This is a genomic window from Synechococcus sp. WH 5701 (assembly GCF_000153045.1).
Lineage (GTDB): Bacteria > Cyanobacteriota > Cyanobacteriia > PCC-6307 > Cyanobiaceae > Regnicoccus_A > Regnicoccus_A antarcticus.
This window is the reverse complement of record NZ_CH724159.1, coordinates 1,575,875-1,629,665: the sequence shown is the minus strand read 5'-3', so window position 1 is coordinate 1,629,665 and position 53,791 is coordinate 1,575,875. Positions and strand designations below refer to the sequence as shown.

Here is a 53,791-nt window from a genome sequence, read left to right as displayed (position 1 = left end):
CTCCTGTGCGGTTGCTGGATGCCGGCTGTGGCACTGGTGTGAGCACCGATTACCTGGCACATCTCAACCCCGGCGCGGAGATCCTGGCAGTCGACATCAGCGCGGGTGCCCTTGAGGTGGCCCGCGAGCGGCTGCGCCGCTCCGGCGGTGCCCGGCACTGTTCCTCCCTGCGCCTCGAGCAGCGCAGCCTGCTGGAGCTCGACGGCGAAGGCCCGTTCGATCTGATCAATTCCGTGGGGGTGCTGCACCACCTGCGTCAGCCCGAAGCGGGGCTGAAGGCCCTGGCGGCATTGCTCAGGCCTGGTGGCCTGCTGCACCTGTTTCTCTATGCCGATGGCGGCCGCTGGGAGATCCACCGGGTGCAGAGGGCGCTCACGGCCCTTGAGGTGGTGGGGGATGGCGAGGGCCTGCGTCTGGGCCGTGCCCTTCTCGAGCAGCTGCCGGAAACCAACCGCCTGCGCCGCCACCACGAGCAGCGCTGGGCCCTCGACACCGCGGCGGACGCCAATTTCGCCGACATGTACCTCCATCCCCAGGAATCCAGCTACGACCTGGCGGGCCTGTTCCGCTTCGTGGCCAGCGCCGGGCTCGAGTTCGCCGGCTTCTCCAACCCCGAGGTCTGGGATCCGGCCCGCCTGCTGCAGGGAGAACTGCTGGAGCGGGCCCGGGCCCTGCCCGACCGCCAGCGCTGGGCCCTGGTGGAAAGCCTCGACCCCGACATCAGCCACTTCGAGTTCTTTCTCAGCCGCGGCCCCCTGCGCGTCAGCTCCTGGGACAACGATGAGGAGCTGCTCTCGGCCTGCGGACGACGCAACCCCTGTCTCTGGGGCTGGCCGGGGGCCACGCTGCTCGATCCCGACCTCAGACCGATCGAGCTCGACGATCAGGACCTGGCGCTGCTGAAGGCCGTTGATGCGGCGCCGGAGTCGACCCCGATCGGTCGGTTGTCCCTGGGCTGGTCGCCCGATCAGCAGGCTGCGGTGGCGCGCACCCTCTGGAGCCGCCGCCTGCTGTTGCTGGCCCCTGCCAGCGGGCGCTCCGGCACAGGCTTGTAACACCTTTGTGATAGATTCCGCGCGCCTTTTCCGATGTGCTGACGCGCTTGCAGGCCACCCCCGCATCCGGCACCCCAGCCGGGCCTGATTCCCCTGAGGTGTTCCCCCAGGAGGCTTCTGATCTGCGGTCGTCCTTGCTGCGTGGCCTGGCCGGGAGAGAACTGGCGGTCCCCACCCTGGTGCCGCCGGCCCCATCCCCCGAGTCCGCCCCCGTGGTGGACACGCCCGACAACGGCATGGACGACTATCGGCGCCTGCAACGGCGTCTGTTGTTGTCCACTCTGATCGTTTCAGTCCTGGCAGTCCCAGTGGCGGCCTACCTGTTCGATCGGAGTACAGCTCTGAGCCTTTTGGTTGGAGCGGTCTCCGGCATGCTCTACCTGCGCCTTCTGGCTCGCAGCGTCGGTCGTATCGGTCCCGATTCCAAGCAGGTGGGTAAGGGTCAGCTTCTTGTTCCGGTGGTGCTCGTGCTGGGCTGCTCCCGGATCCCACAGCTGGAGATCCTCCCGGCCCTGATCGGGTTCCTGCTCTACAAACCGGCACTTCTGCTTCAGGCCTTCGTCCGCCCCTGATCAGTGATCCTTCGATCTCCTGATCACCCCATCCGTCGCTTCAGCGGCACCTCTGTACCCCTCGATGGTTCCGTTGCCTCTTTCTCTTCCTTTCGCCGAACTGGAGGTGGGTCAGCACCTCTACTGGCATGTCGGTGGTTTTCAGATCCATGGCCAGGTCTTCCTGAGCTCCTGGCTCGTCATCGGCGCGCTGCTGGCCCTCGTGGTGGCCGGCACACGCAACCTGGAGCGTGACCCCCGGGGTGTGCAGAACCTGCTGGAGTTCATCTGGGGGTATCTGCGTGATCTGGCCCGTGAGCAGATCGGCGAGAAGGCTTACCGCGATTGGCTTCCCTTCATCGGCACCCTCTTTTTGTTCATCTTCGTGAGCAACTGGGGCGGTGCCCTGGTGCCCTGGAAGCTGATTCACCTGCCCAGTGGCGAGCTCGGGGCCCCCACCGCCGACATCAACACCACCATCGCCCTGGCTCTGCTGGTGTCTCTGGCGTATTTCTACGCGGGTCTGAGCCGCAAGGGTTTCCGGTACTTCGAGTACTACGTAGAGCCCACGCCGATCATGCTTCCCTTCAAGATCGTCGAGGATTTCACCAAACCTCTCTCCCTCTCGTTCCGTTTGTTCGGCAACATCCTTGCCGACGAACTGGTGGTGGCGGTGCTGGCGTTCCTGGTGCCTCTGGTCGTGCCCCTGCCGGCCATGTTTCTGGGGCTGTTCACCAGCGCCATTCAGGCCCTGATCTTCGCCACCCTCGCCGCTTATTACATCGGTGAAGCGGTGCACGAAGAGCACCACTGATCCCTCCAGGCTGATCCGCCGCCCCCGGGCCGGTCGGCCGTTCTGCTAAATCTCCTGCGCGCAGGTCCGGTCTGAACCGGGCCCGTCTCCCCAGCGGAGATGTCCCAGGCGCCAGGTTCAACCCGCGCTCTTCCGGCGCCCCACATCCCCAACGTTCCACCATGGATTCCATCACTTCTGCAGCGTCTGTTGTGGCTGCCGGTCTGGCCGTCGGCCTCGGCGCCATCGGCCCCGGCATCGGCCAGGGCACCGCTGCAGGCGGAGCTGTCGAGGGCATCGCCCGCCAGCCCGAAGCCGAAGGCAAGATCCGCGGCACCCTGCTGCTCTCCCTGGCGTTCATGGAAGCGCTCACCATCTACGGCCTGGTCGTCGCCCTGGTGCTGCTGTTCGCGAACCCCTTCGCCGGCTGATCGCCTCCGGCAGGAACGGGGCACCGGGCTGAGGCCACGGTCCCCGATCCGCCGATTCGCCACTCCCGGACCCACCGCTCCACTCCGTCCCCACCGGCCCTAGGTCGGCGCGGGCCATCCGATCCCTCCAGCGTCCCCGCCCCATGACCAGCTGGCTACTGCTTGCCGCAGCAGGTGCTCCCGAGGGAGGTCTGTTCGACCTCGATGCCACCCTGCCGCTGATGGCGGTTCAGGTCGTCCTCCTCACCTTCATTCTCAACGCTCTCTTTTTCCGCCCTGTCGGCAAGACCGTCGAAGAGCGTGAGAGCTACATCTCCACCAGCCGTGCCGAGGCCAAGCAGCAGCTGGCTCAGATCGAGCGGCTGGAGGCTGATCTGCGCCAGCAGCTGCGCGAAGCCCGCCAGCAGGCCCAGGCTCTGATCGTGGAGGCCGAACAGGAGATGGATCGTCTCTACCGCAGTGCCCTCGCCGCGGCCCAGGCGGAAGCCAACGGCAGCCGCGAGGCCGCCCGGCGGGAGATCGACACTCAGCGCAAGCTGGCTGAAGACACTCTCAATGGTGAAGCCGACCGGCTCGGCGATCTGATCGTCACCCGTTTGCTGGCTGCCCAATGAGCATCGTCATCTCGATTCCGGCCCTTCTGGCCAGTGAGGGGGGGTTCGGCCTCAACCTCAACCTCTTCGACACCAACGTCATCAACCTGGCGATCGTGATCGCTGCGTTGGTCTGGTTCCTGCCCAAGGTGCTCGGTGGGATCCTTGAGACCAGGCGCGCGGCCATCCTCTCCGATCTCCAGGATGCCGAGCAGCGTCTCCAGGAGACCACCACGGCCCTGGCCGCCGCCAAGCAGGATCTGGCCGATGCCCAGAAGAAGGCTGAGAAGATCCGCAGTGATGCCACGGCCCGTGCCGATGCCCTCCGCCTTGACAGCGAGCGCCGGACCGTCGAAGAGATGGCCCGCCTCAAGCACGGTGCCGTCGCCGATCTTCAGTCGGAAGCCTCCAGGGTGAGTGAACTACTGCGCCGCGAAGCCGCCCGCCGGGCTGTCGAGAGAGCCCTGGCTTCCCTGCCCGGCAAGCTCGATGCCGATGCTCAGGCCCGGTTCATCGACCAATCCATCAACAGCCTCGGGCAAGCCTGATGCCGCTCCTCAATTCCATCTCCACGCCCTACGCCGAAGCCCTGCTTCAGGTCGTCGATCAGCGCCAGGAAACCGATCAGGTGGCCAAGGAGGCCAAGGATCTGCTCGAGGTCTGGCAGTCCTCCCCCGAGTTGCGGGCCGCGTTTGTCTCCCCGGTGATCGAGCCCGAGGCCAAAAAGAAGGTCCTCGTGACCCTCTTCGAGAACGAGGTCACCCCCACCTTCCTGACCCTGCTCAAGCTGCTGGCCGATCGTCAACGCATCGCCATCCTTGATGCGGTCCTGGATCGTTTCCTGGTGCTTTATCGGGAGCAGCGCGGCATCTCTCTGGCCAGGATCACCTCCGCATCGCCCCTGAGCGAGCAGCAACAGCAGGCGCTGCACACCAAGGTTCTGGCCGTGGCCGGCACCGACAAGGTGGAATTCGATCTGCACATCGATCCAGCCCTCATTGGTGGGTTCGTCGTCAGCGTGGGCTCCCAGGTGATCGACGCCAGCCTGGCCGGCCAGGTGCGCCGCCTCGGTCTGGCGCTGGCCAAGGCCGGCTAGCCCCCTCCCCTCCGCCTTCCACTCCTTCCTTCCATCGCCTCCCCATCAGGGGATCCCCCACCCATGGTTTCCATCCGCCCCGACGAGATCAGCGCCATCCTCAAGCAGCAGATCGAGGACTACGACAAGTCCGTCTCGGTCAGCAACGTTGGAACCGTGCTGTCGGTGGGTGACGGCATCGCCCGGATCTACGGCCTGCAGCAGGTCATGTCCGGTGAATTGGTGCAGTTCGACGATGGCAGTGAAGGCATTGCTCTCAACCTCGAGGACGACAACGTCGGCGCCGTGCTTCTGACCGATGGCATCGGTATCCGGGAAGGGAGCACCGTCAAGGCCACCACCCGCATCGCCGAGGTGCCGGTGGGCGAGGCGATGCTCGGCCGGGTGATCAACCCCCTGGGTGTGCCGATCGACGGCAAGGGTGAGATCGCCACCACCTCGACCCGCCTGATCGAGTCGATGGCCCCCGGCATCATTCAGCGCAAGTCGGTGCATGAGCCGATGCAGACCGGCATCACGGCCATCGACGCCATGATTCCCATTGGCCGCGGCCAGCGGGAACTGATCATCGGCGACCGTCAGACCGGCAAGACCGCCATCGCCATCGACACCATCCTCAACCAGAAGGGTGAGGACGTCGTCTGCGTCTACGTGGCCATCGGTCAGAAGTCGGCCTCGGTCGCCAACGTGGTGGAAGTGCTTCGTGAGCGCGGCGCCCTGGATTACACCGTGGTGGTGGCCGCCAGCGCCTCCGAGCCCGCCGCACTCCAGTATCTGGCCCCCTACACCGGCGCCGCCATCGCCGAGTCCTTCATGTACGAGGGCAAGGCCACCCTGGTGGTTTACGACGACCTGACCAAGCAGGCCCAGGCCTACCGCCAGATGTCACTGCTGCTGCGCCGTCCACCCGGTCGTGAGGCCTACCCCGGCGATGTCTTCTACTGCCACAGCCGGCTGCTCGAGCGCGCCGCCAAGCTCTCCGATGAGATGGGCAAGGGCAGCATGACCGCCCTGCCGATCATTGAAACCCAGGCCGGCGACGTCTCGGCCTACATCCCCACCAACGTGATCTCGATCACCGATGGCCAGGTGTTCCTGAGCTCCGACCTGTTCAACTCCGGCCTGCGCCCAGCCATCAACGTGGGCATCTCCGTGAGCCGGGTGGGTGGTGCCGCCCAGACCAAGGCGATCAAGAAGATCGCCGGCACCCTCAAGCTGGAGCTGGCCCAGTTCGATGAACTGGCCGCCTTCTCCCAGTTCGCCTCCGACCTAGATGCCGCCACCCAGGCGCAGCTGGGACGGGGCAAGCGCCTGCGCGAGCTGCTCAAGCAGCCTCAGTACAGCCCACTGCTCCTGGCTGAGCAGGTGGCGGTGGTGTATGCCGGTGTCAAGGGCCTGATCGATGAGGTGCCTGTGGATCAGGTGGTGCAGTTCTGTCGTGAACTGCGCGACTACCTCAAGACCAACAAGCCTGAGTTCATCACCAAGGTTCAGACCGAGAAGGTTCTCAGCGACGAGGCTGAGTCGATGCTCAAGGACGCCATCAACGACGTCAAGTCCACCCTTCTGGCCGCAGCCTGAGGTCTCCCCACCATGGCCAACCTCAAGGAAATCCGCGACCGGATCAGTTCGGTCAAGAACACACGCAAGATCACCGAGGCCATGCGCCTGGTGGCCGCCGCCAAGGTGCGTCGCGCCCAGGAGCAAGTGCTCCGCTCCAGGCCTTTCGCCGATCGGCTGGCCCGGGTTCTCGAGAATCTTCAATCGCGCATGCGCTTCGAAGATGTGGTCAACACCCCCCTGCTCCAGCAGGAACGTTCCGTCAGCCACATCACCCTGCTGGTGGTCAGCGCCGATCGGGGTCTCTGCGGTGGCTACAACGCCAACATCATCAAGCGCACGGAGCAGCGCTTTGCCGAGTTGAAGGGTCAGGGCTACGAGATCTCCCTGGTGCTGATCGGTCGCAAGGCCACCACCTACTTCCAGAACCGCTCTTATCCGATCACGGCCACCTTCACCGGGCTCGACCAGGTGCCGAACGCCGAGGAGGCCCGCTCCATCGGTGATCAGATCCTGGCCGAATTCCTTTCCGGCTTCACCGACCGTGTGGAGATGATCTACACCAAGTTCATCAACCTGGTGAGCAGCGCTCCGGTCTCCCAGACCTTGCTGCCGCTCGATCCGCAGGGCATCGCCAGCCCTGACGATGAGATCTTCCGTCTGACCACCCGTGAAGGGCAGCTGGCTGTCGAGCGCGGCAACGCGCCGAACCAGGAGCCTGCGCTGCAGTCCGACTTTGTTTTCGAGCAGAGCCCGGATCAGTTGCTCAACGCTCTGCTGCCGCTCTATCTGGAGAATCAGCTGCTGCGGTCCCTTCAGGAGTCGGCGGCCAGTGAGCTGGCCAGCCGGATGACGGCCATGAACAACGCCAGCGACAACGCCAAGGCCCTCGCCAAGAGCCTCACCCTCGACTACAACAAGGCTCGCCAGGCGGCCATCACCCAGGAGATCCTGGAAGTGGTCGGTGGTTCCACAGCCATGGCCTGAGCCAGATCGGGGCATCCTCAGCCTGTTCCCCCTGGCGATTGCCAGGGTGCAGCTTCGGCCAGATCCGCTCGATTCGGCTTTGATGCTGCAACAGGTGCTTGCTCTGCGCGGCGACCAGGACGCCAACCCCGATCCAGGTTGTGCCTGGACCGGGGATTTTCATGGCGTCTGGCAGTTGCATCAGCGGCCTGAGTTCAGCTGGCTGCTGGAGCAGGTGAGCCGCGAAGCTCAGCACTACCTGCGGGCCCTTGGCTTTGATCTCGAGCGCGTCAGGCTGCATCTGCAGCGCAGCTGGCCCGTGGTGGCGGAGCCGGGCCAGGTGGTGGGGCGCCACCACCATCCCAATGCCCATCTCAGCGCCGTCTACTACCTCAATGGCGATGGCAGCGGCCGCAGCGGTTGCCTGCGACTCTTCGCTGGGCGTTGCAGCAATGAGCTCGTGCCCGGCCTGGCGGTGGGCCATGACGGACCGATCGCCTCGGGTCATCCCCTCAATGCCGGCTGGCACGACCTGGCCCCACAGGCGGGTCTGCTGGTGCTCTTCCCCTCCAGCACCGACCATGCCGTGTTGCCCAGTGAGGACGAGGAGGACCTGCGCCTCTCGATCAGCTTCGATCTCTGCCTCACAGCTCCAGCCTGTGGCCCCGGCCAGCCCCAGCCGCCGGAATACCTGGCGCCCCATCCCGGCCAGTGGCTGGAGCTGCCGCTCGACGGGGTCACGCCGTCCGGGAAGATGGTGGGGTGAACCGCTGGATCGACAGCCCCCTGCCGCGTACCCATCACGCCATGAGTGACAGCTTCACCGTGACCGCCGAGCTAGGCGGCGTGACCCACACCTTTCCCTGCCGGGCGGATCAGACCGTGCTCGCGGCGGCCGAGGAGGCCAGCGTTCCCTTGCCCAGCTCCTGCTGTTCCGGGGTCTGCACCACCTGTGCCGCCCGTCTGCGCCAGGGTGAGGTGCACCAGCCCGACGCCATGGGTGTCAAGGCCGATTTGCAGGCTGAGGGCTTTGCCCTGCTCTGTGTGTCCTATCCCCGCAGCGATCTGAACCTGTTGGCTGGCCAGGAGGATGCGCTCTATGAGGCTCAGTTCGGCCAGTTCCAGCGCTGAACCGTCCTCCTGTGCCCCGGCTCGAGACAGTGGACTTCTGGTTGGAGGCTGCCCCCGGTCCGCTGCTGCCCCAGGTGCGCTCAGCCCTGGCTGAGAGAGGAGAGGCCCTGCGCTGGGCCATCACTGTCGCCCTGCCGGCTGAGGAGGGCTCCCAGCTGCTGCTGCGGCGGCTGCGGATCGAAGCGGTCCTGCTTCAGATCCCTTGAGCCGGCCTCTGCCCACCCTGCTGGTGATTCCCACCGGCATCGGCTGCGCCGTCGGCGGTTATGCCGGCGATGGTCTGCCGGCGGCCCGGCTGCTGGCGGCCGCCTCCGGATGCCTGATCACCCATCCCAATGCCCTCAATGCGGCCGCTCTGTACTGGAGTGATCCGCGAATCCACTACGTGGAGGGCTGGGCCCTGAACCGCTTTGCGGCGGGCGACCTGGCCCTGGCCCCGGTGGCGTCGCAGCGGGTGGGCCTGCTGCTCGATGCCGGCATCGAGCAGGAGCTGCGCCTGCGCCACCTGCAGGTGGCCGAGGCCTGCCGCGCCAGCCTGGGACTCTCGATCGGCCCCGTGCTCAGCACCGACGTTCCCCTGGAGGTGAGCCTCTCGCTCGGCCCCAGCGGGGTGAGCAGCGGCCGGATTGGTCGGCCGGATGCCCTGATCCGGGCGGGGGAACGCCTGCGTCAGGCCGGTGCCACCGCCATCGCCGTGGTGGCCCGCTTCCCCGATGACCCCGGCAGTGAGGCCCTGGCGTCCTACCGCCAGGGCAGCGGCGTCGATGCCCTCGCCGGCGCGGAAGCCGTGATCAGCCATCTGCTCAGCCGTCAGCTGGGCCTTCCCTGCGCCCACGCCCCGGCCCTGGCCCCCCTGTCCCTGGATCCGCGCCTGGATCCCCTGGCCGCGGCGGAGGAACTCGGCCACACCTTTCTTCCCTGCGTGCTGGTGGGCCTGAGCCGGGCTCCCGATCTGATCCCGCTGCGGCCCGTGTCCGGGCCTGAGCCCCTTGGTGAGGCCGTGATTCATCCCAGCCGGATCGGCGCGGTGGTGGCCCCAGCCGGCGCCTTGGGCGGTGAGGCTGTCCTGGCCTGCGCGGAGCGGGGCATCCCCCTGATCGCCGTGGAAGGCAACCCTTCCCTGCTGGAGGTGAGTGCCGGGCGCCTTGGTCTGAGCGCGATTGCTGCTGCCAGCTATGCGGAGGCTGCCGGCCTGGTGCTGGCCCTGCGCGAGGGCCTGCAGCCCGAGGCCCTGCGGCGGCCCTTGCCGCCCCTGGAGCAGCTCAGCGCAGACAGGCCATCGGATGGCGGGTCGGCATCCCCAGGGCCTTGGCCACTCCGGGATGGCACACGGCCCCATCCACCGTGTTGAGGCCGGAGAGCAGCTCGGGCCGCTCGGTGACCGCCTCCACCAGTCCCCGACCGGCGATGCCCATGATGTAGGGCAGGGTGACGCTGACCAGGGCTTCGGTGGAGGTGAAGGGCACGGCGCCGGGCATGTTGCCCACGGCGTAGTGCTGAACGCCATGGATGGTCACCACAGGATCGGTGTGGGTGGTCTCGCGGCTGGTGGCGATGCAGCCCCCCTGATCGATGGCCACATCGACGATCACTGAGCCTGGCTTCATCCGCTTCACCACCTCCTCATCCACCAGGGTGGGGGCCCGGCTGCCGGGGGTCAGCACCGCGCCCACCACCAGGTCAGCGCTGGGAACCAGCCGCTCGATCAGGCTGTTGCTGCTCACCAGACTCACCATCCGCCCGATCCGCTGGGGCTCGAGCATGCGCAGGCGCTGGGGGGTGTGATCCAGCAGGAACACCTCCGCATCCATGGCCGCGGCGACCCGGGCGGCATGCCAGCCCACGGTGCCGGCTCCGAGCACGATCACCCGCGCCGGCCGCACCCCGGCGCAGCCGCCCATGAGCACACCCCTGCCACCATGGGGTTTCTCGAGTAGATGGGCCCCCACCTGGGCGGCCAGCCGACCAGCGATTTCGCTCATCGGCGCCAGCAGCGGCAGGTTGCCGTTGTCGAGCTGGACGGTTTCGTAGGCCACGCCGGTGGTGCCCGCCTCCAGCAGGGCCCGGCCCACCTCGGGGTAGGCGGCCAGGTGCAGGTAGGTGAACAGCACCTGATCACCGCGCAGGAAGGGGAACTCCTCCGGCTGGGGTTCCTTCACCTTCACCACCAGATGGGCACCCCAGGCCTCCTCGCGGTCGACCAGGCGCGCTCCAGCCTCGGCGTAACTGGCGTCCTCCATGCCGGCCCCCTGGCCGGCTCCCGCCTCGACACGCACTTCGAGGCCCTGGGACACCAGCTCCCTCACCCCATCGGGGCTGAGGGCCACCCGCTGTTCATCCCGTTTGATCTCCCTGGGAACACCGATGCTCGCGATCGGTGCCGCTGGGCCCATGCTGGCCATGCCAATGAGAAGCTCCTTCCAGGTTGGCGGGCTGGCCGCCCGATCGCCAGCTTTCGCCACGGATTGGGCACTGACCCCTCAGCTGAGCCCCCCTCAAGAGAGCGGTCCGGCGGCGATGGGCATGCGCCAGCCCCCGCCGAAGGCCCGGCCGCTCACCTTCAGCAGGGGTGCTGCCTGGCGGCGTTTGAATTCGGCCGTGCGCAGCAGCCGGTACACGCGTCGTGCCAGCTCGCCATCCACCTGACCCTGGACGATCAGCTCCTCCGGTGAACGCAGCTCCTCGATGTAGGCCCTGAGCAGGGGATCGAGCTGGTCGTAGTCGGGCAGGGAATCGGTGTCGCGCTGGTCGGGCCGCAGTTCGGCGCTGGGGGGCTTGGTGCGGATGGCGGCGCCGATCAGTTCGCCGCTGGCGGGCAGGCCCAGGGACTGGCGGCAATCGGCGGCGGCCTCAGTGTCGAGCCAGTGGCAGAGCCGGAACACGGTGGTCTTGTAGAGATCGCCGATCACCGCGAGCCCGCCGTTCATGTCGCCGTAGAGGGTGCAGTAGCCCACCGCCAGCTCCGACTTGTTGCCGGTGGACAGCAGCAGGCGGCCCTGCTGGTTGGCCACTGCCATCAGCAGCGTGCCGCGGATGCGCGACTGCAGGTTCTCGGCGGTCAGCCCCTGGGGAGCCCCCCCAAAAACAGGATCCAGGCTGTGGTCGAAGGCCTCCATCAAGGTCTTGATCGCTACCGTCTGGTGGGGCAGCCCCAACCGGTTGGCGAGATCGATCGCATCGAGGCGCGACCCTGCGGAGCTGTAGGGGGAGGGCATCAGCAGGGCCTGCACCTGCTCGGGCCCGAGGGCCGCCGCGGCGATCACGGCCACGAGGGCCGAGTCGATGCCGCCGCTCAACCCCAGCACCACCCGCTGGAATCCGCACTTGCGGGCGTAGTCGTGCACCCCCAGCACCAGCACCCGGAACAGCTGCTCCAGGGGTGGCGGCGCCGGGGAGGCTGGGGCCGCTGGCGCCGTGTCCAGAAGATCGGGCTCCCACAGCTCGAGGGCCACCTGGGCGCAGGGCAGCTGGCGCAGCACCCGGGCCTGGGGATCGATCACGAAGCTGCCCCCATCGAAGACCAGCTCGTCGTTGCCCCCCACCTGGTTCACGTAGACCACCGGACAGCCCAGGCGGGCCGCCGCCGCCCCCGCCAGCTCCAGCCGCAGCTCCGGTTTCCCCTGGGCGAAGGGGGAGGCGGAGAGGTTCAGCAGCAGATCGGGGCGTTGGGGAGCCAGCTCCGCGATCGGGTCGGCACCCGCCAGCCGGTGCCCCTGCACCCGCTCCTCCACCCAGAGGTCTTCGCAGATGGTGAGCCCCAGGCGCCAGACCCGATCGGCCCCCGGCCACTCCAGCAGGCAGGCCTGGTCTCCGGGTTGGAAGTAGCGCCGTTCATCGAACACGTCGTAGCTGGGCAGCAGCCGCTTGCGGGCCACCACCCGCCAGCTGCCCCGTTGCACCAGGGCAGCGGCGTTGTACAGGGCAGGCAGCTCGCGCCCGGCGATCGGATCCACCAGGCCGAGCAGCAGGCCAAGCCCCGGCGGCAGCTCGGCGGCGAGGGCCTCGAGCACCCGCCCCTGCTCCAGCAGCAGGGAGGGGCGCAGCAGCAGGTCCCGCGGGGGGTATCCCCAGAGCGAAAGCTCCGGGCTGATCACCAGATCGGCGCCCGCTAGCGCGGCCCGCTGGCTGTGCTCCAGTAGCTGGGCGGCATTGCCGCGCAGATCCCCCACGAGGGGATTGATCTGTGCCAGGGCAAGACGCATCAGCGCAGGGGAGGGCGGCTGGCCAGACAGGAGCGCAGGCCATAGAGATTCTGCTCCAGCAGCACCGGCCAGAGCTCAGGCGGCACCAGTTGAGGGTCGGGGTGACGGCGGATGGCGGAGCTGGCCGTGGCCGGGATCTGCAGGGGCAGCACCTCCACCCGGCCGCCCCGGCGATTGAGCTGCTCGATCTGCAGGGAGTCGAGCGGCCAGCCCAGTCTCGGGACCACCGCCAGACGGCAGCGGCGCAGGATCTCATCCGCCGCATACCAGCGCTGGATCTGGGGCAGCAGGTCGCTGCCCACCACGAACACCAGCTCCGCCTCCGGCCACTGCCGCTCCGCCCGCTCCAGGGTGTCGAGGGCCCTGGGGCTGCTCAGGCTCTGGTCGACGCACAGGTTGGGACTCTCCAGACCCTCCACCACCGCCTCCAGCAGGGCCGCCCGCATGGCCAGCGGTGCCCCATGGCTCTTGAAGGGGTTGTCGCTCGCCCAGGTCCTCACCAGGGGGTAGAGCCGGCTGAGCCCCGCCAGCAGGCTGCGGTGCCCGAGGGTCGGTGGATCGGCGCTGGTGCCGAACAGGGCCACCGAGGACGGCTGGCCGGCGGATTCACTCACGGCAGCAGGCTGGCGTTCACGGCCTCGCGGCCCTCCAGCTGCCACTGCTCCAGCCATTGACGCGCCTGGGGGTCATGGCGCCCCAGGCGGCGCAGCAGCGCCCCGGGGCGGGCCCGGCCGCGCTTGGTTCCATTGAGCAGGGCGGCGGCAGCCAGCCGCCCGGTCCGGCGGGTGGTCTGGATCGCCAGGGCCGCCTGGGCCAGGGCCACCGGCGCCGCCGGAGCCAGGGACAGCCCGGCGGTGGCCGGCGCCGCCAGCAGCAACAGCTGGCGCACTCCGCCGAGCAGCAGTTGCAGGGCCAGCTGGGCGCCCCCCAGCAGGGCGCTGTGGCCGGAGAGGCGGCCCAGCAGTGCCCTGGCCTGAGGCCCACTCAGCGGCAGTCCGTAGAGCTCGCACAGCTGCAGCACCAGGGCCGTGTCCAGGGCCAGCCCACCGGCCAGATCCAGCAGGATCAGGGGGTTGGCCGCCACACCGGTGGCCTTGAGGGCCGCGAAGCGTCCGATCAGCGTCTGAGCCTGGCGGCGATGCTGCTGCAGGCGCCAGTGCGAGAGCCGCTGGTTGAAGCGATCGCCGGCTGCCAGGGCGTTGAGGGCCAGCAGCAGCTCCCCATGGGCCCGGAGCAGGCCGGTGAGCCGCTCGCGCAGGGGCTCCACCAGCGGCGGCAGGGGCTCGCTGCGCACCCTGCCGTCGGGGCGCAGCACGCCTCCCCGGGGCGCCGCGGCAACGGCCACCAGCTCCAGCTCACGGGCGCCGGCGGGAAGCCGGCGGCGGATGCTGGCCAGCAGGGCCTGCCGCTCCCCCTCGGGCCAGCCGTCGATGCGGTTGACCACCAGCAGCAGGGGTTTGCCCGAGCTCAGCAGCTGCTGCACCGCCTCGGCCTCGACCCGGCTGAGGTCGCCATCAAGCACCACCAGCACCAGATCAGCCCCCAGGGCCACCCGGGCGGCCAGGCGTTGCCGGGCGGCGGCGGCCACCTCATCGATGCCGGGGGTGTCGACCAGCTGCACCTGCAGCGGCCTGGCCATCGCCCCGGGCCAGGGCTGCCGCTGCTGCTCTCTGGTGGAGCCATGGGCCAGGTCGGTGGCGAAACGGTGCTCCCCAAGCAAGGCATTGAGCAGGCTCGATTTGCCCACGCCCACCCGGCCGAGCACGGCCACATGGAGCTCCCGGCGCCGCAGCCGCCCCAGCTGGCGATCGAAGGCGGCCAGTTCCGGCCCCAGGCTGGCTCGCTCCCGTGCGCTCAGAGCCAGCTGGCCGCGCCAGCGCAGCAGCAGCTGTTCACAACGCTCGAGAACTGGCGGCGGGGCCATGGCCGTTGCGGTCATCCCTGGGCCTCCCCGGCGGGCTGGGGCCGCCGCCACCAGCCCGCCAGCACCGCCAGCACGGCGTCGGCACCGATCACCCCCACGAACCCGCCGAATTCATCCACCACCACCCGCACCGAATGGCTGCTGCGGCGGAAGGCGGTGAGCAATCGGTCGGCGCGGATCATCTCCGGCACGAACTCCACCGGTTCGGTGAGGCTGAGGGCGCTTTCGCTGCCGCGGCCCTCCACCAGGGCCACCAGCAGGCACTCGCGGCTGGCCACCCCCAGCACCTCATCCACCTCCTCACCGAGCACCACCCACCAGCCGGCGGTGTTGGTGAGCAGCAGATCGCGCACGCTCTCCAGCGGCGCATGGCCCGACACCGTGGGAGCGGCCACCCGGGGCACCATCAGATCCCGTGCTGTGAGGTCGTTGAGCTGAAACACCTTGGCGATCATCGCCGCCTCGTCGGCTTCGATCTGGCCTTTCTGCGAGCCCAGCCGTGCCAACAGGCGGATCTCCTCCTCATCAGTGGTGAGTTCGCTCTCGGCGGTGATCGCCGGCATCATCCGCTCCAGCAGCAGCACCAGCGGCAGCATCAGCCGCAGCAGCAGGCTCACCGGTGCGGCGCTGGCCAGCGACACCGGCAGCGCCAGGCGGCTGCCCAGGGCCTTGGGCAGGATCTCCCCGAGCATGATCACCAGCACGGTGAGCCCCACGGAGAAGAGTGGCAGGGCGATCCGGTCGACGCCGAGCCTGGAGAACACCCAGCCGGCGTAGCTGCCCAGCATCAGGCTGCCGAAGATGTTGAAGCCGTTGTTGAGGATCACCAGCACGGCCAGTGCGCGGCCCATGCGGTTCTTGAGGTCGAGCAGGGCCCTGGCCCCCCGCACCCGCCTCGGCCTGCTGGCCAGTTCATGCACCCGCAGGGGATTGACCGTGAGCATGGCCGCCTCCACTCCGGAGCAGACAGCCGACCCGATCAGGATCACCACCACCAGGGCCGCCAGACCCAGGAGCTCATTCATCGGGTTGTCGTCGCGGCCGATCGCGGCATGGGAACACGTTCATTCAATGGGCTATGCCATCTTCTCGCTAGAGGCTCAGACCCCATGGTGATCCCCCAGACCGAGTTCCACCAGCGTCGTGTGCGTTTCCTGGAGGCGCTGGGGGGTGCGGCGGCGGTGATTCCGGCGGCCCCGCTGGTGCGTCACCACGCCGATGTGGAGTATCCCTTCCGCCAGCAGAGCGACTTCTGGTACCTCACCGGCTTCGATGAGCCCGGGGCCGTCGCCCTTTTCCTTCCTCACCAGAGCGACAACCCCTTCGTTCTGTTCGTCGAGCCCAGGGATCCCTCCGCCGAAGTCTGGAACGGCTTCCGCTGGGGCTGCGAGGGGGCGGTGGAGCATTTCGGCGCCGATCTGGCCCACCCCCGTGCCGAGCTGGCCTCCCGCCTTGCCGACTACCTCCAGGGCGCCGAAGGGATCGCTTTCCGCGTGGGCCGCGACGCTGTTGTGGAGCCCCTGGTGCTGCAGGCCTGGGGCCAGCAGCTCGATCGTGCGCCGCGCACGGGCCATGCGGCCCTGGGGCTGGTGGCCCCCTGCCCGATCCTGCAGGACATGCGCCTGCGCAAGAGCCCGGCGGAACTGGAGCGGCTGCGGGAGGCGGCGCGAATTTCCGCTGAAGCCCACGAGAGGGCCAGGGAGGTGGCCCGTCCAGGACTGAGTGAGCGCCAGATCCAGGCGGTGATCGAGCAGCATTTCCTTGAGCAGGGCGCCCGCGGACCGGCCTATGGCTCAATCGTGGCCGGTGGCGACAACGCCTGCGTTCTGCATTACACCCGCAACGACGCACCGCTGCGGGACGGGGACCTGCTGCTGATCGACGCCGGCTGCAGTGTCTCGGACTACTACAACGGCGACATCACCCGCACCTTCCCGGTCAACGGCCGCTTCAGCGGCGAGCAGCGGGCCCTCTACGAGCTGGTGCTCGAGGCCCAGCTGGCCGCGATCGCCAGCGTGGCTCCCGGCGCCGATGCAGAGCAGGTCCACGGTGCGGCCCTGCGCGTGCTGGTGGAGGGCCTGCTTCACCTCGGCCTGCTCAACGGGTCGGTGGATGACCTGATCGAGCAGGGGGCCTACCGCCATCTCTACATGCACCGCACCGGCCACTGGCTGGGCCTCGATGTCCACGACGTGGGCGCCTACCGCCTCGGGGAGCACCCCCAGCCGCTGGAGCCGGGCATGGTTCTCACGGTGGAGCCGGGCCTTTATGTGAGCGACCGCCTGGCGGTGCCCGAGGGACAGCCTCAGATCGAGGAGCGCTGGAAGGGGATCGGTATCCGCATCGAAGACGACGTGGCGGTGACCGAGGTGGGCCATGAGGTGCTCACCGCCTCCGCCCTCAAGGCGCCGGCGGCGATGGAGCGCTGAGCGGCCCTGTCCCCAGCCAGCCCAGAAGCTGTTCCGGCTCCAGGCTGGAGGTGCTGGGGAGGATCTGATCCGCCCCTGCCGAGCGCAGCCCCTGCTCGTAGCCCTCTCGGGCGCTGGTCTGCTCCGGTGTGTGCAGATGCGGCGGCGCCACCGCCAGGCTAAGCAGGTGAAGGTCCGGGCGCTGGCGCCGTGCGGCCACCACCGTGTGGACATCGGCCACGGTGTCGCCCAGGTAGGCCACCGGCAGAGCACCGCCGGAGGAGGTGGTGCCGAGTGTCAGGGCCAGACGCAGAAAACCGGTGGGATCGGGCTTCTCGGGTGCCTCGCCCATGGCGATCAGGGGCGGATCCACCAGGCCCAGGCGCTGCTGAAGCACGTAGCGGCAGGAGGGCGGCTCGGCGCCGCTGACGAAGCCCCAGGCGATGCCGGCCTGCTCCAGCACCTGAAAAAAACCGTGCTGCACCAGCAGCGGTTCGCTGCGGATGAAACCCCTCCAGCCGCTGGGATCACCGTCTGGATCGCCGCCGAAATAGAGCCGGCTGAACACCTCCACCACCACGTTGAGCGGAGGCAGGGGCTGGAGCCCCTGGCGCCGCAGCAGCTCCAGCGAGGCCTGCCAGTCGTTGTTCCAGTGGCCCTCGGCCTTGAGGGCGTCGATCTGCTCAGGTTCCGGCCGCCAGCCGCCGAAGTGGTGCACGGTTTCGGCGATGGCCCGGCGGTAGCTGCCACTGACATCGCGGATCACCCCGTCGATGTCGAAGAGAAGGACGGCTCGCGGCTGCAGAGGGACTGGTTCAGAGGCTGGTACGTTAGTTGTTTGCCTTTTTGCCTTGAGCGCCGAAACCATGACGGCCCCTGAAAGCGCTGCCACGACAGAGACCCCCGCTGAGGCGGCCGTGGCGGTGAGCACCGCTGATGAGGCTCCCACCCAGGGGCGTCCTCCGTTGCGCGGAGCCAGTGCCGCCCTGGCCTCGGCCACGGTTGATGAGGATGGGGTTCCTTCCGGTCACACCCCCAAGGCCGATGAGGGCCGCTTTCTGCTGAAGATCCTCTGGCTGCCCGACAACGTCGCCCTGGCGGTCGATCAGATCGTGGGTGGTGGCCCCAGCCCCCTCACGGCCTACTTCTTCTGGCCCCGGGAGGATGCCTGGGAAACCCTCAAGGGTGAGCTCGAAGCCAAATCCTGGATCACCGACAACGAGCGGGTGGAGATCCTCAACAAGGCCACCGAGGTGATCAACTACTGGCAGGAAGAGGGCAAGGGCAAGGCCCTCGAGGAAGCCAAGGCCAAATTCCCCGATGTCACCTTCTGCGGCACCGCCTGACGCCTCACCGGCGTCGCCCACCTGGCGGCCAACCCCACCTAGCGGGGCTTGATCACGCCCCCGAAGTCGCTGGCGGTGATCAGGGCGGGAGTGCTGGAGGTGTCGATGGTGAAACGGCGGCTTTCGCTCTGGACGCTGCCATCGGGATAGACGAAAGTCACCAGGCCCTCGAGGGTGACGCTGGAGCCCTCCTGGCTGGTTTCGCGCAGATCGGCCACGCTCACCCGCTCGAACTGGTTGAAGAAGGCGGGATCGAACTGATCAGCCGCTGCGCCCCCGAAGAACCGGCGGGCCTGGTCGTAGGCCTTGCTGCTGAGGGCGGCGTAGAGGCCCTGAACGCTGGCGATCGCCTTGTCGGTGTTGGCCGCCGGCGGCTGAGGCGGGGTGAGCGGCTGCGGTTCCGGCAGGCTCGGTTCCTGGGGCGGCGTTGAGGGTTTCGCGGCGGTCACGGCTGGCTCCGACCTGGGCCTGGTGGTGGAGGGGCTCTCCACGTTGCTCTGGGGGGACTGCTGCAGCAGCAGCACGGCGCCCACCAGGGCCACCGCCAGGCCGCCGGTGAGAAAGGCCAGGAAACCGAGCAGGGCATTGTTGCCCCCGCCTCGACTGGCCGGAGCTGGCACAGGTTTCACAGAAGCTGACCTCCCTGGTCTGCGCGTCGCCGGAAGGCGTGCCACCGCGTTGGCCATGGGTATGGCGACCGCCGGGGCGTCCTTGGGCGGCAGGTCGAGCAGTCCCCCCACCACGCTCTCCATGCGTCTGCAGATGGCGGGGTTGAACACCTCCTCTAGTTCCTGCATCAGCCTGGGCAACAGCCGCGAACCGGAGAGGGGCGGGGTCTGGCTGGCCGCACTGGCGAAGGCGGCCGAGAGCACCAGATGGCGCAGGGCTGGCAGCAGCTTGATCTGCTCCTCGCCGCAGAGGTCGCCGGCCACGGCCTGCAGACGGCGGCCTTCGGCACCGCGGCCGCGCTGGAGGTCGCTGAGCACCTGCTGCCTGAGGGCGGCTCCGAGCTGGTGGTCGTTCATCGGGGGGCGGGGAGATCAGGGATGGTCGGGGGTTGCCATTGGCGCTGCAGGGCAGCAGCGAGGAGCGGGCAGAGGCCGAGGGCCTTCAGGGCCTCCCCCTGCACCATTCCACCCGTGGCGGGATCGAAGCTGCTGGCGATCAGGGCCCCGAGGGGATCCAGATCGGCCGCGGCCAACAAGGGTGGGGCTGTGAGGCGCCCCTGGCGCAGTCCCGTGAACTGACTGCGCCGGCTGCTGAGGGTGCCGGCGATGGCTCCGGTGGGGCCCTGACAGAGCTGGTTGATCTGGCGGCGCACGGCCGCTGCCGGCTGGGGTGCCAGGCTCCGCTCCTGCAGCCAGTACCAACCGGCCCCGAGGCCGGCGCTGGCCACCAGCAAGGCCCCGAGCAGCACGGGCATCCGGACCTGCAAGCTCCTGGCCTGAATGGGTTGCTCGACAGCGGCTGTTCCCTCGCAGGGGGTGTTGAGGCTGCCGTGCAGGGCCATCGCCATCGAAACGTCGTCGCCGCTGCCCTCGCTGGTGATCTGATCCAGGTTCGCGGCCAGAGCCTCGCTGGCGCCGGCGGCGGGGGTGGCGATCAGGTGAGCGGCGAGCATCAGGAAATCCGCGTCGGTGGCGCACGACTTGCGGATGCCATCGGTGCTCAGCAGCAGGCCGAAGCTGGCTTCTGGGGGTTCGATCGGCTCCAGCCCGCTGCGGAACAGCTGGGCGGCCTGCTCCAGGCAGAGGCTGCCGGTGGCTTCGCCGCCGCCAACACCAGCCGCCTCCTCGCTCAGCAGGGCTGCCTGCCCACTGGCGTCCACCCGCACCAGGTCCCAGTCACCCAGACCGGTGTACCCCCACCAGCAGGGGGCCATCACCACCAGCCCCAGGGTGGTGCCGTAGAGCCGTGGCACCTCGGCCTCCGGGGCCATCGACTGCTGTTGCCAGTGCTCCCGCACCAGTGCCAGCCAGCGGCTGTGGATCTGTTCGGGCAGCTCAGTGCCCAGCCAGTGGGCCCAGGCCTCGAGCCCCGGGGCCTGGGCGCCCTGCAGCGCCCTGTGGCTCAGGTGCTTCTCCACCGCCAGCAGCGCCTGTTCACAGGCCAGGGCACTGCCCACGTCGCTGAGGGGATAGCGCTCCCCGCCGTGGCCATCGGCCACAACCATCACCTCAACGGGCTGGCCGTCATGGCTGCGGCAGTGGGCGACAGCCACCGCGTCCTGGCAGGAGCGGCCCTTCCGCTGGTGGGCCGCACCGATGCGCCGGGCCTGCAGCGGCGGCCTCCAGCCGCTCACCACACCAGGGGGCCGACGTCGTCGGTGGGATCCATCAGGGTGGGGGGCAGATCCGGCAGGGGGATGTTGGCCTGGGGCCCCGAGCCGGCCATGCGGCTGGCCGGCATCGAGGCGGCGCCCACCACGGCGGTGGAGGCCCACTGGATGTACTGAGCCAGGGAGGTGGCGTTGCTGGCCTGCAGGGGCCGGCGGGGCGAGCGGCCTGAGCGGTGCAGGGGCTTCTGCCCGCTGCCGCCGGGGATTTCGCCGGCGGGCAGCCCGCCGCCGGGATCGCTGCCGATGAACTGCTGCAACACTTCGGTGTCGGCGTCGTGGCCCATGGCGATCGCCAGGCGCACCGCCTTCTGGGCCCAGGGCTGGCGCATCAGGCTGGCCAGGCCGGCGTCGAAGTCGTCGGTGGGCTGGCCGTCGGAGATCAGCACCAGCACCGGCGGCAGCGCCCGCTCCTCCATCGGCGGCGACTGCAGCACCGCCGCCACCAGCTCCAGCGCTTCGCCCATGGCCGTGATGCCGCCGGCCTGCAGATCCAGCCACTGCAGCTGGTGCACCTCCGTGGGTTTCTCCAGGTGCCAGGCGGCCCGGTCGGCGAAACTCACGGCCCGCACCAGCACCCGCGCCTCGGGGTTCTGGCGGGCCACCTCGGCCATCCCCGGCAACGACTGACGAATCGCCTGGTTGAGGGCCTGAATCTTGCCCTGGGCCGCCATCGAGCCGGAGCAATCGCAGATGTAGATGAAATGCAGTGGCCGGTTGGCGAGCCTGACGTTGGGGAAGGGCATCGGATCTGGGCGTGAGAGGAGGCTCAGGAGGGCAGCTCGACCGCTCCGGCCGGTGTGGTCAGCCGCACCAGTGGCGCGAGATTACAGGCTTGTCCAGGCTCCACCACCACCCGGTTGCCGGCCCTGAGCTCGGCCTGCCAGGCCAGGCCGCTGAGGTTGCGCAGCCCCAGCAGGGCGCCATCGCTGGGATGGGCCTCCACCCGGGCCAGCGGCTGATCCAGCCGCAGGGGCAGCAGGCGGTCGAAGTGATGCGGATGGAGTTCGTTTCCGGCCGCCGCCGTCACCTGGCCGTGGGGCAGCCGCAGCCTGGTGGGTGGCGGCAGGGGGCTGCCGCAGCTCCAGCACAAGGGGGCTGGGTCGCCGGGGGCTGGGAACGTTTCCTGGCCGCAGTGGCCGCAGAGCTGACGCTGGTCGAGGGCCGCGGCCAGGGCCGTCATCCATTGGCCGGTGAGCGCCCGGCGTTGAGGGGCGTGCAGGCCGGCGCAGAAGGTCTGCTCGAACAGCTGCTTGATCGGCTCGGGATAGATCGGCCAGGTGATCAGGGCCGCCGCGTGCTCGATCGGATCGGGACGGTTGCTCGGATCGGCCGGATCGAAGATGAACAGCGGGTCTTCGCCGTAGAGCCGGCGCCGGGCGGGCTCATCCAGGCAGCGGATCGCCAGTTCCCGGCGGCCCCGCAGCGGGTCGTGGCGCGTGAGCAGGCGGAAGATCAGCACCGCCAGCGAGAAGAGGTCGCTGTTGGCGCCTGGCCGGGCCTGGCCCATCAGGATCTCCGGCGCCATGAACCCCGGAGTGCCGAGCACACTGCCCAGATCCCGCCCATCCACATCCACGTTGTCGTTGTCGCAGATCAGGATGCGGCCGCTGGAGGGCTCGAGGAACAGGTTGCCCAGGGAGATGTCTTTGTAACAGAGGCCCTTGAGGTGCAGGGCATGGAAGGCCTCAGCCAGGAAAAAGCTGGCCCGCAGCACCTGGAGCAGGCCGATGGCCAGGTGGCCGCCCACGTGCTCATGGGCCCCCACGAAACCCGGCGGGCGCAGCTCCATCAGATAGCCGAAACCTGGTTCGCTGAGGCGAAGCAACGGCAAGGCACCAGGGCCTGGCTTCACCAGCGCCAGGGGCCAGAGGAAGGCCTCGCTGGGGGCCGTGGCGCGGATGCTCTCGCCCAGGCGCCGTTTCAGGTGGGGATCGCGGGCGATGCACGCCGGCAGGTACCACTTCAGGGCCAGCCGCTCGCCGGTCACCTCCACCTCGAACACCTGGCCCTGGGTGCCGCCCCCGAGCCCGCGAATCACCCGCAGCGGGCTGGAGATCCCCTCCAGATCAAGGCTGGCGCCTTCCGGCAGGATCCAGGTCACGGAGGGCTGGCTTGGGGTCTCAGGCTTCCAGACTCTGGCCGATGGCCTTGCGGATCCCGTTGCGGTGGGAGAGGGCCGTGAGCCGGTTGGCGAAGCTGCGGCGCTGGGCGCGGCCATCACGCAGCACCACGGTGAGGGTGTGCTCCTTGCGGGAGCCCAGCAGGATCCAGCCGGCCAGGGCCACCACTTCAAGGGGCCAGAACAGGACCGGGAACGGCAGCAGCAGCAGTCCGCCCAGGCAAAGCAGCAGCCACCAGCTGAAGATGTGGGGATGGCGGGGCAGGCTCTGCACGGTGGCCGATCGGATCTGATCCAGGGCGATCTGCTGGCCGCCGATGTCGAGGTGGCTCACCACCGGCGCCACGGGCTGTGGCGCTGCAGCCGCCCGGACCAGTGGCTTGGCAGCGGGGGCCGGAGCGGTGAGTTCGAAGATCAGCACCGGACCGCTGAGTCCCAGCCGGATCTCATCGCCATCGGCCAGGGGTCGGCATTGCCGGAGGCGGTCCCCCTGCAGAAAGGTGCCATCGGCGCTCTGCCAGTCGCATACCACCCAGCTCTGATGGCTGCTGGAGTGGCGAACCACGGCGTGATGGGGCGAGACCCCGGCCTGCTCGGGCATGCAGAGGCGGTTGTTGCGCTCACGCCCGATGGTCAGGGGCCGGGCCGGATCCAGCCGGGCTACCTTGCTCGGCTGATCCCGCAACCGCAGCTGGGCTGGTGACGGGGTCATGGGTTTCCGCGGCGGCGGCGCCACCACAGACGCCAGTCGTCCTGGAGGTCGCTCCACCAGCCGCCATCACCCGTGCGCTGCGGGGTGACCCGGCCGGGGAAGAGCAGGGCCTTGCTGGCCAGCAGCAGGGCCACCAGCACCAGGACCAGCAGCACCCAGCCGGGTATGGCCCCCACCCAGGTGGCGGCGAAGCTGGCCCGGATCGCATAGAGCCCGATCGTGATGGCCAGCCAGAGCCTGAAGGGCTCCCAGGGATCGCGCTGGCGCAGCACGGGGCGGGAGATCGCTGCGCGTAGCGTATCTCCGGGCACGCCTGTTCATCCCCGCATGGTCGAGCGCTCCGCTCCTGAGAGAGCCTGTGAGCAGGTCTCGGGCTCCAGCACTGAGTCCAGCACTGAGTCCAGCGCTGATCTCAGCACTGAAAGCAGCACTGAGCCGCGGCTGGCCGGTGGTCGTCGCGGGGCCTGGCGGCGGCTTCTGAGCGCCTTGAGCCGTGGCGGCCCCGATGGGCGACCCGCCGCCATCCGCTCGGCCTGGGGCCAGCTGCTGGAGCGCCAGGCCGTGGCGGAGCTTTGGCTGGGGCAGCGGCGGGTCAGCCGCACCGTGCTGGGTGAGGGCCGCTACCGCATCGGCCGGGATCCAGCCTGTGAGTTGCCGATCGAGGCGGGGAGCCTCAGCCGCGTGCACGCGATTCTGGAGAAGCCGCGCCCCCGAGAGCGCGATTTCGCCCTCGAAGACTTCAACTCCGCCAACGGGCTCTTCCACCGCGACCGCCGCATCCGCGCCATTCGCCTGCGCCACGGCGATCAGGTGCAGCTGGGTTCGCCGCTCAAGGGCTCGGCTCCGCGCCTGCGTTATCTGCACCCCCGCAGCCCGCTGGAGCAGGCGGTGCACCTGCTGGGCCTGGGCAGCCTGCTGGGGTCGGGGCTGCTGGTGGGGGGACTGCTGCTGGCCTCCTCCGTTGGTGGCGGCTCGCGCATTCGCCTGATCTCAGGCCCCGTGAAGATCGTCTCGGCCTCGGGGCAGCAGATCGATGCCAGGGAGGGCTCCGCCACCGCTCTGCCTTCCCTGCAGGCTTATCCCCTGCATCTGCGTCAGGCGCTGCTGGCCTCTGAGGAGGCGCGCTTCGGCTGGAACAGCGGAGTTGACCTGTTCGGCACCCTGCGCTCGGTCCTGCTGGGCAGCGGCGGTGGCAGTGGTCTCACCCAGCAGGTGGCCCGTATCTATTACCCCGAAGTGGGCACCGACTACAGCCTCAGCCGCAAGCTGCGGGAGCTGTGGGTGGCCCTGCAGCTGGAGGTGGGCTACAGCAAGAATCAGATCCTCAAGATGTATCTCGACCGGGCCCATCTGGGCCTCGGCACCGATGGCTTCGAGCAGGCTTCCAGGCTCTACTTCCGCAAGTCGGCCAGTGATCTGGATGTTGGTCAGGCGGCCTTCCTGGTGGGCCTGCTGCCCAGCCCCAATGGCTACAGCCCCTGCAATACCAAGGATCCCACCGCCGGCCGCGAGCGCCGCGATCTGGTGCTCAAGCTCATGCATGAGCAGGGGTACCTGCGTGATCAGCAGCTGATCGATGCCCAGCGGCGGCCCCTGAACATCGATCCCTCGGCCTGCCGCGAGTCCAGCTTCTCCAGCTATCCCTTCTTCAGCGACTACGTGCTCGGAGAGCTGGAGGGCACCCGTTTCGGCCTCAACCTCTCGGAGAAGGCTTCAGGCGGCAATTACTACGTGGTGAGCACGATCGATCCGAAGCTGCAGCAGCTCGCCCAGCAGCAGTTGCAGCGCTTCCTGGAGGGGCCGGCCGCGCGGGTAGGGCTCACCCAGGGGGCCCTGATCTCCCTTGATTTCCGCAGCGGCAAGATCCTGGCCTATGTCGGCGGCGGCGATTACTCCCGCTCCAGTTTCGACCGGGTTCAGGCCATGCGCCAGCCCGGCTCCACCTTCAAGCTCTTCCCCTATCTGGCGGCACTCGAGGCCGGCACCAGCCTTGAGCAGCCCATCTCCTGCGCCCCCCTGGCCTACGTGGCGGGCTGTCGCCATGGCGCCGCCGGAGGCAGCATCAGCGTGGCCAGGGGCTTCGCCGATTCCGAGAACGTGGTGGCCCTGCGCCTGGCGGAGAGTGCCGGTCTGAAACAGGTGGTGAGCAAGGCTCGCCAGCTGGGGATCAGCACCCCTCTCGACGCCGACTTCAACACCATGCTCGGCGGCCGCGAAACCCTGCTCTACGAGATGGCCCGGGCCTACGCGGTGGTGGCCAACGGGGGGCGCAGCGTACCGATGCATGGTGTGAGCAAGATCTACGACCTGGGCATCTGCCGCTCGATCTACAGCCTCGCCTCCTGCCCGGAGCGGGGGGTGACGACCCCCATCGGTGAGCAGCCGCGTCAGCTGCTGCGTGGGGAAGATGCCGCGGCGATGGACGAGCTGCTGGCGGGGGTGGTGCGCAGCGGCACGGGACGGGCCGCTGCGGCGGTGGCCGATGCCCGCGGCAAGACCGGCACCACCGACAACGGCGTGGATGTGCTCTTCATCGGCTACTCCCCGGCGCTGGAGATCCTCACCGCCATCTGGATGGGCAACGACGACAACCGGCCGGCGCAGGCGGCCAGCGGTGCCCTGGTGGCCGAGCTCTGGGGGCGGTACATGGCCGCGATCGGGGCGGGGCGCCAGACCTGAGGCCAGCCCCTGGAGCCGTGCCTGATCAGCCCGCTCAGCCCCCAGCTCCCCTCGACTTCAGAACCAGCTGCAGCAGCGTCTCCAACCGGTTGAACACCGCCCAGGCCACCCCGAGCACCAGGCCCCACCACCACTGGCTGCTCAGCAAGCGGTCGAGTGGACGACTGTTGTCGTCCTCGCTCTGGCGGGGCAGCTGCCAGCCCAGCTGCAGGGCGCCATACACCAGCAGCAGCACCCAGGTGGGGATGTCGATCGGACCCAGGCTGAAGGACAGGGCACGCCAGCTCAGCAGGCTCGAGGCAGCCGCCAGGCCGATCAGGGCGCTCACCGCCCCGGCGGCTCCATCCCAGCGGCGTTCCGTGGTGCGCCGCTCCGCCAGCAGCAGGGCCAGAGCTGTGGTGGCCAGGCTGGTGAGCACATAGCGCAGCACCACATCGGGCAGCGGCAGCGGTGAGGGAGCCCGCAGGATCAGCAGCAGCAGCGCCACGTTCAAGGCCGCTTCGAGATGGTTGTGATGAATCCATGGGGCAGTGATCCAGCGCCAGGCCTGGCGGGGCTCGGTGGCATCGGCCTGCTCCAGGGGCCACTGGCGCCGCGCCCGCTTCAGGGGGCCGAGGCTGAGGGCCTGAAGCAGCGCCAGGGCGAGCGCCAGCACAAGCCAGCCCTGCCAGTTCCACGACTTGAACAGCCAGTGGTCGAGTTCGCCGCTGAGCCAGCGCAGCACCAGAGCAGCGCCCGCCGCCAGGGCCAGGCCCGGGCCCATGGCTTGCAGCGAGTGCCACAGCGACTGCCCTGGCGGCCGCAGAGCGTCAGGGGTGACCGGTGCTGCCGGAGCGCCTGTCTCAGCATTGGCCCTAGGGCCCTGAGGCCTGGAGACCGCCACACCCGTGGCGGCCTCCAGCAGATCGAGCAGTTCGTCCAGCACCGCCGGGGCGTAGGTGCTCCCCAGCTGCTCGGCCAGGAGCTGTACGGAGGTGCTGCGGCCGGCCCCGCTCTCCTGGAGGGCCCGCAGCAGTAAGGGCTGGTCCGCCAGGTCGCGCACGGGCCCCTTGAGGCGCTCCTCGGCCCCGAGCAGATCGACCAGCCGGTTGGCGATGGCCCTGCCGTTGCTGAGTCCCGGGTTGCCGGCCTCCTGCCAGGCCCGCAGCTGCAGGCCGAGCTCCCGTCCCTTGCCCCTCACCGCTCCACCAGGGTGGCGTCGGCGTCGAACCGTGCCGCGGCGGCTTCGCTGGCCTCGCAGTTGAACAGGGCCACCGTCAGCTGTGGGGAGAGGGTGAAGGTGGTCATCCCTGCCGCCGCCAGGCGGCTGAGGTCGCTGGTGGCCCGCAGGCTGGCCACCAGCAGCCGCAGGCTCGAGCCGCTGCGGTCAACGCACTGCTGCATCGTGATCAGCTCCTGGTGGCCATCCCGGCCCTGATCCTGGATGCGGCCCAGGTAGGGGGCGATGTAGCGAGCGCCGAGGGCTGCGGCCACCAGTACCTGGGGTGCCTCGTAGCAGGCGGTGAAGGTGAGCGGGATGCCCTGGGCGATCAGCTTCACGCCCGCAACGGTGCCGACCCTGGTGAGCGGGACCTTGATGGTGATCCTCCCAGGGGCCAGCTCAGCGAGGCCCAGGGCGCAATCCAACAGCGCCTCAGGCTCACGTCCCCAGGCCTGCAGGTGCAGCTCCTGGCAGCCGAGATTGAGGGCCCGCTGGCTGAGGGATCGCAATTCAGAAATGCGGCAGACCTGGCCGGCCTGCCGCAGCAGCGTGGGGTTGGTGGTGATGCCGTGGAACAAACCACTGGGCATCAATTCCTCCCAAACGAGAGGATCAGCCGAGTCGAGGAAGAAACGCAGGCTCATGGAGAGCCCCGCGGCCTCAGTTGGCGCGGGTGGCCTGGAGCCTCGCGCGGGAACGCTCCAGGTCCTGCTGGGCCTTCACCTTCTCGGTACTGGGGGGCTGACCTTCAAAGCCAGCTGCCATCTGCTCGGCGACCTCCAACTCTCGCTCGGCCTTGCCGGCATCGATGCGCGAGCCGAGCTCGGCGCCGTTGACCAGAACGGTGACCTCATTGGCCTCGACTTCGGCAAAGCCACCCATCAGGGCGATGCTGGTCCAGTCCTTGCCGGACCGGAGGCGCATCACGCCTACATCAAGAGCCGTGAGCATGGAGACGTGGCCGGTGAGGATGCCCACCTGACCGGAGGTGCTGGGCAGGATCACCTCATCGGCAGTGCCGTCAAAGACACTCTGGTCGGGGGCCAGAACACGCAGGTTGAGAGTCATGGGGGCGAGTGCTCAGGAAGCGGATGGGATGGTGAAACTCAGCCCTTCTTGGCTTCGGAGGCAATTTTCTGAGCCTTCGCCTTGACCTGGTCGATCGTGCCCACCAGATAGAAGGCCTGCTCGGGGAGATCGTCGAGCTCGCCAGCAAGGATCATGTTGAAGCCCTTGATGGTTTCCTCCAGCTTCACGTATTCGCCCGGCTGTCCGGTGAAGATCTCGGCCACGAAGAAGGGCTGGGAGAGGAACTTCTCGATTTTCCGGGCTCGGTCCACCGTGCGGCGGTCGTCTTCGGAGAGCTCGTCGAGGCCGAGAATCGCGATGATGTCCTGCAGCTCCTTGTAGCGCTGAAGGGTGCTCTGCACGGCCCGGGCCGTGCGGTAGTGCTCATCACCCACCACCGAGGGCTGGAGCATGGTGCTGGTGGAATCGAGGGGATCCACGGCGGGGTAGATGCCCTTGGAGGCCAGGCCGCGGCTGAGCACCGTGGTCGCGTCGAGGTGGGCGAAGGTGGTGGCAGGAGCCGGGTCGGTGAGGTCGTCGGCAGGCACGTAGACGGCCTGAATCGAGGTGATTGAGCCCTCCAGGGTTGAGGTGATGCGCTCCTGCAGTTCCCCCACGTCGGTGCCGAGAGTGGGCTGGTAGCCCACGGCGGAGGGCATGCGGCCCAGGAGGGCACTCACTTCGGAGCCGGCCTGCACGAAGCGGAAGATGTTGTCGATGAACAGCAGCACATCCTGCTTGTTCACGTCGCGGAAATGCTCGGCCATGGTGAGCGCCGAGAGGCCCACCCGCATGCGGGCGCCGGGGGGCTCGTTCATCTGCCCGTAGCAGAGCGCCACCTTCGACTTGCTGAGGTCCTCGGAGTTGATCACTCCGGACTCCTTGAATTCCTCGTAGAGGTCGTTGCCTTCGCGGGTGCGCTCACCCACCCCACCGAAGACCGACACACCGCCGTGCTCCTTGGCGATGTTGTTGATCAGTTCCTGGATCAGTACGGTCTTGCCGACGCCGGCGCCACCGAACAGGCCGACCTTGCCGCCCTGGCGGTAAGGGGCCAGCAGGTCGATCACCTTGATGCCGGTTTCGAAGACCTTGGGCTTGGTTTCCAGCTCGGTGAGCTTGGGTGGATCGCGGTGAATCGAGGCGGTGAGATTGGTCGTGACGGGACCGCGTTCGTCGACCGGCTCCCCGAGCACGTTAAGAATGCGGCCAAGCGTTGCTTCACCTACGGGCACGGAGATGGGAGCGCCGGTGTCGAGGGCTTCCATGCCGCGGACCAGACCGTCGGTGGTGCTCATCGAGACGGCGCGGACCCGGTGATCACCCAGCAGTTGCTGCACTTCGGCAGTGAGAGCTACGTGCTGTCCGGCTGAGTTCCGGCCTTCGATGCGCAGGGCGTTGAAAATCCTGGGAAGCTTGCCTGCCGGAAATTCAACGTCCAGTACAGGACCGATCACCTGGCGGACAATGCCCTTGGTGCCGGTGGAGGCGCCGGAGGTTGCGGGTGCAGCAGCCATAGGTCAAGAAAAGGTTCGCGCAGCGGGTGCCCCCCGCCTTAAGCGGCGCAACCTTACCACTCCAGTCAGCCGCTCTACCCGTGGACCGCGCCGCCGCAGGGCTGCTGGCAACCGGTGGCGGCTGTTCGGTGACCCGCACATGGATCGGATTGTCGCCCCGTAAGGGCTCCGCCTAGGTTGGCAGTCGACGGGCCCGAGTGCCAACTCCCCGTTGTCGTGGCGCCGCAGGCGTCACTTTGTCGCTTTTGCATGGATCCATGGCTGCTGTTTCTCTGAGCGTTTCCACGGTTAAACCCCTTGGAGACCGCGTGTTCATCAAGGTGTCCGATTCGGACGAAAAAACTGCTGGCGGCATCCTCCTGCCCGACACCGCCCAGGAAAAGCCCCAGGTGGGTGAGGTGGTGCAGGTCGGCCCCGGCAAGCGCAGTGACGACGGGACCCGCCAGGCTCCTGAAGTGAGCGTGGGCGACAAGGTCCTCTACAGCAAGTACGCCGGCACCGACATCAAGCTCGGCGGCAACGAGTTCGTTCTCCTCTCGGAGAAGGACATCCTCGCCATCGTCAACTGAATCACCGCTGCTGATCGGGGAAGTCAGGCCATCCGCAACTCGGCCGCTTGCTTGCCCTTCGCTTCATTTTCGTTCCCTTAGAAAAGAGATCATTTCTCCATGGCCAAGCGCATCATTTACAACGAGAACGCCCGCAGGGCTCTCGAAAAAGGTATCGACATCCTGGCTGAGGCCGTTGCCGTCACCCTCGGCCCCAAAGGCCGCAACGTGGTGCTCGAGAAGAAGTTCGGCGCTCCCCAGATCATCAACGACGGCGTCACGATCGCCAAGGAGATCGAACTCGAGGACCACATCGAGAACACCGGCGTTGCCCTGATCCGTCAGGCCGCCTCCAAGACCAACGACGCCGCTGGTGATGGCACCACCACCGCCACCGTCCTGGCTCATGCCATGGTCAAGGCTGGACTGCGCAACGTGGCTGCCGGCGCCAATGCCATCACCCTGAAAAAGGGCATCGACAAGGCCTCCGACTTCCTCGTCAAGAAGATCGAGGAGCATGCTAAGCCGATCTCCGACTCCAACGCCATCGCCCAGGTGGGCACCATCTCCGCCGGCAACGACGAAGAAGTGGGCCGGATGATCGCTGACGCGATGGACAAGGTGGGCAAGGAAGGCGTGATCTCCCTGGAAGAAGGGAAGTCGATGACCACCGAGCTGGAGGTCACCGAGGGCATGCGCTTCGACAAGGGCTACATCTCGCCTTACTTCGCCACCGACACCGAGCGGATGGAAGCGGTGCTCGAGGAGCCCTACATCCTGCTCACCGACAAGAAGATCGGCCTGGTGCAGGATCTGGTGCCCGTGCTCGAGCAGATTGCCCGCACCGGTAAGCCCCTGCTGATCATCGCCGAGGACATCGAGAAGGAAGCCCTCGCCACCCTGGTGGTGAACCGCCTGCGCGGCGTGCTCAACGTGGCGGCCGTCAAGGCTCCCGGCTTCGGTGACCGCCGCAAGGCCATGCTCGAGGACATCGCCGTTCTCACCAACGGTCAGCTGATCACTGAGGACGCCGGCCTCAAGCTGGAGAACACCAAACTGGAGATGCTGGGCACCGCCCGCCGCATCACCATCAACAAGGACACCACCACCATCGTGGCCGAAGGCAACGAGGTGGCGGTTAAGGCCCGCTGCGAGCAGATTCGCAAGCAGATGGACGAAACCGACTCCTCCTACGACAAGGAGAAGCTGCAGGAGCGTCTGGCCAAGCTGAGCGGCGGTGTGGCCGTGGTCAAGGTGGGTGCCGCCACCGAGACCGAGATGAAGGACAAGAAGCTGCGCCTGGAAGATGCCATCAACGCCACCAAGGCGGCTGTTGAGGAAGGCATCGTTCCTGGTGGTGGCACCACCCTCGCCCACCTGGCGCCGGCCCTGGAAGAGTGGGCGGCCGCCAACCTCACAGGCGAGGAGCTGATCGGCGCCACCATCGTGGCCTCCGCCCTCACCGCTCCGCTGAAGCGCATCGCTGAGAACGCCGGCGTCAACGGCGCCGTCGTGGCTGAGCATGTCAAGGGCATGCCCTTCAACGAGGGCTACAACGCTGCCACCGGCGAGTATGTCGACATGCTGGCCGCCGGCATCGTCGACCCCGCCAAGGTGACCCGTTCGGGGCTGCAGAATGCCGCCTCTATCGCCGGCATGGTGCTCACCACCGAGTGCATCGTGGCCGACATGCCCGAGAAGAAGGAAGCAGCTCCCGCCGGTGGCGGCGGCATGGGCGGCGACTTCGACTACTGATCCTCGCCGGCGGAGCGCTCACAACGCTCCGCCATCAGGGTCCATTGAGCGGGAGGGGGGCATGGCCTCCCTCCTTTTTCATGCTGATCCGAGTGTTTCTGCTGATCAGGCCTGGTGCCTGGGCTTCAGCCGGCCTTGAACTCCAGGGCCACGCCGTTGTTGCAGTAGCGCTTGCCTGTGGGCCTGGGGCCGTCATTGAAGACGTGGCCCTGGTGACCACCGCAACGGCTGCAGTGGTACTCGGTGCGGGGCACCAGCAGTTTGAAGTCGGTTTTGGTGGTGACGGCTTCGGGGAGGGGCTGAAAGAAACTGGGCCAGCCGGTGCCGCTGTCGAATTTCGCCGAGGAGCTGAACAGGGGCAGGCGGCAGCCAGCGCACAGGAATGTGCCCTTGCGCTTCTCGTTGTTGAGGGGGCTGGTGAACGGTCGTTCGGTTCCTTCGCGCCGCAGCACGTCGTAGGCGGCCGGGCTCAGACGCTTGCGCCATTCACTGTCACTCAGCTGCCAGCTGGGATCAGCGGCCTTCGAGGCCGCCTCGGCCTTGGCACCACCCCAGAGCGAGCCAAGCAGAACGGCGAAGGAGGCGAGCAGTCCGCGGCGTTTGATCGGATCCACAGGAAGGAACGGAGACGAAGGGGACGCCAACTGGAAGCCTGGCCTGAAGCGGCAAGCTCAGCGCAACCAGCCGGCGCTGAGCACGACCGCCAGGCCGAGAAACAGCCCCAGCAGGGTCCAGCTGATGCGGTTGAGGGTGTCTTCAGCGCTCCTGGCGCTGCTGAACATTGAACCGCCGCTGCTGGCCAGCCCGCCCATGCCATCCCCCTTGGGGCTGTGCAGGAGCACGCTGCCGATCAGCAGCAAGCCGACGGCAGACCAGATCCAGGAGAGAACAGTGGTAAGCATCCTGACAACCTAACGAACCGCTCAGACCTGAAGGGCTTCGGCAAAGGCGGCTTTGGGGCTCACCAGATCCAGTGGCTCCACCAGGGAGCTGCCCGTCATGCTCGACGGCTGGGGCAGTCCCAGGATCTGCAGCAGGGTGGGGGCGATATCGGCCAGACCGCCGCCCTGGCGCAGCTGGGGAGCGGCCCCGTGGCCCCCGATCTTGCGCTTTTCACCTTCCACCAGGATCACCGGCACCGGGTTGGTGGTGTGAGCGGTCCAGGGGCGACCATCCTCCCCTTCCATCAGCTCGGCATTGCCATGGTCTGCGGTGATCAGCACTGTGCCGCCCAGACGGTTGGTGGCTTCCACCAGGCGGCCGACGCAGTGGTCCACGGTGGTGATCGCCTGCTGGGTGGCGTCCATCCGGCCGGTGTGGCCCACCATGTCGGGGTTGGCGTAATTGATCACCACCAGGGAATACACCCCCTTGTTGAGAAAGGCGATGCAGTTGTCGGTGAGTTGGTCGGCCGCCATGGCTGGTGCCTGGTCGTAGGTGGCGACGCGCGGGGATGGAACGAGATGGCGATCCTCGCCGGGAAAGGGCTGCTCGATGCCGCCGTTGAGGAAGTAAGTGACGTGGGGATACTTCTCGGTTTCGGCGGTGCGCAGCTGGCGCAGGCCGTGGGCGGAGACCACCTGGCCAAGCAGCCCATCAAGGGATTCGGGTGGGAACGCCACCGCCACGGGCAGCCCCAGCTCGTACTGGGTGAAGGTGACCACATGCAGGGGGCTGATGCGCTTGCGCTCGAACTGATCGAAGTCGTCGAGCACCAGGGAGCGGATCAGCTGGCGAACCCGATCGGGCCTGAAGTTGAAGCAGATCAACCCGTCGCCGGGCTTGAGCGAGCCCGGGGCGAGGCGCAGGGGTTCGAGGAATTCGTCGTTGATGCCTTCGGCGTAGGCCGCATGGATCGCCTCCTGGAAGGAGAGAGAGGTGATCTCGCCGTCCTCGCTCAGCAGGCGGTAGGCCTTCTCGGTGCGCTCCCAGCGGTTGTCCCGGTCCATGGCCCAGTAACGGCCGCAGATGGTGCTGATCCGCCCAACCCCGGCCGCTTCCACCTGGGCTTCGATGCACTCCAGGTAGGGGATGGCGCTCTGGGGTGGCGTGTCACGGCCGTCGGTGATCACATGGATGCAGACGTCGCTGAGGCCGCGGGAGGCGGCCCATTGCAGCAGGCCACCGAGATGATCGATGTGGCTGTGCACGCCGCCATCGGAGCCGAGCCCGAGCAGATGCAGGGTGCCTCCGTCGCGGAGCAGCCGGTCGGCCAGCTCGTTGAGAGCTGGATTGGCTGCCAGGCTGCCGTCGCGCACGGCCTTGCCGATCCGCACCAGCTCCTGGCGGATGATCCGGCCGGAGCCGATCGTGAGATGGCCCACTTCGGAGTTGCCCATCTGCCCGTCAGGAAGCCCCACATCTCCGCCGCTCGCCTGGATCAGGGTGTGGGGATACACCTCCCAGAGGGCATCCATCACCGGGGTGCTGGCCCCCTGGACCGCGTTGTGGCGGGCTTCCTCCCGAAATCCCCAGCCATCAAGAATGGCCAGGACCACGGGAGCGATTGGGCCATCATGACCAAGACCCGAAGCTGACTCCCGGCCGGAAGAAAGGGTTGGAGATCCGGAGGTGGAAATTGCGCTCACCCTGACTTCCCGAATGGTCGTTCAAGCGTCTTCCCTGATCAACTTACTCCTGAAGGTCGTTGAACCAGGCCGCAGTCTGGGGCCGTCAGCTTTTGGGGACATTCCCTCCTCCATACGATGGAATCACCAACTTCCGTTCCTCGTGAACACTTCCACGGCGCCGTCACCCGATCAACGGCGGGTCGAGATCCTCTCGGCCGACGATCTCGCCCGTACGGTGCGCCGCCTTGCCTCCCAGGTGCTCGAGGGAGTTGTCGACAGCCGCCAGTTGCTCCTGCTGGGCATCCCGACCCGTGGGGTCGCCCTGGCCCGGGTGCTGGCCCAGCAACTTGAGGAGCTCTGTGGTCACCCGATCGACCAGGGCAGTCTTGATCCAACCTTCCACCGTGATGACCTGGAGCGGGTCGGCACCCGCCTGGTGGAAGCCACCCACCTGCCCTCCGACATCGAAGGGCGCCAGCTTGTGCTGGTAGATGACGTGATCTTCACCGGACGCACGGTGCGGGCGGCGCTGGATGCCCTGCACACCTGGGGGCGTCCCGATCTGGTGCGGCTGCTGGTGATGGTCGACCGTGGCCACCGGGAACTGCCGATTCAGCCCGATTTCTGTGGCCGCCTGGTGCCTACCAGCCGCCACGAATCGATCGAGCTCTGCCTCCGTCAGACCGACGGGGAAGACGGTGTGTTCCTGATCCGCGCCGATTGAGCTGGGTTCCCCAGCACCAGCGTTCCGGGCCTGGCCTCTCAGCCCACGGCTTCAAGCTCATCGGGGCGGAAGTGGGCACGGAAGCGACCGAACGCCACGATCACCGGCAGGGTTGGGCTGATCGGCTTGCCCTTCCAGTCGTCGAGGACCTGCAGCACTTCACCCTGCTGTCCCAGAAGATCAAAGGCCTTACCGCGGTGCTCCGGGTGGGTGTAGACGACCACGCTCTGGCTGACCTTGACCTGTTCTCCGGGCTTCATGCGCAGGGGACCCTGTGGAAGGACCAATCCTGTCATGGGCCTCAGGGCTGAGGGTGGCGCTGGGGGCCTTCAGCGTCGGCAGGTGGTCTCCGGACCCGACTCCACCACCCGTCCGCCCAGTTCAGCGCAGGCCTTGGTGAAGGCGGTCCACTCGTCGACGCCCGTGGCCAGCTGGCGTTGGACGGCGGCATCGAGGCTGGCGATGGGGACGCTGTCGATCGGCTGATCACCGTGGCTGTGGTGCTCCTGTTCCTTGCTCTTGAGCCCGACGATGGCCTGATCCACCTGCTCGCGCAGGGGCGCCGTGGCCGTGGTCCACCAGGGGTGGTCGATCCGGTTGAGAGCATCGAGGGCTTCCCACCAGCGCTTCTCAGCCACGAGTTTCACGGCCCGCTGCTGTTGCAGCTGGTTGCGCGACCAGAACTCACGAAGGTTGTCGCCGAGGGCGGAGCCGTCGGGCCGGTGATGCTCTCCCATCGGCTTGAGCAGCGCGAGGGCCCCTTCCAGGTCTCCCTGCTGGAAACGGGAGAGGGCCCGGTTCTTGAGGTCCTGCTGCCAGGCCAGCAGCTGCTGCCGGTCGGCCTCGGTGCCCGCGACTGAATTGGCCAGCAGCAGTTGCAGCTTGAGGGCCTCCTCCGGCTTCTGCTGCCGCCAGAGCTGTTCAGCCTTGGACCTGCGGCAGCGGCCCTGCTCCGCCGGTGCTCGCCCGCTCAACCAGCGCAGGGAGGCCAGCTGGTCGCTGTAGCGGATGCAGTCATCGAAGCGCCCCTCGTTCGCGGCCCGCTCCAGCCGGCGCGGCAACTGGGATTCCCACCACCAGGCACCTCCAACCGCGGCAGCCACCAGGCCGAGGGTGAGAGCCAGCCAGAAGCGCGGAAGCCTGTGGCGGCGGATGGCCAAGGGGGACAGTCAGTTCTGTTTCTCTGTTCTATGAACAGAGGGGGCCCGGAAGCACGGAGAGGGGGCAGCCGCCGCGTCGTCCACTGCTGCTGGACCAGCAGCATTGTCCCGTTGCACCGGCTGAACCATCAGCGCACTGGACCAAGCACCCTGGGGGCTCGCAGGGTGCCGACGAGCAGATCTTCACTTTCGAGCAGCAATTGCCCCTCGGCGTTGATGCTGAAGCGGAGCCGCAGCCGGTCGATCCCGCAGCTGCCGGGAGGGTCGAGGATCACAGGGGGCGGCTGAACGCTCCAGGGCTCAGTTCGGGCTTCGCCAGCGGGCCGCTGCCGCACCTGGGGAAGGCCGTCGATGAAGACCACCTCGCTGCGTTCCTCCTCGATCGGCTCACCGAGCACCAGTTCCAGGCTGCTCTGCCCATCGCGGCTGCAGCTGAGCACCATTTCCAGGGGCTGGTCGGTGGGCCAGCTCTGGCCAGCGAGAAAGAGGGGATACCAGCGGTGTTCCCCGCCGCGCTGATCCCAGCAGCGCAGTGACACCCCCCGGGCCAGCACGTCCTTGAGCCGCACCCCCGGCGTGAGGGCAAGGGCCCCGAGGGCCACCGCTTCCACCGGCCGCTGGTCGCGCAGGGGGATGGAGCCGCAGCGCTCAGCCAGCCAGTGGCGGATGCTGGGCAGACGGCTGGTGCCCCCCACCGGCAGCACCGCATCGATCTGCTCGCGGTCCAGTCCTTTCGCCCGCGCCGCCGCCAGCACCCGTTCCAGCAGGTCGTCGAGCAACTGCAGCAGCCCCCGTTCGCGCAGCAGCCGATCAAGCTGAGTTCGATCGAGACGCAGGGCGCGGCTGCCAGCTCCCGCCGAGCTCCAGATGCCTGTCACCTCCTCGGCCTCGCTCAGGCCGCACTTGAGCCGCTCGCTGATCTCCAGCAGGCCTGGGTCAGCCCCCAGGTCCGGGGCGAGGCTCGCGGCGATCCAGCGGTCGATGTCGCGGCCCCCGAGGGCGGCACCTGCCTTGCCGATCACCTCCGCGCAGCGCAGGGCCTGGCGTCCCCCATCGAGCTCCCGGCCGCCGAAGCGCAGCAACTGGGCAATCGGTGCCGCCCGTCCCTCACCCCCCTGGAGGGCCACGAGCGAGAGGTCGATCGTGCCGCCGCCCAGATCCACCACCAGCACCCGGCTGCCCGCCGGCAAGCCCGCCCCGATGGCGGCCGCGGTGGGTTCATCCACCAGGGCCACCTCCTCCACGGGAATCTGGCTGCTGAGCTGCTGCAGCCACTGGCGGTAACCCCGATACCCCTCGATCGGGGCGGTGAGCACCAGGCGGGTGGGCAGCACTCCCGTGGGCAAGGCCTGCCACAACCGGGTGATCAGCAGGCTGCCGGCCTGCTCTGGCGTGAGCGGTTCGCCGCTGGAGCCTGTGGCAGTCGCCGCAGCCGGGTCGGGTTGGCCTGCGAGGGCTCCGATCCTGCGTTTGAAGTCGTGGCAGAGGCCTTCGCCGCCGGCAGCGGCCAGGCCCGCATCGAGCACCTGGCGGCCGATCAGGGGCTGATCGCTCTGGGGGCTGGCGAGCCAGATCAGGCTGGGGACCACACAGGGATCGTCGCTGCTGAAGGGCGGAATGGCGATCAGCTCCGGCGGTCCGCCCGCGCTGGGTTGAAAGGCCAGCACCGTGGTGCTGCTGCCCAGGTCGATCGCCAGGGTGCCGGTCACGGCCATGGATGGGGGGCAGCGGCGAAGGGACCTGATGAGGCGCAGCTTGTCCGAAGGGGCCGGGGCCCAGGCGGGGGCTGAACTAAGGTGGTGGAAATGGGTTCGTTTCGATGTATACCGGTCCGACTGTTCATCCCAAGGAACTGGCCCAGCGGGCTGAAAGTCTGATCGGTCAGTCGACCAATCGTTACCTCACCACGGTTCGTATCGCCTTTCGCGCCAAGCAGCGCCGCTTCGATGATTTTGATGGCCTGCTCGAAGACTCGATGGTGAAGCCCGTGCAGCGGGCGATCGTCGAGCTCAGCGACGAGCAGGACCAGCCCGATCTGCTGCCCGGCTGATCCTTGACCCCCAGCGGGTACAGCGCCGAAGCAGAGGGTTGGAGGCTGGTCTGGGATCCGTCCAAGGCCTCCTTTCCGTTGCTCATCGGCGGAGCCGACTGGGCGGTTGAGCTCACTGCGGCCGAAGGCAGCAGCCTGCGTTCCGGCCTCCTCAGGCTGCTGGAGCAACTCGGCGCCATCGCCGATCAGCTGATGAACGAGGAAATGATCAGCCTCGAGCTGGAGAGCGGCGGCTGGTGGCTGGGCCTTGATGGCGAACCGGGCCACTGGCACCTGCGTTGCATCCTGATCCCTGCTCCGGGGCTGAGGGGATGGGAGGGCGCCTGGGCGCCGGGAGCTGGTCTTGAGCTGGCGCGGGCTCTGGAGCCCTTGCCCCTGTGAGACAGGCCGCGGGATTGCGGAGCGATCAGCACTGCTGATTGACAGGCTCCTCCCCAGTCACGGCTCCGTCACGCCAGTCTTTTGCACAGCTTTTCCACAGGTTCAGGCTCGGCGATCCCGCTGGCGGCACACATCTGGGGAGAACTCGGCGTTGGTGAGCTCTCCCCTTGACAGGCCCCTTGTTCGGCTTCAAGGCCATCCCCCGCCGGAGCTGCAGTCGGGCCGTGCTCCTGCGCCGCAGCCAGTCTCAGGGTTGGAAGGAGCGTCCGCCCGGCTGGGTCACCGATTTGACGCGGCCCCGGCGTTGTGGAGAAGTGGATGACATCACCAGCTCAATCCGTCTATGGACATCGCCCCGGTCATGACCGCTTCCACCACTGCGGCTGCCCAGGTCTCCCAGGCTGAGCCCGACACCGGTGTGGTGAGCTTCCGGGCTGATGTCCCCGAGGCCCTGCTCACCTCGATGGCTCAGTTCATCGATGCCCACCCCAACTGGGACCAGTACCGCCTGATCCAGGCGGCTCTGGCTGGCTTTCTTGTGCAGAACGGTGTCCAAAGCCGGGCCGTCACCCGTTGCTACGTGGCCAACATGTTCCAGCGGGCGGCAGAAGGGAGACCCGATCAGACGGCGCCGGCCAGGCTTCCCCGGTCTTCGGCGTCAACGATCCCCTGGTAGCCGGCGGTCAGGCTGCACAGGGCCAGGGGCCAGGTCACCAGCAGCCCCGCAGCCAGGGGCCAGGCGATCAGCAGGGCCAGTCCCAGGGGGAGCAGCACAATCAGGACCAGGCTGAGGCTCAGGGCCAGCAGCTCCCAGCCATGGGATGGCACCAGGATCCGCCCATGGCGGAAGGTGGCCACCGGGGAGAGGCCACCGGCCACGGCCAGCGGCAGGTGAAAGATCTGCGTCACGAACAGGGCCACCAGCAGGGTGCCGCCGATCAGCAGCGGCACCAGAGCCAGCAGCGGGTGGATCAGGCTCACCAGCCCGGCCGCCAGCCCGGCCGTGGCCAGGATCAGCAGGTTCAGCAGCAGCAGCAGCAGCAGCGCCCCCAGCAGGCGGCCCATGGCGGCGGTCTGCCAGCGGACCAGCTCGGCCAGCTGGGGCGTTCGCCCGTCCAGAGCAATCCAGGCACCACGCAGCAGCCCAACGTTCAGCCAGAGAAGGCTCCCCACGCTCAGCACCAACCCTGCCAGCACCAGGCCGATCGAAACCGTCACGGGTTCCTCCCCAACGGCCAGGGCATCACTGGCCCGGTTCTGCACCGCCTGGCCCAGCAGTTGGGCGCTGCCGCCCATCAGCGTGAAACCGCTGAACAGCCAGGGGGCGCGCAGGTAGGCCCTGCGTCCCTGCCTCAGCCAGCCCCGCACCGCCTGGATCGCAGCGAGGCCCTCCCGGATGCCATCCGCCAGCCGGGCCCCGCGTCCTCGGGGCTCAGGGTTCATCGGCTGGGATCCAGCAGCTTCAGCAGCCGCAGGGCCGTGGCCTCGGGGACCGGCAGGATCGAGAGGCGATTGCCCCGGCGCACCACAGGCAGCTCCTGCTCATCGAAGGCGCTGCGCAGCTCCTCCAGGCTGAGCAGCTGGGGATAGGTGCGCCGGTAGGCCAGTCGGACGCAGTCCCAGCGGGGCGCTTCTGGGGTTGATGCCGCATCGAAGTACTTCGAGGCTGGATCGAACTGGCTGGGATCGATCAGTCCCGTTTCGATCACCTCCATCAGGCCGATGATGCCAGGGGGCTTGGTGTTGGAGTGGTAGAAAAAGGCTTGATCACCGATCGCCATGCTGCGCATGAAATTGCGCGCCTGGTAATTGCGGATGCCATCCCAGAGGGTGTTGCCCTCGCGCTCGAGATGGCTGATGCCATACACATCCGGCTCACTTTTCATCAACCAGTAAGCCATCTCGCCTTGGGGAGCCCTGCTGGGCTGGTGGGTCAGGGAATCTTGATTGTATCGAGCGGGTTTGTGTCGGTTGGGTTGGCCGGAGCGCTCCCCCTGCCCTAGACAGCACCAGGAACAACCTGGCGAGACGATTGTGATGGGCCTGTCCTCTGCACCCAAGCCCACCCTTCAGTCGGCCTGGAACCTGTTCGTGGTCCACTGGCGCACCTACCTGGCCCTGCAGCTCACGGTGCTGGCCCTGGCGCTGGTCTCGGTGGCGGTCAGTCTGCTCATCACCGTGATCGCGGTGGCGGTGACCGCCGGTGTCTCGGCTGATCTGCGCGAGAGCGTGACCCAGCTGGTGTCGTCGCTGCTGAACCTGCCCTTCTCGATCCTGTATCAGGTGGTGGCGGGACTGATCGGGGTGCTCCTGTCCGCTCTGCCGGCCCTCTGGTTCGCCACGGGCCACCATCCGAGCTATCGGGAAGGTCTGGCCCTGCTGCGCGCCAACCCCCGCCGCTACGTCCTCGCGGGGCTGCTGGTCTCCGTCGCTGCCGGGCTCGGCATTCTGCTCTGCGTGATTCCTGGCCTGATCGTGATGGCGCTCACCCCCATCTACGTGCGGCGGGTGTTCACCAGCGAAGAACCGATCTGGCCTGCCTTCCGGACCTGCTTCAACGATCTCTTCTCCAGCCCCCACAGCTGGGGACTGGTGGGCTATGAGCTGCTTTCGGCTTTGCTGATCGCTATCTCTGCTCTGTTCTGCCTGCTGCCCCTGCTGGTGACCGTTCCCCTGGCGGCGATCTTCATTCAGCAGTACCTGGCCGCCTGGGAGATCGGAGGGCCGCCGTCGCCGACGGATGAGGCCTCCACTGCGCTCCTGTGAACGAGGCGGGGATCAGCAAGGCCGTTCAGAGGGCGGCCACTAGGGTGCGGAAATGCTCCCCCCGGGCCTCGAAATCCTTGTACTGATCAAAGCTGGCGCAGGCCGGCGAGAGCAGAACCGTGGGACAGCCGAGGCGGCGGGCCAGCTCCCGGGCCAGGGGAACCGCCTCAGCCTGGCCTTCCACCAGCTCCACCGTGCCCGCATAGCCGCTGCCGCTCAGCAGGGCGGCGAAGGCTTCCCTTGCCGCGCCGAACAGGACCACAGCCGCCGCCTGGCGTCCGAGGGCTTCGAGCCATGCCTCCGGGTCGCCCTGTTTGATCTCACCTCCAGCCAGGACCACCATCGGTCCGTCCACAGCCGTGATCCCCACTTCGGCGGCGTCGTAGTTGGTGGCCTTGCTGTCGTTGAACCAGCGAACACCATCCAGCAGGCGGATCTGCTCAAGCCGATGGGGCACTCCGGGAAAGCTGCGCAGGGCGGCCTCGATCACGGCGGGCTCCAGCCCCAGCTTGAGCGCGGTGGCGGCAGCCAGCACCATGTTCTGACGGTTGTGGGCCCCGGGCAGGGCCAGGGCGGCGGCAGAGAAGAGGGGTCCTGAGGCTGCCATCACCATCCCGCCGTCGATCCAGAGAAAGGGCTGCAGGCCGGCGCCCAGCAGCCGGCGGGTGCCGGCGGTGACCCAGGTGGCTCGGTCCCAGCTGCCGGCATGGGCGCGCAGATCGGCATCGTCGGCGTTGAGGAGTTGCTCCCCGCAGTTCTGCAGCAGGCTGCGCTTGATCGCCCGGTACGCCTCCAGCGTTCCGTGCCGCTCGAGATGGTCGGGTGTGAGCGTGGTCCAGAGGCCCAGGCGTGGTGCCAGCTCCGCTGACGACTCGATCTGATAGCTGCTCAGCTCCACCACCAGCCAGTCGGGCGGAGTGGCTCCTGCCTCGCGGCGCTCGATCAGCAACTCGGCGGCCGAAATCCCGACATTGCCCACCATCGGCGCGTCGAGCCCGGCGTGGTTGAGGATGTGACTGAGCAGATGGGTGACGGTGGTCTTGCCGTTGGTGCCGGTGATGCCGATCCAGGGGATCTCGTTGCTGGCCTCCCAGGCCACCGACATCTCGCCGCAGACCCGGACGCCCCGTTCCCTCAGGGCCTTCAGCACCGGATGATCCCAGCGGATGCCTGGGCTCACCACCACCCGGTCGGTCCCCGGCTGGAGCTGGGCGAAGGATTCGGACGCCAGGGATTGCCCCAGCTCCACCTCCACTCCCCCCGCGCGCAGGTCCTCGGCCTGCTGCTCCAGCTCGGGGTTGCGGCGGCTCTCCAGCACCAGCACGCGCTGGCCGCTGGCCTTGAGCAGACGGGCAGCACCGCTGCCGGAACGTCCCAGACCAATCACCACCGCCAGGGGGTGTGACGAGCTGGGCATCCTGAACTCCTAAGGCAGAGGATTCAGTGGGCGATACTGGAATCGAACCAGTGACTCCTACCGTGTCAAGGTAGTGCTCTACCTCTGAGCTAATCGCCCGGGTTCGGGAATAAAGATTCCCGTCGGTGCGACCCTGGATCAACGCAGCCTCAGCGGCGCCATCAAGATCGAAGCAGGCAACCTAGCAGTCGGCCTGCCGCCACTCAGTGGCGTTGAAGTTCCAGGCGCCAGCGCTGACGCTTGGTGGGTTGGATCGAAAGCACCGTCAGCTCGCCGCGGTTCTCGAGCTGGATGCGATCCCCGGTTTTGAGGTCGCGGCTGGGGGTGGTCACGGGCTGCCAGTTCACGCGGGCAGCCCCCCGGCGAACCAGGTCGGCCATGCGGCTGCGGGAGAGCCCGAACCCGGCCGAGGCCACCGCGTCCAGGCGCAGGGAGGCTTCCACGGTGGCCAGCTGGCGTGGTTGGGGCCTGGTGGGAGGTTGCAGCTGATCGAGACCCCTGGCCTCCAGCTTCACCTCCACGCTGCGCACCCGGGCCGTGGTGCCCCCCAGTCGGGCGGCCAGCTGGGGGTCCACGATCACCTGGGCGCCCCGGTCGCCCCGCAGCCAGAGATCACCCAGCTCCCCGTCGAGGGCGCCAGCCGCCAGTAGGCCGGCGCGGACATCGCCCGGCTCGGCTGGATCGAAGAGGAAGTTGCCGCTGACCTCCAGGCCGGCCAGGGGCGCCGTCGGCGGGGTTGATCCCGCAGCCAGATCGCGGCGCTGCAGCAGCAGCCGGCAGCGTTCGGCCTGGGGCCTGCCGCCCTCGGCCTCCAGGTGCAGCTCGCTGAGGCTGCCCAGTCGCTCCATCGCCTCCTCCCAGGCCAGGGCAGAGAGGAACCCCGACCAGTGGGGCTGCCAGTCGCGCAGGGCGTGGTCGGCCAGGACGATCAAGGGCTCGAGGGCGGCTGGATCGCGGCTGCCGCGCAGCAGGTCGCCGCCGGGGGGCGTGCGGCTCATCCTTCGCCCAGGCGCACCACCGCCTGGGGGCCGGCCTGCTGAATCAGCAGCCAGGGAATCTCCTCCCCTGGGCTGCTCTCCACCAGCAGCAGCCAGCTGCCTTCCTCAAGCCTGTTGCGCAGGCTGCGGATGCGGTCGTCGGCCTCGGAGCGGACGCTGGCGGCGGCGGCGTAGCTGCCCATCCAGCCCGAGCCCATGCCGAGGATCCCGCCGATCACGGGTTCGCCGTAGGTCCCGGCGAAGGAAAAGGTGTGAAGGTCGGTGATGAAGGTGAACATCAGACCGGCGAAGAAACCGAACGGCATCAGCCAGCGCACCATGCTGCGCTGTCGCCGCTGCCGGGCCAGGGCCGGGTTGAGCAGCTCGACGGAATCGATGCTGCTTTCTCCTTCCCCCAGGGCCACCAAGACCCTTGGGGCGGGCTTGAGTTCAGTGAGCTGATCGCGCAACCGCTGCAGCTTGCGCCGGTCCTTCATCACCACCACCACCGACAGTCCCAAGACCGAGCGCCACAAAGGCCCGATTCTCGGCGTTGGCGGGGGGCGCCGTGGCCACCGCTCACTACACTTCACCCCCGGCAGTGTCTGGAATTCTCCAGACCCCCTCTCTCTCCGTCCCGGGTCATGACAAAGGTTCTGGTTTCTGATCCCATCGACCAGACGGGAATCGACATCCTCTCCCAGGTGGCGCAGGTGGATGTGCGAACCGGGTTGCCCCCGGAGCAGTTGCAGCAGATCATCGGTGACTACGACGCCCTGATGATCCGCTCCGGCACCCAGGTCACCGCTGCCATCATCGAGGCCGCCACCCGTTTGAAGATCATCGGCCGCGCGGGTGTCGGCGTCGACAACGTCGATGTGGAGGCCGCCACCCAGCGGGGTGTGCTGGTGGTGAACTCCCCGGAGGGCAACACGATCGCGGCCGCTGAACATGCGCTGGCGATGATGCTGGCCCTCTCCAGGCATGTGCCCCAGGCCCACGTCAGCACCATGGCCGGAGGCTGGGAGCGCAAGAAGTACGTCGGCAACGAGCTCTACAAGAAGAAGCTCGGCGTGGTGGGGCTGGGCAAGATCGGCTCCCACGTGGCTCGCGTCGCCAAGGCCATGGGCATGGAGGTGCTGGCCTACGACCCTTACATCTCCGCCGAGCGCGCCCAGGTGCTGCAGGTGCGCCTGATGGCGATCGGTCCCCTGTTCGCCGAAGCGGATTTCATCAGCCTGCACCTGCCTCGCACCCCCGACACCGAGAACCTGGTGAACGCGGAGCTGCTGGCCACGATGAAGCCGACGGCACGGCTGGTGAACTGTGCCCGGGGCGGCATCGTCGATGAGAAGGCCCTGGCCGAGGCCGTCAGCTCCGGCACCATCGCCGGCGCCGCCCTCGATGTCTACGGCAACGAACCCCTGGAGGTCGACTCACCGCTGCGCAAGGTGGGCGACCGTCTGATCCTCACGCCCCACCTGGGCGCCTCCACCGAAGAAGCCCAGGAGAATGTGTCGGTCGATGTGGCCGAGCAGATCCGCGACGTGCTGCTGGGGCTTCCCGCCCGCAGTGCCGTGAACATCCCCGGCCTGACCCCGGAGGTGATGGAGCGGCTCAAGCCCCACCTGCAGCTGGCCGAAACGCTCGGGCTGCTGCTCAGCCAGCTGGCTGGAGGCTCGATCCAGGACCTCGAAGTGCGGCTCCAGGGTGAATTCGCCCACCATCCCTCGCAGCCGCTGGTGGTGGCCGCCCTCAAGGGCCTGCTCTCGAGCGCTCTCGGCGATCGCATCAACTATGTGAATGCCGGCATCGAAGCCCGCAGTCGTGGCATCCACGTGCTCGAGGTCAAAGACGATGCCAGCCGCGACTTCGCCGGCGGCTCCCTTCAGCTCACCTGCCGCGGCGGCAACGGCAGCCACAGCGTCACCGGGGCGGTGTTCGCCGACGGCGACCTGCGCATCACCACCATCGATGAGTTTCCGGTCAACGTGATGCCCACGCGGCACATGCTGATCACGCGCCACCGCGACATGCCCGGGATCATCGGCAACATCGGCTCGCTGCTGGGCGAGCACAACGTCAACATCGCCTCGATGCAGGTGGGCCGCCGCATCGTCCGCGGCGACGCGGTGATGGTGCTCAGCCTCGACGATCCGATCCCCCCCAGCCTGCTGATCTCGATTCACGGGATCAACGGGATTCAGGAAGCCCATCCGGTCACGCTCTGAGCGCCGCTGCCATGTCCCCGGCTCCCCGCTGGTGGCGTCTGGAGATGGAGGCTCCTCCCGAGCTGGAGGAATCGCTCCTCTGGAAGCTGCCCTCCCTCGGCATCCGCCGGGTGGCCATCCAGTTCAGTCCCGATCAGCCCAGTGCCCACCAACTGGTGGCCTGGCTGCCGGAAGCCGACTGGCCCGAGCCGGAGCGGCAGCGCCTAGCCGGGGAGCTCGAGCGCCTCACCGAGCCCTTCGCCATCCCCCTGCCGCCCCTGAGTTGGCAGCTGCAGGACGAGGAGGACTGGAGTCTGAGCTGGAAGCGCCACTGGCAGCCTGACCCGGTGGGCGAGCGGTTGCTGATCCTGCCCGCCTGGCTGGAGCCGCCAGAGGAGCACGCCGGCCGTGAGCAGATCCGGATCGACCCTGGCAGCGCCTTCGGCACCGGTAGCCACCCCACCACGCGTCTGTGCCTCGAGGCGATGGAGCGGCTGGCGCCGATCGATCAGCGGGTGGCCGATCTGGGCTGCGGCAGCGGCATCCTCGGCCTCGGCGCCCTGCGCCTGGGGGCACGCTGCGTGGCTGCGGCCGACACCGACCCCCTGGCGGTGCGCGCCACGGGCAGCAACGGCGAGCTCAACGGCTATCCCGTGGTTCCCGGCGGGCCTTTGCAGGTGGTTCAGGGATCGGCTCAGGAGCTGGCGGACCTGTTGGGGGAGGACGGCCCTGCCGATCTTCTGCTCTGCAACATCCTGGCGCCCGTGATCGCCGAGCTGGCCGGGCAGTTCCACACCTTGCTGGCACCAGGCGGCCTTGGCCTGCTCAGCGGCCTGCTGGTGGATCAGGCCGAGGAGCTCTGCCGGCTGCTGGCCATTGAGGGCTGGAGCGCTGATCTGGTGGCCTCCCAGGGCGTCTGGGGACTGCTCGAGATCCAGTGGTGCCGGGCTGTGATCCCTGGAGATGTCGCATAAATCACGCTTATGCGTGCTCACCCTTTGATTGGGCTTCTGGGGCTGCGCCGTCAGGATCGCCGTCAGCGCCCCGGTCCGATGTAGGACGGTGCGGTCCTACAGGCCCTGAACACTCAGGAGTCTGTGAGCCCCAATCCATTCCATGGCTTCCTACAAGGTCACCCTCATCAACGAGAGCGAGGGACTCAACAAGACCATCGAGGTTCCCGACGATCAGTACATCCTCGATGCCGCTGAGGAGCAGGGAATCGATCTGCCTTACTCCTGCCGTGCTGGAGCCTGCTCCACCTGCGCCGGCAAGCTCACCACCGGCACCGTCGACCAGTCGGACCAGAGCTTCCTCGACGACGACCAGATCGAAGCCGGTTTCGTGCTGACCTGTGTGGCTTACCCCACCTCTGACTGCACCATCAAGACCCACGCCGAAGAAGAGCTCTATTGAGCCTCAGGCCAGGCTTGGCTTGAATCCAGATCCCATCTCTGCCACCCTTCGGGGTGGCTTTTTCATGCCCGCGTTGGTGGATACCCTGATGGAGCCCGGCAGCGAGCACTGCAGCCCGGGCGGCCAGTACAGCTTCCGGGTGCTGGGTCCCTGCTGTCGTCTCTTCGACCGCGACGAGCTGCCCTGGCCCTGCTGCCGTCTGGCCTGGCGCAGCAAGGAACCCAGCTGGCGCCGTATCGGTCGGCGCTTCGTGGCTGATCTGGCCTCCAGGCGCTGTCCGTCCTACGCCGTGGAGCTGCTCCAGCCCGGCGCCAGGCCCACTTGCACCGTGCTCACCCTCTTCCCCCAGCGCCTGTCCCCGGCCCTGCAGGAGTGGTGGTACAGCAAGCAGCCGGGAACCATGAATGCCGCCAACGTGAGCCCCCCCGATCATCTGGCCGAGGTGGCCTGAGCACGGCCTGCGGCAGCCTGTGGGGCTCGGAACGCCAAAAAAACCGTGGCCCAGAGGACCACGGCATGGAGCTGGATTCAGCCAGTTGGATCAGAAGTAGACCTTGCCACCGCCCCACTGGGTGCCGCTCACTTTCGGGGCCACCAGGATGTAGCCGGCGATCAGGCGCAGGTCGTCATCGTCGAGGTCGCGCATCTTCACGAATACATCGCTGCTGCGCATGCTGGGGTGAACGTCGGCGATGCTGTACTCCCCGTCGTAGGAGGTGGGGTCCTTGATGAAGTCCACCAGGGCCTCGACTGAGTCGCGCGACGGGGTGGCCAGCGAGAGGGTCTCGGGGTCCAGGCCCACGTTGTAGTTGGTCTTGGTGACGCCGCCGGCGTGGCAGGTGCCGCAGCTGTCGTTGAAGAGCTTGCGACCGCCTTTGATCTCTGCTTCGCTGAAGGTGACCAGGTTGCCGTCCGGGTCACCGGGCACCGTGAGGGTGGCGGTGTCCCATTGGGCGGCCTGGGCAGCAGTCACGCAGAAGCCAAGACTGAGCAGAAGCGCCAGGGGCAGAACCAGCAGGGTCCGGGCAACCGCCCGAAGGGCAGTGGGAACGAAAGAGGCCATGTAGGGAGCCGGCGAAAAGGCGGTTGGCACCGCACCTGAGACCTTGTATCACGGGGGAAGGGCCCGCCGGCCGGGGATCAAGAACTGTTGCAGCGATCACCGTTGCCATGCGGCCCCTTATGGGGTCTTGCCGTCGCCTTCGGCGCTCACTTCGAGGCTGAGAAAGTCCTTGGCTACGAGGGTGTTCGGGAAGATCGCCCTGGCCTCGTTCACCAGGTCGTCAGGGGTGACGGTGTTGCCGGCCACGTAGCGCGGACTGAGGTGGGTGAGCACCAGTTGCTTCACCCCCGCCAGCGCTGCCGTCTGCGCGGCCATGGTGCTGGTGGAGTGCTGGCGTTGGAAGGCCATCTCCGCCTCGCTGTGGGCGAAGGTGGATTCGTGGATGAGCAGATCGGCGCCGCGGGCCAGCTCCACCGCCGCTTCACTGAACACCGTGTCGGTGCAATACACCACGCTCGCACCTGGTCGGTCAGGACCGCAAAGGGTCTCTCCCCGGATGATGCGACCGTCGTCGAGGCACACGTCCCGACCGGCTTTGAGTTCGGCATAGACCGGCCCCGGCGGGATGCCCAGCTCGCGGGCTTTCTCGATGTCGAAGCGGCCGGCCCGGGGTTTCTGCTCCACCCGGTAGGCGTAGGCCGGGATGCGGTGGGTGAGCGGGGTGCAGCGCACCACCAGGTCGTCGTCGTCGAGCAGCACCGCCCCGCTGTGGGCGGCCTTGTGCACCCTGTGGGTGCGCAGCGGGTAGCCGATCCGGGTCGAGGAGGTGCGCAGCACGCCCTCGAGGTAGTCGCGCAGGGGATCAGGGCCGTAGAGATCGACGCCGCTGCAGGCTCCGGCCAGTCCGAGACTGGCCAGCAGTCCCGGCAACCCGAAGACGTGGTCGCCGTGCATGTGGGTGATGAAGATGCGCCGCAGCTGCGACACCCTCAGCTCACTGCGCAGGAACTGGTGCTGGGTTCCCTCGCCGCAGTCGAACAGCCAGAGCTCGGCCCGCTGGGGAAGGCGCAGAGCCACCGCTGAGACATTGCGGGAACGGGTGGGTACACCCGAACTGGTGCCCAGGAAGGTGACTTGCACTCCGGATGACCCTTTGGCGCATGCTGCCACGTCAGGCTCTGTCCAGGTCGGCTCTGGCGTTGCCGGGATGTGCTGGTCACAATGGCGCGCACGTTTCATGGCTGCTGCCGTTGATGGCTGTTCCCAAGACCGGTCGGTTCCGCTCCATGCTCCTGGCCTCGGCCCTGCTGCCGCAGGCGCTGCTGGCGGGGGCAGGCGGGCTGGCAGGAGCCCCGGCCGCAGCCGGGGATGTGGCCCAGGCCGTGGCGGCCCTCGACGGGCTCGAGCCCCTGATGGCCAGCCGGGCCACCAATCCTCAGATGCGGGTTCTGCTGCTGGACCTGCCGGCGATCCGGGTGGCGGGCAGCAGTGGTCTGCGCCTGCGCGACGCCAGGGGTGGGGAGCTGCTGCGGATGCCTGCCGGAGCCACCCTCGCCCTGCGCCAGGCCGGTGGCCGGATCCAGGCCCAGCCTTCGGCCGTGACCCAGGGCAGTCCTGGTGCCCTCAGCCTCAGCGAGCTCTGGCTGGAGCCCCTGCCTGTTTCGGGCGGCCTTGCCAGCCTGCAGATCGAGAACCGCCGCTACAGGGGCCGGCTGCAGGTGAGGGTTGAAGCTTCGAAGCTGAGGGCCATCAACGTCATTGCTCTGGAAACCTATCTGCCCAGCGTGGTGGGCAGTGAGATGCCCGCCAGCTGGCCTCTGGAGGCTCTGCGAGCCCAGGCCGTGGCGGCCCGCACCTATGCCCTGCGCCAGCGCAAGCCCTCGTCGGCCCCCTTCGATCTGCACGCCACGGTCACCAGTCAGGCCTACAAGGGCCTGGAGGCGGAGACCGCCTCCACCCGCGAGGCGGTGCGCAGCACCCAGGGTCTGGTGCTGATGCATGGCAACAGCCTGATCAATGCCGTCTTCCACAGCAGCAGCGGCGGCAGCACCGAGAACAGCGGTGATCTCTGGTCGCGCCAGCTGCCCTACCTGGTGAGCGTCCCTGACTACGACGACTCCAGCCCCGTGGCCCGCTGGGAGAAAACCCTCTCCCCCCAGCTGCTGGCCGGCGCCTTTGCCGAGATCGGCGGCGCCAGCCGCATCGACATCCTCTCCACCACGGGCAGCGGCCGGGTGCGCCAGGCGCGGGTGATCGGACCGTCCGGAGCCCTGGTGCTCACGGGTGCCCAGCTGCGCAGCCGCCTGGGGTTGCGCAGCACCCTGGTGCGCTTTGAGGCGGCCCCCTTCACCTTCACCCCGCGGGCCCTGGCCGGCGGCACCCCGCTGCCAGTGGGAATGGGTTCGCTGCTGGCCCCGCCCCCTCCTCGGCCCCTGGCTCCGCCTTCGCCGGTGATCATCGCCGTGGGCCGCGGCTTCGGCCACGGGGTGGGCATGAGCCAGTGGGGCGCCTATGCGCTTGCCCAGCAGGGCCGCCGATTCGAGCAGATCCTGCAGCACTACTACCGCGGAGTTGAGGTGCAACCGCTACGGGCCGGATCTGGCCCCCTGGCGTCGGGAGCCGTCGCTGGGCGAGGCTCCTGAGCACCGGTCCTGCGGCTGCAGCGGCGGAGCGGCTGATCACCACGCCTGCCTCCGGTGCCAACGCCTGCTTCTCCCTACTGGTTGGCCGGCCGCTTCGAGTGTTTCGAGCAGCCGTCTGCCCTGGCCGGGCGCGTTGCTGAACTCCTGCACCAGGAGCTCAGCGGTGGATTGATGCGACCCCTGGGTCTGGCCACCGGCCGCACCATGGAGCCCGTCTACGCCGCCCTGGTGGCGAGGCTGCTGGCCCTGCCGCCTGATCAGCTCCATGCGGTGCGTCAGCGCTGGTGCAGCTTCAACCTTGATGAATATGTGGGACTGGGGCCGACGGATTGCGGCTCCTTCGCGGCGGAGATGGATCGCCAGCTGGTGGGACCGCTCGGGCTGGAGCCGGCACGGGTGCAGCTCCCCGATGGCCTGGCCGCGGATCCCGTCGCCGAGGCCCGCCGCTATGCCGAAGCCGTTGGGGCAGCGGGAGGTATCGGGCTGCAGCTGCTGGGGCTGGGCAGCAACGGCCACGTGGGCTTCAATGAGCCTCCCTGCGGTCCCCACGCTCCCAGCCGCAGCCTCAGCCTCAGCGCCGCCACCCGCCGTCAGAACGCGGCGGCCTTCGGGGGGGATCCGGCCCGGGTGCCAGCCGGGGCGATCACCCTTGGCCTGGAGCAGATCCTGGGGGCCGAGCGCATCCTTCTGGTGGTGAGCGGCGCGGCCAAGGCGGGCATCCTGGCGCGGCTGCTGAGGGAGCCCCCCGGGCCGTCGTTGCCGGCCAGCTGGCTGCAGGGCCATCCGGGACTGCGCCTGATCGTCGATCGCGCCGCCCTGGAGGGCTGAGGGGCTCAGCCCATCACGGCATCAAGCAGGTCGGCGTCGGCCTCCAGGTTGGAGGTGAGGCTGCGCACGTCATCGAGATCCTCCAGAGCGTCGAGCATGCGCAGGCAGCGACGCAGCTGGTCGTCGCATTCCAGCCGGCAGGGGGCGGAGGACACCCAGCGCAACTCCCAGTCGAGCACGGGCCAGCCCAGCTGCCGCAAGTGGTGCTGGAGGGTCTCCAGGTCGGTGTAGCCGCAGAACACCTCGGCGTTCTCCCCCTCCAGGCTGTAGCCCAGCACCGGCGGACCGCCCTGATCCTCCAGGCTCAGCAGGCTCTCGAGCAGGTCCTCTTCGCTGGGCACCGGCGACTCCAGCCGCACGACCCCCTGCTGCTCGAACAGGTACCCCACGCAGCCACTCTCCCCCAGGTTCCCCCCCTGCTTGCTGAAGGCCAGGCGCAGGTCGGCGGCGGTGCGGTTGCGGTTGTCGGTGAAGCACTCCACCAGCACTGCGACCCCGCCGGGGCCATAGCCCTCGTAGCGGACCGCCTCGAACTGATCGGCCTCGCCGCCGCCCTGGCCTGAGCCCTTGGCGACGGCCCGCTCGATGTTGGCGCTGGGCATGCCGGCGGCCTTGGCCTTGTCGATGGCGGTGCGTAGCTGGAAGTTCCCGGCGGGATCAGCCCCATGGCGGGCCGCCACCGTGATCTCCCGCCCCAGTCGGGTGAAGACCACTCCGCGCCGGGCGTCGACCACGGCCTTCTGGCGTTTGATCTGGGCCCACTTGCTGTGGCCGGCCATGGCGGATCGATCGATGAAGAGTGGGGACGTGGCCGGGAGCCACGTTGCAGCAGGGGCAGCCCTGAGGGGATCAGCCCATGGCCTCCAGCACCAGCTTGGGCTGGAGCCAGCCGTCTGGGCCGGCCCTGGCCATCCCTGCCAGGTTGCCATCCGGATCCAGCACCACCACCACCTGGTGTTCGCTCAGGTGGGCGGGGCCGGCCAGGCGCCGGCCGCAGCGCCAGCTCACCAGATCGCCAGGCTCCAGGGTGAAGGCGGGGTAGTGGCCCAGAGCACGGAGGGGAGCAAGGGGCGGCGGCGGCGGCTCTGCCTCAAGCTCCTCGAGGCCCACGGCAGCGCTGAGCGTGAAGCCCAGGGCTTCGGTGCGGCGCAGCTCGGCGAGGGCCCCACCGCAGCCGAGGGCCTCACCCAGATCCCTGGCCAGGGAGCGGATGTAGGTGCCGGCGCTGCAGCGCACTTCCAGCTCCAGTCGCCCCGAGCTGGGCTCCCAGCCCAGCAGTTTCAGCCGCTCGACCGTGACGGCTCGCTCCTGCAGGTCCGAGTGCTCTCCGCGGCGGGCTCTGGCGTAGGCCCGCTCCCCCTGAACGTGCACCGCAGACACCTGGGGAGGCCGTTGCAGAATCGGCCCGCGGAAGGGGGCCAGGGCCGCCTCCAGGTCCTGCCGGCTGAGTGACGGCAGCGGCCGGTTCTCCAGAACAGTGCCGCTGAGGTCGTCGCTGTCGGTTGACAGGCCCAGCTGGATCACCCCCCGGTAGGCCTTGGCCCCATCGAGGTAGGGCAGAAGGCGGGTGGCAGGCCCCAGCGCCAGGGGCAGCACACCGGTTACGGCCGGATCGAGGGTGCCGCCATGGCCGACGCGCTTGAGGCCATAACGG

At 68.2% G+C, this 53,791-nt stretch carries 60 protein-coding genes and 1 tRNA gene (2 of these 61 cut by a window edge); 29 read left to right on the top strand and 32 right to left on the bottom strand.

Features of this window, described 5'->3' with window-relative positions; genetic code table 11:
* The 13 genes from WH5701_RS09270 to WH5701_RS09210 all read left to right on the top strand — a co-directional run.
* A protein-coding gene (locus WH5701_RS09270; RefSeq protein WP_037980843.1) for a trans-aconitate 2-methyltransferase crosses the window boundary here: on the top strand, positions 1-1,055 show its 3' portion. It extends 169 nt beyond the left edge of the window; only the last 1,055 of its 1,224 coding nucleotides appear in the window; its start codon lies beyond the left edge, outside the window; the stop codon is at positions 1,053-1,055.
* Between the two features lie 47 nt (positions 1,056-1,102).
* Positions 1,103-1,627 carry a H(+)-transporting ATP synthase gene (locus tag WH5701_RS09265; protein ID WP_006171983.1) on the top strand — a complete coding sequence of 175 codons (525 nt, stop codon included), beginning with the start codon at positions 1,103-1,105 and terminating at the stop codon, positions 1,625-1,627.
* A gap of 64 nt (positions 1,628-1,691) precedes the next feature.
* Positions 1,692-2,420, top strand: a complete 729-nt coding sequence (gene atpB, locus WH5701_RS09260; RefSeq protein ID WP_006171982.1) for a F0F1 ATP synthase subunit A — start codon at positions 1,692-1,694, stop codon at positions 2,418-2,420.
* Between the two features lie 161 nt (positions 2,421-2,581).
* Complete coding sequence (atpE, locus tag WH5701_RS09255) at positions 2,582-2,830, top strand: ATP synthase F0 subunit C (protein WP_010315318.1); 249 nt, start codon at positions 2,582-2,584, stop codon at positions 2,828-2,830.
* Between the two features lie 143 nt (positions 2,831-2,973).
* Positions 2,974-3,444 (top strand): F0F1 ATP synthase subunit B', encoded by a 471-nt coding sequence (locus WH5701_RS09250; protein WP_006171980.1) that lies wholly within the window; start codon positions 2,974-2,976, stop codon positions 3,442-3,444.
* Positions 3,441-3,971, top strand: a complete 531-nt coding sequence (locus tag WH5701_RS09245) for a F0F1 ATP synthase subunit B (protein ID WP_006171979.1) — start codon at positions 3,441-3,443, stop codon at positions 3,969-3,971. The genes WH5701_RS09250 and WH5701_RS09245 overlap by 4 nt, the downstream gene beginning before the upstream one ends.
* Positions 3,971-4,519 (top strand): ATP synthase F1 subunit delta, encoded by a 549-nt coding sequence (gene atpH / locus WH5701_RS09240; RefSeq protein ID WP_006171978.1) that lies wholly within the window; start codon positions 3,971-3,973, stop codon positions 4,517-4,519. The genes WH5701_RS09245 and atpH overlap by 1 nt, the downstream gene beginning before the upstream one ends.
* 63 nt (positions 4,520-4,582) lie before the next feature.
* Positions 4,583-6,100, top strand: a complete 1,518-nt coding sequence (atpA, locus tag WH5701_RS09235) for a F0F1 ATP synthase subunit alpha (RefSeq protein ID WP_006171977.1) — start codon at positions 4,583-4,585, stop codon at positions 6,098-6,100.
* A gap of 12 nt (positions 6,101-6,112) precedes the next feature.
* On the top strand, positions 6,113-7,066 hold the full coding sequence (locus WH5701_RS09230) for a F0F1 ATP synthase subunit gamma (RefSeq protein WP_006171976.1): 954 nt from the start codon (positions 6,113-6,115) through the stop codon (positions 7,064-7,066).
* Positions 7,044-7,811 carry a TIGR02466 family protein gene (locus tag WH5701_RS09225; protein ID WP_006171975.1) on the top strand — a complete coding sequence of 256 codons (768 nt, stop codon included), beginning with the start codon at positions 7,044-7,046 and terminating at the stop codon, positions 7,809-7,811. Before WH5701_RS09230 ends, WH5701_RS09225 begins: the two co-directional genes overlap by 23 nt.
* A gap of 41 nt (positions 7,812-7,852) precedes the next feature.
* The gene (locus WH5701_RS09220) at positions 7,853-8,176 is read left to right on the top strand and encodes a 2Fe-2S iron-sulfur cluster-binding protein (protein WP_037980836.1); all 324 of its coding nucleotides are present in this window, start codon (positions 7,853-7,855) and stop codon (positions 8,174-8,176) included.
* An 11-nt stretch (positions 8,177-8,187) separates the two neighbouring features.
* On the top strand, positions 8,188-8,382 hold the full coding sequence (locus WH5701_RS09215; RefSeq protein ID WP_006171973.1) for a hypothetical protein: 195 nt from the start codon (positions 8,188-8,190) through the stop codon (positions 8,380-8,382).
* Positions 8,379-9,527: a DUF3326 domain-containing protein gene (locus WH5701_RS09210; protein ID WP_006171972.1), complete on the top strand. Its 1,149-nt coding sequence runs from the start codon at positions 8,379-8,381 to the stop codon at positions 9,525-9,527. Before WH5701_RS09215 ends, WH5701_RS09210 begins: the two co-directional genes overlap by 4 nt.
* Here the strand turns inward: WH5701_RS09210 and ald are convergent.
* The 5 genes from ald to WH5701_RS09185 all read right to left on the bottom strand — a co-directional run bounded on the left by ald (position 9,439) and on the right by WH5701_RS09185 (position 15,327).
* Positions 9,439-10,578 (bottom strand): alanine dehydrogenase, encoded by a 1,140-nt coding sequence (gene ald / locus WH5701_RS09205; RefSeq protein ID WP_037980834.1) that lies wholly within the window; start codon positions 10,576-10,578, stop codon positions 9,439-9,441. The two genes, WH5701_RS09210 and ald, sit on opposite strands and share 89 nt — an antisense overlap.
* A 93-nt stretch (positions 10,579-10,671) precedes the next feature.
* Positions 10,672-12,378 (bottom strand): NAD+ synthase, encoded by a 1,707-nt coding sequence (locus WH5701_RS09200; protein ID WP_006171970.1) that lies wholly within the window; start codon positions 12,376-12,378, stop codon positions 10,672-10,674.
* A complete protein-coding gene (locus WH5701_RS09195) occupies positions 12,378-12,992 on the bottom strand; it encodes a nicotinate-nucleotide adenylyltransferase (RefSeq protein ID WP_006171969.1) in 615 nt (204 codons plus the stop codon). The genes WH5701_RS09200 and WH5701_RS09195 overlap by 1 nt, the downstream gene beginning before the upstream one ends.
* Positions 12,989-14,317: a DUF697 domain-containing protein gene (locus WH5701_RS09190; protein WP_232201816.1), complete on the bottom strand. Its 1,329-nt coding sequence runs from the start codon at positions 14,315-14,317 to the stop codon at positions 12,989-12,991. Before WH5701_RS09190 ends, WH5701_RS09195 begins: the two co-directional genes overlap by 4 nt.
* The gene (locus tag WH5701_RS09185) at positions 14,314-15,327 is read right to left on the bottom strand and encodes a CNNM domain-containing protein (protein WP_006171967.1); all 1,014 of its coding nucleotides are present in this window, start codon (positions 15,325-15,327) and stop codon (positions 14,314-14,316) included. The genes WH5701_RS09190 and WH5701_RS09185 overlap by 4 nt, the downstream gene beginning before the upstream one ends.
* 84 nt (positions 15,328-15,411) lie before the next feature.
* Between WH5701_RS09185 and WH5701_RS09180 the strand changes: the two genes are divergently transcribed.
* On the top strand, positions 15,412-16,731 hold the full coding sequence (locus WH5701_RS09180) for an aminopeptidase P N-terminal domain-containing protein (RefSeq protein ID WP_006171966.1): 1,320 nt from the start codon (positions 15,412-15,414) through the stop codon (positions 16,729-16,731).
* Here WH5701_RS09180 and WH5701_RS09175 read toward each other — a convergent pair.
* On the bottom strand, positions 16,703-17,578 hold the full coding sequence (locus WH5701_RS09175) for a TIGR01548 family HAD-type hydrolase (RefSeq protein WP_083781881.1): 876 nt from the start codon (positions 17,576-17,578) through the stop codon (positions 16,703-16,705). The genes WH5701_RS09180 and WH5701_RS09175 overlap by 29 nt on opposite strands.
* Between WH5701_RS09175 and WH5701_RS09170 the strand changes: the two genes are divergently transcribed.
* Positions 17,562-18,056: a 30S ribosomal protein PSRP-3 gene (locus tag WH5701_RS09170; RefSeq protein ID WP_006171964.1), complete on the top strand. Its 495-nt coding sequence runs from the start codon at positions 17,562-17,564 to the stop codon at positions 18,054-18,056. The genes WH5701_RS09175 and WH5701_RS09170 overlap by 17 nt on opposite strands.
* Positions 18,057-18,094: 38 nt before the next feature.
* On the opposite strand, the gene WH5701_RS09165 is transcribed toward WH5701_RS09170, so the two are convergent.
* Genes WH5701_RS09165 through WH5701_RS09140 form a run of 6 tightly spaced genes read right to left on the bottom strand, consistent with a single transcriptional unit; the run spans position 18,095 to position 23,536 of the window.
* On the bottom strand, positions 18,095-19,081 hold the full coding sequence (locus WH5701_RS09165; RefSeq protein ID WP_006171963.1) for a hypothetical protein: 987 nt from the start codon (positions 19,079-19,081) through the stop codon (positions 18,095-18,097).
* Entirely contained in the window at positions 19,078-20,358 is a 1,281-nt protein-coding gene (locus WH5701_RS09160; protein ID WP_198005161.1) for a protein phosphatase 2C domain-containing protein, read from the bottom strand. The genes WH5701_RS09165 and WH5701_RS09160 overlap by 4 nt, the downstream gene beginning before the upstream one ends.
* Positions 20,355-21,137 (bottom strand): VWA domain-containing protein, encoded by a 783-nt coding sequence (locus WH5701_RS09155; protein ID WP_006171961.1) that lies wholly within the window; start codon positions 21,135-21,137, stop codon positions 20,355-20,357. Before WH5701_RS09155 ends, WH5701_RS09160 begins: the two co-directional genes overlap by 4 nt.
* Positions 21,138-21,160: 23 nt before the next feature.
* On the bottom strand, positions 21,161-22,495 hold the full coding sequence (locus WH5701_RS09150) for a hypothetical protein (protein WP_006171960.1): 1,335 nt from the start codon (positions 22,493-22,495) through the stop codon (positions 21,161-21,163).
* Between the two features lie 19 nt (positions 22,496-22,514).
* Positions 22,515-23,225, bottom strand: coding sequence for an FHA domain-containing protein (locus WH5701_RS09145; RefSeq protein WP_006171959.1), 711 nt, complete (start codon positions 23,223-23,225; stop codon positions 22,515-22,517).
* A complete protein-coding gene (locus tag WH5701_RS09140) occupies positions 23,222-23,536 on the bottom strand; it encodes a hypothetical protein (protein ID WP_232201815.1) in 315 nt (104 codons plus the stop codon). The genes WH5701_RS09145 and WH5701_RS09140 overlap by 4 nt, the downstream gene beginning before the upstream one ends.
* Before the next feature lie 16 nt (positions 23,537-23,552).
* Between WH5701_RS09140 and WH5701_RS09135 the strand changes: the two genes are divergently transcribed.
* Positions 23,553-25,904, top strand: a complete 2,352-nt coding sequence (locus tag WH5701_RS09135) for a transglycosylase domain-containing protein (RefSeq protein ID WP_006171957.1) — start codon at positions 23,553-23,555, stop codon at positions 25,902-25,904.
* Between the two features lie 34 nt (positions 25,905-25,938).
* Here the strand turns inward: WH5701_RS09135 and WH5701_RS09130 are convergent, their stop codons facing one another.
* From WH5701_RS09130 to atpD, 4 genes are read right to left on the bottom strand one after another with little or no spacing between them, the layout of a single operon-like run.
* On the bottom strand, positions 25,939-27,084 hold the full coding sequence (locus WH5701_RS09130) for a rhomboid family intramembrane serine protease (RefSeq protein ID WP_006171956.1): 1,146 nt from the start codon (positions 27,082-27,084) through the stop codon (positions 25,939-25,941).
* Positions 27,081-27,749 (bottom strand): transaldolase family protein, encoded by a 669-nt coding sequence (locus tag WH5701_RS09125; RefSeq protein WP_006171955.1) that lies wholly within the window; start codon positions 27,747-27,749, stop codon positions 27,081-27,083. The genes WH5701_RS09130 and WH5701_RS09125 overlap by 4 nt, the downstream gene beginning before the upstream one ends.
* A gap of 16 nt (positions 27,750-27,765) precedes the next feature.
* Positions 27,766-28,173: an ATP synthase F1 subunit epsilon gene (gene atpC, locus WH5701_RS09120; RefSeq protein WP_006171954.1), complete on the bottom strand. Its 408-nt coding sequence runs from the start codon at positions 28,171-28,173 to the stop codon at positions 27,766-27,768.
* 38 nt (positions 28,174-28,211) lie between these two features.
* Entirely contained in the window at positions 28,212-29,690 is a 1,479-nt protein-coding gene (atpD, locus tag WH5701_RS09115) for a F0F1 ATP synthase subunit beta (protein ID WP_006171953.1), read from the bottom strand.
* A 257-nt stretch (positions 29,691-29,947) separates the two neighbouring features.
* Here atpD and groES point away from each other — a divergent pair, with 257 nt between their 5' ends.
* On the top strand, positions 29,948-30,259 hold the full coding sequence (gene groES, locus WH5701_RS09110) for a co-chaperone GroES (RefSeq protein ID WP_006171952.1): 312 nt from the start codon (positions 29,948-29,950) through the stop codon (positions 30,257-30,259).
* Between the two features lie 99 nt (positions 30,260-30,358).
* Positions 30,359-31,993 (top strand): chaperonin GroEL, encoded by a 1,635-nt coding sequence (gene groL, locus WH5701_RS09105; protein ID WP_006171951.1) that lies wholly within the window; start codon positions 30,359-30,361, stop codon positions 31,991-31,993.
* Between the two features lie 125 nt (positions 31,994-32,118).
* On the opposite strand, the gene msrB is transcribed toward groL, so the two are convergent.
* From msrB to gpmI, 3 genes are read right to left on the bottom strand one after another with little or no spacing between them, the layout of a single operon-like run.
* Complete coding sequence (gene msrB, locus WH5701_RS09100; RefSeq protein WP_369791634.1) at positions 32,119-32,637, bottom strand: peptide-methionine (R)-S-oxide reductase MsrB; 519 nt, start codon at positions 32,635-32,637, stop codon at positions 32,119-32,121.
* Between the two features lie 27 nt (positions 32,638-32,664).
* Positions 32,665-32,895, bottom strand: coding sequence for a preprotein translocase subunit SecG (gene secG, locus WH5701_RS09095; RefSeq protein ID WP_006171949.1), 231 nt, complete (start codon positions 32,893-32,895; stop codon positions 32,665-32,667).
* A gap of 21 nt (positions 32,896-32,916) precedes the next feature.
* Positions 32,917-34,491: a 2,3-bisphosphoglycerate-independent phosphoglycerate mutase gene (gene gpmI, locus WH5701_RS09090; protein WP_006171948.1), complete on the bottom strand. Its 1,575-nt coding sequence runs from the start codon at positions 34,489-34,491 to the stop codon at positions 32,917-32,919.
* Positions 34,492-34,723: 232 nt separating this feature from the next.
* Here gpmI and pyrR point away from each other — a divergent pair, with 232 nt between their 5' ends.
* A complete protein-coding gene (gene pyrR, locus WH5701_RS09085; RefSeq protein ID WP_006171947.1) occupies positions 34,724-35,287 on the top strand; it encodes a bifunctional pyr operon transcriptional regulator/uracil phosphoribosyltransferase PyrR in 564 nt (187 codons plus the stop codon).
* A gap of 38 nt (positions 35,288-35,325) precedes the next feature.
* Here pyrR and WH5701_RS09080 read toward each other — a convergent pair whose 3' ends face one another.
* The 3 genes from WH5701_RS09080 to WH5701_RS09070 all read right to left on the bottom strand — a co-directional run bounded on the left by WH5701_RS09080 (position 35,326) and on the right by WH5701_RS09070 (position 38,162).
* Positions 35,326-35,547, bottom strand: a complete 222-nt coding sequence (locus tag WH5701_RS09080; RefSeq protein WP_006171946.1) for a ferredoxin-thioredoxin reductase variable chain — start codon at positions 35,545-35,547, stop codon at positions 35,326-35,328.
* Positions 35,548-35,616: 69 nt separating this feature from the next.
* Positions 35,617-36,447: a hypothetical protein gene (locus WH5701_RS09075; protein WP_006171945.1), complete on the bottom strand. Its 831-nt coding sequence runs from the start codon at positions 36,445-36,447 to the stop codon at positions 35,617-35,619.
* A gap of 128 nt (positions 36,448-36,575) precedes the next feature.
* Positions 36,576-38,162 (bottom strand): Hsp70 family protein, encoded by a 1,587-nt coding sequence (locus tag WH5701_RS09070; protein WP_006171944.1) that lies wholly within the window; start codon positions 38,160-38,162, stop codon positions 36,576-36,578.
* A 104-nt stretch (positions 38,163-38,266) separates the two neighbouring features.
* On the opposite strand from WH5701_RS09070, the gene WH5701_RS09065 reads away from it, so the two are divergent.
* The 3 genes from WH5701_RS09065 to WH5701_RS16830 all read left to right on the top strand — a co-directional run bounded on the left by WH5701_RS09065 (position 38,267) and on the right by WH5701_RS16830 (position 39,554).
* Entirely contained in the window at positions 38,267-38,497 is a 231-nt protein-coding gene (locus WH5701_RS09065) for a DNA-directed RNA polymerase subunit omega (protein ID WP_006171943.1), read from the top strand.
* A gap of 3 nt (positions 38,498-38,500) precedes the next feature.
* On the top strand, positions 38,501-38,878 hold the full coding sequence (locus WH5701_RS09060; RefSeq protein WP_006171942.1) for a DUF1818 family protein: 378 nt from the start codon (positions 38,501-38,503) through the stop codon (positions 38,876-38,878).
* A 361-nt stretch (positions 38,879-39,239) separates the two neighbouring features.
* Positions 39,240-39,554, top strand: a complete 315-nt coding sequence (locus WH5701_RS16830; protein WP_083781880.1) for a DUF2811 domain-containing protein — start codon at positions 39,240-39,242, stop codon at positions 39,552-39,554.
* Here the strand turns inward: WH5701_RS16830 and WH5701_RS09050 are convergent.
* Both WH5701_RS09050 and WH5701_RS09045 read right to left on the bottom strand, forming a co-directional pair.
* Positions 39,500-40,321 carry a hypothetical protein gene (locus WH5701_RS09050; RefSeq protein ID WP_006171940.1) on the bottom strand — a complete coding sequence of 274 codons (822 nt, stop codon included), beginning with the start codon at positions 40,319-40,321 and terminating at the stop codon, positions 39,500-39,502. The genes WH5701_RS16830 and WH5701_RS09050 overlap by 55 nt on opposite strands.
* On the bottom strand, positions 40,318-40,779 hold the full coding sequence (locus tag WH5701_RS09045) for an EVE domain-containing protein (protein ID WP_006171939.1): 462 nt from the start codon (positions 40,777-40,779) through the stop codon (positions 40,318-40,320). Before WH5701_RS09045 ends, WH5701_RS09050 begins: the two co-directional genes overlap by 4 nt.
* 136 nt (positions 40,780-40,915) lie before the next feature.
* Between WH5701_RS09045 and WH5701_RS09040 the strand changes: the two genes are divergently transcribed.
* Complete coding sequence (locus WH5701_RS09040) at positions 40,916-41,644, top strand: hypothetical protein (RefSeq protein ID WP_006171938.1); 729 nt, start codon at positions 40,916-40,918, stop codon at positions 41,642-41,644.
* A gap of 25 nt (positions 41,645-41,669) precedes the next feature.
* Here WH5701_RS09040 and murD read toward each other — a convergent pair whose 3' ends face one another.
* The 4 genes from murD to WH5701_RS09020 all read right to left on the bottom strand — a co-directional run bounded on the left by murD (position 41,670) and on the right by WH5701_RS09020 (position 44,559).
* Positions 41,670-43,061, bottom strand: a complete 1,392-nt coding sequence (murD, locus tag WH5701_RS09035; protein WP_006171937.1) for a UDP-N-acetylmuramoyl-L-alanine--D-glutamate ligase — start codon at positions 43,059-43,061, stop codon at positions 41,670-41,672.
* 27 nt (positions 43,062-43,088) lie between these two features.
* Positions 43,089-43,160 (bottom strand) — tRNA-Val (locus WH5701_RS09030).
* Positions 43,161-43,264: 104 nt separating this feature from the next.
* A complete protein-coding gene (locus tag WH5701_RS09025) occupies positions 43,265-44,059 on the bottom strand; it encodes a photosystem II S4 domain protein (RefSeq protein WP_006171936.1) in 795 nt (264 codons plus the stop codon).
* Positions 44,056-44,559: a hypothetical protein gene (locus WH5701_RS09020; RefSeq protein WP_198005160.1), complete on the bottom strand. Its 504-nt coding sequence runs from the start codon at positions 44,557-44,559 to the stop codon at positions 44,056-44,058. The genes WH5701_RS09025 and WH5701_RS09020 overlap by 4 nt, the downstream gene beginning before the upstream one ends.
* Before the next feature lie 123 nt (positions 44,560-44,682).
* Here WH5701_RS09020 and serA point away from each other — a divergent pair, with 123 nt between their 5' ends.
* The 4 genes from serA (at position 44,683) to WH5701_RS09000 (ending at position 48,115) form a co-directional block, all read left to right on the top strand.
* Positions 44,683-46,269, top strand: a complete 1,587-nt coding sequence (gene serA, locus WH5701_RS09015; RefSeq protein WP_006171934.1) for a phosphoglycerate dehydrogenase — start codon at positions 44,683-44,685, stop codon at positions 46,267-46,269.
* A gap of 11 nt (positions 46,270-46,280) precedes the next feature.
* Positions 46,281-47,222: a 50S ribosomal protein L11 methyltransferase gene (gene prmA, locus WH5701_RS09010; RefSeq protein ID WP_006171933.1), complete on the top strand. Its 942-nt coding sequence runs from the start codon at positions 46,281-46,283 to the stop codon at positions 47,220-47,222.
* A 142-nt stretch (positions 47,223-47,364) separates the two neighbouring features.
* Entirely contained in the window at positions 47,365-47,664 is a 300-nt protein-coding gene (locus WH5701_RS09005) for a ferredoxin (protein ID WP_006171932.1), read from the top strand.
* 64 nt (positions 47,665-47,728) lie between these two features.
* On the top strand, positions 47,729-48,115 hold the full coding sequence (locus tag WH5701_RS09000; protein WP_006171931.1) for a hypothetical protein: 387 nt from the start codon (positions 47,729-47,731) through the stop codon (positions 48,113-48,115).
* Between the two features lie 90 nt (positions 48,116-48,205).
* Here WH5701_RS09000 and psbV read toward each other — a convergent pair whose 3' ends face one another.
* Both psbV and WH5701_RS08990 read right to left on the bottom strand, forming a co-directional pair.
* Positions 48,206-48,727: a photosystem II cytochrome c-550 gene (gene psbV / locus WH5701_RS08995; RefSeq protein WP_037979876.1), complete on the bottom strand. Its 522-nt coding sequence runs from the start codon at positions 48,725-48,727 to the stop codon at positions 48,206-48,208.
* A gap of 117 nt (positions 48,728-48,844) precedes the next feature.
* The gene (locus WH5701_RS08990) at positions 48,845-49,807 is read right to left on the bottom strand and encodes a ribonuclease Z (RefSeq protein WP_006171929.1); all 963 of its coding nucleotides are present in this window, start codon (positions 49,805-49,807) and stop codon (positions 48,845-48,847) included.
* 113 nt (positions 49,808-49,920) lie between these two features.
* On the opposite strand from WH5701_RS08990, the gene WH5701_RS08985 reads away from it, so the two are divergent.
* On the top strand, positions 49,921-51,309 hold the full coding sequence (locus WH5701_RS08985) for a SpoIID/LytB domain-containing protein (RefSeq protein WP_232201814.1): 1,389 nt from the start codon (positions 49,921-49,923) through the stop codon (positions 51,307-51,309).
* Between the two features lie 54 nt (positions 51,310-51,363).
* On the top strand, positions 51,364-52,137 hold the full coding sequence (locus WH5701_RS08980) for a glucosamine-6-phosphate deaminase (RefSeq protein ID WP_315856630.1): 774 nt from the start codon (positions 51,364-51,366) through the stop codon (positions 52,135-52,137).
* A gap of 5 nt (positions 52,138-52,142) precedes the next feature.
* Here WH5701_RS08980 and WH5701_RS08975 read toward each other — a convergent pair whose 3' ends face one another.
* Together WH5701_RS08975 and truB are read right to left on the bottom strand one after the other, a co-directional pair.
* The gene (locus WH5701_RS08975) at positions 52,143-52,916 is read right to left on the bottom strand and encodes a YebC/PmpR family DNA-binding transcriptional regulator (RefSeq protein WP_006171926.1); all 774 of its coding nucleotides are present in this window, start codon (positions 52,914-52,916) and stop codon (positions 52,143-52,145) included.
* A 70-nt stretch (positions 52,917-52,986) separates the two neighbouring features.
* Positions 52,987-53,791: the 3' portion of a tRNA pseudouridine(55) synthase TruB gene (truB, locus tag WH5701_RS08970; protein WP_006171925.1), read on the bottom strand. 119 nt of this gene lie beyond the right edge of the window; 805 of the gene's 924 nt are visible here — the last part of the coding sequence; its start codon lies off the right edge, out of view; the stop codon is at positions 52,987-52,989.

Excerpts from the sequence above, each read along its gene's own strand:
- atpH (WP_006171978.1), top strand. The coding sequence starts at position 3,971 with ATGCCGCTCCTCAATTCCATCTCCACGCCCTACGCCGAAGCCCTGCTT.
- ald (WP_037980834.1), bottom strand. The coding sequence starts at position 10,578 with ATGGCCAGCATGGGCCCAGCGGCACCGATCGCGAGCATCGGTGTTCCC.
- WH5701_RS09175 (WP_083781881.1), bottom strand. The coding sequence starts at position 17,578 with ATGGTTTCGGCGCTCAAGGCAAAAAGGCAAACAACTAACGTACCAGCC.
- serA (WP_006171934.1), top strand. The coding sequence starts at position 44,683 with ATGACAAAGGTTCTGGTTTCTGATCCCATCGACCAGACGGGAATCGAC.
- WH5701_RS09190 (WP_232201816.1), bottom strand. The coding sequence starts at position 14,317 with ATGACCGCAACGGCCATGGCCCCGCCGCCAGTTCTCGAGCGTTGTGAA.
- WH5701_RS09220 (WP_037980836.1), top strand. The coding sequence starts at position 7,853 with ATGAGTGACAGCTTCACCGTGACCGCCGAGCTAGGCGGCGTGACCCAC.
- WH5701_RS09155 (WP_006171961.1), bottom strand. The coding sequence starts at position 21,137 with ATGCCCTTCCCCAACGTCAGGCTCGCCAACCGGCCACTGCATTTCATC.
- WH5701_RS09180 (WP_006171966.1), top strand. The coding sequence starts at position 15,412 with ATGGTGATCCCCCAGACCGAGTTCCACCAGCGTCGTGTGCGTTTCCTG.
- WH5701_RS09135 (WP_006171957.1), top strand. The coding sequence starts at position 23,553 with ATGGTCGAGCGCTCCGCTCCTGAGAGAGCCTGTGAGCAGGTCTCGGGC.
- WH5701_RS09125 (WP_006171955.1), bottom strand. The coding sequence starts at position 27,749 with ATGAGCCTGCGTTTCTTCCTCGACTCGGCTGATCCTCTCGTTTGGGAG.
- WH5701_RS09000 (WP_006171931.1), top strand. The coding sequence starts at position 47,729 with ATGCCCGCGTTGGTGGATACCCTGATGGAGCCCGGCAGCGAGCACTGC.
- WH5701_RS09045 (WP_006171939.1), bottom strand. The coding sequence starts at position 40,779 with ATGGCTTACTGGTTGATGAAAAGTGAGCCGGATGTGTATGGCATCAGC.
- secG (WP_006171949.1), bottom strand. The coding sequence starts at position 32,895 with ATGCTTACCACTGTTCTCTCCTGGATCTGGTCTGCCGTCGGCTTGCTG.
- psbV (WP_037979876.1), bottom strand. The coding sequence starts at position 48,727 with ATGGCCTCTTTCGTTCCCACTGCCCTTCGGGCGGTTGCCCGGACCCTG.
- WH5701_RS09185 (WP_006171967.1), bottom strand. The coding sequence starts at position 15,327 with ATGAATGAGCTCCTGGGTCTGGCGGCCCTGGTGGTGGTGATCCTGATC.
- WH5701_RS09005 (WP_006171932.1), top strand. The coding sequence starts at position 47,365 with ATGGCTTCCTACAAGGTCACCCTCATCAACGAGAGCGAGGGACTCAAC.
- prmA (WP_006171933.1), top strand. The coding sequence starts at position 46,281 with ATGTCCCCGGCTCCCCGCTGGTGGCGTCTGGAGATGGAGGCTCCTCCC.
- groL (WP_006171951.1), top strand. The coding sequence starts at position 30,359 with ATGGCCAAGCGCATCATTTACAACGAGAACGCCCGCAGGGCTCTCGAA.
- groES (WP_006171952.1), top strand. The coding sequence starts at position 29,948 with ATGGCTGCTGTTTCTCTGAGCGTTTCCACGGTTAAACCCCTTGGAGAC.
- atpB (WP_006171982.1), top strand. The coding sequence starts at position 1,692 with ATGGTTCCGTTGCCTCTTTCTCTTCCTTTCGCCGAACTGGAGGTGGGT.
- WH5701_RS09040 (WP_006171938.1), top strand. The coding sequence starts at position 40,916 with ATGGGCCTGTCCTCTGCACCCAAGCCCACCCTTCAGTCGGCCTGGAAC.
- WH5701_RS08975 (WP_006171926.1), bottom strand. The coding sequence starts at position 52,916 with ATGGCCGGCCACAGCAAGTGGGCCCAGATCAAACGCCAGAAGGCCGTG.
- WH5701_RS09200 (WP_006171970.1), bottom strand. The coding sequence starts at position 12,378 with ATGCGTCTTGCCCTGGCACAGATCAATCCCCTCGTGGGGGATCTGCGC.
- WH5701_RS09165 (WP_006171963.1), bottom strand. The coding sequence starts at position 19,081 with ATGAACGACCACCAGCTCGGAGCCGCCCTCAGGCAGCAGGTGCTCAGC.
- WH5701_RS09250 (WP_006171980.1), top strand. The coding sequence starts at position 2,974 with ATGACCAGCTGGCTACTGCTTGCCGCAGCAGGTGCTCCCGAGGGAGGT.
- WH5701_RS09065 (WP_006171943.1), top strand. The coding sequence starts at position 38,267 with ATGTATACCGGTCCGACTGTTCATCCCAAGGAACTGGCCCAGCGGGCT.
- WH5701_RS09145 (WP_006171959.1), bottom strand. The coding sequence starts at position 23,225 with ATGACCCCGTCACCAGCCCAGCTGCGGTTGCGGGATCAGCCGAGCAAG.
- WH5701_RS09080 (WP_006171946.1), bottom strand. The coding sequence starts at position 35,547 with ATGAAGCCCGGAGAACAGGTCAAGGTCAGCCAGAGCGTGGTCGTCTAC.
- atpE (WP_010315318.1), top strand. The coding sequence starts at position 2,582 with ATGGATTCCATCACTTCTGCAGCGTCTGTTGTGGCTGCCGGTCTGGCC.
- WH5701_RS09245 (WP_006171979.1), top strand. The coding sequence starts at position 3,441 with ATGAGCATCGTCATCTCGATTCCGGCCCTTCTGGCCAGTGAGGGGGGG.
- WH5701_RS09025 (WP_006171936.1), bottom strand. The coding sequence starts at position 44,059 with ATGAGCCGCACGCCCCCCGGCGGCGACCTGCTGCGCGGCAGCCGCGAT.
- WH5701_RS16830 (WP_083781880.1), top strand. The coding sequence starts at position 39,240 with ATGACCGCTTCCACCACTGCGGCTGCCCAGGTCTCCCAGGCTGAGCCC.
- WH5701_RS09050 (WP_006171940.1), bottom strand. The coding sequence starts at position 40,321 with ATGAACCCTGAGCCCCGAGGACGCGGGGCCCGGCTGGCGGATGGCATC.
- atpD (WP_006171953.1), bottom strand. The coding sequence starts at position 29,690 with ATGGCTGCTGCACCCGCAACCTCCGGCGCCTCCACCGGCACCAAGGGC.
- WH5701_RS09230 (WP_006171976.1), top strand. The coding sequence starts at position 6,113 with ATGGCCAACCTCAAGGAAATCCGCGACCGGATCAGTTCGGTCAAGAAC.
- atpA (WP_006171977.1), top strand. The coding sequence starts at position 4,583 with ATGGTTTCCATCCGCCCCGACGAGATCAGCGCCATCCTCAAGCAGCAG.
- murD (WP_006171937.1), bottom strand. The coding sequence starts at position 43,061 with ATGCCCAGCTCGTCACACCCCCTGGCGGTGGTGATTGGTCTGGGACGT.
- atpC (WP_006171954.1), bottom strand. The coding sequence starts at position 28,173 with ATGACTCTCAACCTGCGTGTTCTGGCCCCCGACCAGAGTGTCTTTGAC.
- WH5701_RS09070 (WP_006171944.1), bottom strand. The coding sequence starts at position 38,162 with ATGGCCGTGACCGGCACCCTGGCGATCGACCTGGGCAGCAGCACCACG.
- WH5701_RS08985 (WP_232201814.1), top strand. The coding sequence starts at position 49,921 with ATGGCTGTTCCCAAGACCGGTCGGTTCCGCTCCATGCTCCTGGCCTCG.